General features: G+C 65.7%; 42 protein-coding genes, 1 pseudogene and 1 riboswitch (1 of these 44 running past the window's edge). Of the genes and pseudogenes, 22 read left to right on the forward strand and 21 right to left on the reverse strand.

The genetic code is table 11. The features are described from left to right. Positions 1-242: 242 nt before the first annotated feature. Both ACFWPX_RS26710 and ACFWPX_RS26715 read right to left on the reverse strand, forming a co-directional pair. Positions 243-2,732, reverse strand: coding sequence for an FAD-dependent monooxygenase (locus tag ACFWPX_RS26710; RefSeq protein WP_378930028.1), 2,490 nt, complete (start codon positions 2,730-2,732; stop codon positions 243-245). Positions 2,733-2,767: 35 nt separating this feature from the next. Next, positions 2,768-9,931 (reverse strand): amino acid adenylation domain-containing protein, encoded by a 7,164-nt coding sequence (locus ACFWPX_RS26715; protein WP_378930030.1) that lies wholly within the window; start codon positions 9,929-9,931, stop codon positions 2,768-2,770. A gap of 663 nt (positions 9,932-10,594) precedes the next feature. On the opposite strand from ACFWPX_RS26715, the gene ACFWPX_RS26720 reads away from it, so the two are divergent. Continuing rightward, complete coding sequence (locus ACFWPX_RS26720; RefSeq protein ID WP_378930032.1) at positions 10,595-11,128, forward strand: hypothetical protein; 534 nt, start codon at positions 10,595-10,597, stop codon at positions 11,126-11,128. A gap of 72 nt (positions 11,129-11,200) precedes the next feature. On the opposite strand, the gene ACFWPX_RS26725 is transcribed toward ACFWPX_RS26720, so the two are convergent. From ACFWPX_RS26725 to ACFWPX_RS26745, 5 genes are read right to left on the reverse strand one after another with little or no spacing between them, the layout of a single operon-like run. Continuing rightward, positions 11,201-12,154, reverse strand: a complete 954-nt coding sequence (locus ACFWPX_RS26725; RefSeq protein ID WP_378930034.1) for an enoyl-CoA hydratase/isomerase family protein — start codon at positions 12,152-12,154, stop codon at positions 11,201-11,203. 19 nt (positions 12,155-12,173) lie between these two features. Then, positions 12,174-13,586 carry a wax ester/triacylglycerol synthase family O-acyltransferase gene (locus tag ACFWPX_RS26730; RefSeq protein WP_378930036.1) on the reverse strand — a complete coding sequence of 471 codons (1,413 nt, stop codon included), beginning with the start codon at positions 13,584-13,586 and terminating at the stop codon, positions 12,174-12,176. A gap of 21 nt (positions 13,587-13,607) precedes the next feature. Next, positions 13,608-14,690, reverse strand: coding sequence for a PDR/VanB family oxidoreductase (locus ACFWPX_RS26735; RefSeq protein ID WP_378930038.1), 1,083 nt, complete (start codon positions 14,688-14,690; stop codon positions 13,608-13,610). A 25-nt stretch (positions 14,691-14,715) separates the two neighbouring features. Continuing rightward, positions 14,716-15,582, reverse strand: a complete 867-nt coding sequence (locus ACFWPX_RS26740) for a metal-dependent hydrolase (protein WP_378930040.1) — start codon at positions 15,580-15,582, stop codon at positions 14,716-14,718. After that, on the reverse strand, positions 15,579-16,487 hold the full coding sequence (locus ACFWPX_RS26745; protein ID WP_378930042.1) for an alpha/beta fold hydrolase: 909 nt from the start codon (positions 16,485-16,487) through the stop codon (positions 15,579-15,581). The genes ACFWPX_RS26740 and ACFWPX_RS26745 overlap by 4 nt, the downstream gene beginning before the upstream one ends. Positions 16,488-16,715: 228 nt before the next feature. Here ACFWPX_RS26745 and ACFWPX_RS26750 point away from each other — a divergent pair, with 228 nt between their 5' ends. Beyond that, positions 16,716-17,294, forward strand: coding sequence for a TetR/AcrR family transcriptional regulator (locus tag ACFWPX_RS26750; RefSeq protein WP_378930044.1), 579 nt, complete (start codon positions 16,716-16,718; stop codon positions 17,292-17,294). Between the two features lie 100 nt (positions 17,295-17,394). Here ACFWPX_RS26750 and ACFWPX_RS26755 read toward each other — a convergent pair whose 3' ends face one another. After that, positions 17,395-17,841 (reverse strand): MarR family winged helix-turn-helix transcriptional regulator, encoded by a 447-nt coding sequence (locus ACFWPX_RS26755; protein ID WP_378930046.1) that lies wholly within the window; start codon positions 17,839-17,841, stop codon positions 17,395-17,397. 167 nt (positions 17,842-18,008) lie between these two features. Between ACFWPX_RS26755 and ACFWPX_RS26760 the strand changes: the two genes are divergently transcribed. After that, the gene (locus ACFWPX_RS26760; RefSeq protein ID WP_378930048.1) at positions 18,009-19,259 is read left to right on the forward strand and encodes a hypothetical protein; all 1,251 of its coding nucleotides are present in this window, start codon (positions 18,009-18,011) and stop codon (positions 19,257-19,259) included. A 20-nt stretch (positions 19,260-19,279) separates the two neighbouring features. Here ACFWPX_RS26760 and ACFWPX_RS26765 read toward each other — a convergent pair whose 3' ends face one another. The 4 genes from ACFWPX_RS26765 to ACFWPX_RS26780 form a co-directional block, all read right to left on the reverse strand. Then, positions 19,280-20,095 (reverse strand): ABC transporter ATP-binding protein, encoded by an 816-nt coding sequence (locus ACFWPX_RS26765; RefSeq protein WP_378930050.1) that lies wholly within the window; start codon positions 20,093-20,095, stop codon positions 19,280-19,282. Beyond that, a complete protein-coding gene (locus tag ACFWPX_RS26770; protein ID WP_378930317.1) occupies positions 20,088-20,813 on the reverse strand; it encodes an ABC transporter permease in 726 nt (241 codons plus the stop codon). Before ACFWPX_RS26770 ends, ACFWPX_RS26765 begins: the two co-directional genes overlap by 8 nt. Positions 20,814-20,907: 94 nt before the next feature. Then, a complete protein-coding gene (locus tag ACFWPX_RS26775) occupies positions 20,908-21,879 on the reverse strand; it encodes an ABC transporter substrate-binding protein (protein ID WP_378930319.1) in 972 nt (323 codons plus the stop codon). A gap of 47 nt (positions 21,880-21,926) precedes the next feature. Beyond that, positions 21,927-22,637, reverse strand: coding sequence for a TenA family protein (locus ACFWPX_RS26780; RefSeq protein ID WP_378930052.1), 711 nt, complete (start codon positions 22,635-22,637; stop codon positions 21,927-21,929). After that, a riboswitch (TPP riboswitch) is annotated at positions 22,625-22,721 on the reverse strand. Its footprint overlaps the gene before it by 13 nt. 119 nt (positions 22,722-22,840) lie before the next feature. On the opposite strand from ACFWPX_RS26780, the gene ACFWPX_RS26785 reads away from it, so the two are divergent. Beyond that, positions 22,841-23,542 (forward strand): hypothetical protein, encoded by a 702-nt coding sequence (locus ACFWPX_RS26785; protein WP_378930054.1) that lies wholly within the window; start codon positions 22,841-22,843, stop codon positions 23,540-23,542. A 194-nt stretch (positions 23,543-23,736) separates the two neighbouring features. Here ACFWPX_RS26785 and ACFWPX_RS26790 read toward each other — a convergent pair whose 3' ends face one another. Beyond that, on the reverse strand, positions 23,737-24,198 hold the full coding sequence (locus tag ACFWPX_RS26790) for a cupin domain-containing protein (RefSeq protein WP_378930056.1): 462 nt from the start codon (positions 24,196-24,198) through the stop codon (positions 23,737-23,739). 260 nt (positions 24,199-24,458) lie between these two features. Between ACFWPX_RS26790 and ACFWPX_RS26795 the strand changes: the two genes are divergently transcribed. Then, a complete protein-coding gene (locus ACFWPX_RS26795) occupies positions 24,459-25,355 on the forward strand; it encodes a helix-turn-helix transcriptional regulator (protein ID WP_378930058.1) in 897 nt (298 codons plus the stop codon). 437 nt (positions 25,356-25,792) lie between these two features. After that, positions 25,793-26,545 (forward strand): hypothetical protein, encoded by a 753-nt coding sequence (locus ACFWPX_RS26800; protein WP_378930060.1) that lies wholly within the window; start codon positions 25,793-25,795, stop codon positions 26,543-26,545. A gap of 747 nt (positions 26,546-27,292) precedes the next feature. Here the strand turns inward: ACFWPX_RS26800 and ACFWPX_RS26805 are convergent. The 3 genes and pseudogenes from ACFWPX_RS26805 to ACFWPX_RS26815 all read right to left on the reverse strand — a co-directional run bounded on the left by ACFWPX_RS26805 (position 27,293) and on the right by ACFWPX_RS26815 (position 29,598). After that, positions 27,293-27,924 (reverse strand): annotated as a pseudogene (locus ACFWPX_RS26805) (transposase). A 156-nt stretch (positions 27,925-28,080) separates the two neighbouring features. Beyond that, entirely contained in the window at positions 28,081-28,545 is a 465-nt protein-coding gene (locus ACFWPX_RS26810; RefSeq protein WP_378930062.1) for a pyridoxamine 5'-phosphate oxidase family protein, read from the reverse strand. 96 nt (positions 28,546-28,641) lie between these two features. Continuing rightward, positions 28,642-29,598, reverse strand: coding sequence for a formylglycine-generating enzyme family protein (locus ACFWPX_RS26815; protein WP_378930064.1), 957 nt, complete (start codon positions 29,596-29,598; stop codon positions 28,642-28,644). Positions 29,599-29,981: 383 nt separating this feature from the next. Here ACFWPX_RS26815 and ACFWPX_RS26820 point away from each other — a divergent pair, with 383 nt between their 5' ends. The 3 genes from ACFWPX_RS26820 to ACFWPX_RS26830 all read left to right on the forward strand — a co-directional run bounded on the left by ACFWPX_RS26820 (position 29,982) and on the right by ACFWPX_RS26830 (position 34,329). Then, positions 29,982-32,339 (forward strand): arylsulfatase, encoded by a 2,358-nt coding sequence (locus ACFWPX_RS26820; protein ID WP_378930066.1) that lies wholly within the window; start codon positions 29,982-29,984, stop codon positions 32,337-32,339. A gap of 25 nt (positions 32,340-32,364) precedes the next feature. Further along, positions 32,365-33,531: a DUF2254 family protein gene (locus ACFWPX_RS26825; protein ID WP_378930321.1), complete on the forward strand. Its 1,167-nt coding sequence runs from the start codon at positions 32,365-32,367 to the stop codon at positions 33,529-33,531. 219 nt (positions 33,532-33,750) lie between these two features. Then, complete coding sequence (locus ACFWPX_RS26830; protein ID WP_378930068.1) at positions 33,751-34,329, forward strand: hypothetical protein; 579 nt, start codon at positions 33,751-33,753, stop codon at positions 34,327-34,329. A 1,108-nt stretch (positions 34,330-35,437) separates the two neighbouring features. Here ACFWPX_RS26830 and ACFWPX_RS26835 read toward each other — a convergent pair. After that, entirely contained in the window at positions 35,438-37,168 is a 1,731-nt protein-coding gene (locus tag ACFWPX_RS26835) for an ankyrin repeat domain-containing protein (protein WP_378930070.1), read from the reverse strand. 164 nt (positions 37,169-37,332) lie between these two features. Between ACFWPX_RS26835 and ACFWPX_RS26840 the strand changes: the two genes are divergently transcribed. The 5 genes from ACFWPX_RS26840 (at position 37,333) to ACFWPX_RS26860 (ending at position 43,859) form a co-directional block, all read left to right on the forward strand. After that, positions 37,333-38,085 (forward strand): helix-turn-helix transcriptional regulator, encoded by a 753-nt coding sequence (locus tag ACFWPX_RS26840; protein ID WP_378930072.1) that lies wholly within the window; start codon positions 37,333-37,335, stop codon positions 38,083-38,085. Between the two features lie 181 nt (positions 38,086-38,266). Beyond that, a complete protein-coding gene (locus ACFWPX_RS26845) occupies positions 38,267-39,073 on the forward strand; it encodes an LppX_LprAFG lipoprotein (protein WP_378930074.1) in 807 nt (268 codons plus the stop codon). Between the two features lie 252 nt (positions 39,074-39,325). Beyond that, positions 39,326-40,792, forward strand: coding sequence for a fatty acid desaturase (locus ACFWPX_RS26850; RefSeq protein WP_378930076.1), 1,467 nt, complete (start codon positions 39,326-39,328; stop codon positions 40,790-40,792). A gap of 46 nt (positions 40,793-40,838) precedes the next feature. Then, on the forward strand, positions 40,839-42,008 hold the full coding sequence (locus ACFWPX_RS26855) for a type III polyketide synthase (protein ID WP_378930078.1): 1,170 nt from the start codon (positions 40,839-40,841) through the stop codon (positions 42,006-42,008). Positions 42,009-42,023: 15 nt separating this feature from the next. After that, complete coding sequence (locus tag ACFWPX_RS26860; protein WP_378930080.1) at positions 42,024-43,859, forward strand: ATP-binding cassette domain-containing protein; 1,836 nt, start codon at positions 42,024-42,026, stop codon at positions 43,857-43,859. Between the two features lie 40 nt (positions 43,860-43,899). Here ACFWPX_RS26860 and ACFWPX_RS26865 read toward each other — a convergent pair whose 3' ends face one another. After that, a complete protein-coding gene (locus tag ACFWPX_RS26865) occupies positions 43,900-44,769 on the reverse strand; it encodes a glucosyl-3-phosphoglycerate synthase (protein ID WP_378930082.1) in 870 nt (289 codons plus the stop codon). A gap of 93 nt (positions 44,770-44,862) precedes the next feature. Next, positions 44,863-46,110: an MFS transporter gene (locus ACFWPX_RS26870; protein WP_378930084.1), complete on the reverse strand. Its 1,248-nt coding sequence runs from the start codon at positions 46,108-46,110 to the stop codon at positions 44,863-44,865. Between the two features lie 364 nt (positions 46,111-46,474). Between ACFWPX_RS26870 and ACFWPX_RS26875 the strand changes: the two genes are divergently transcribed. Then, positions 46,475-47,809, forward strand: coding sequence for a TerD family protein (locus ACFWPX_RS26875; RefSeq protein ID WP_378930086.1), 1,335 nt, complete (start codon positions 46,475-46,477; stop codon positions 47,807-47,809). A gap of 209 nt (positions 47,810-48,018) precedes the next feature. Continuing rightward, positions 48,019-48,774 (forward strand): MerR family transcriptional regulator, encoded by a 756-nt coding sequence (locus tag ACFWPX_RS26880; RefSeq protein ID WP_378930088.1) that lies wholly within the window; start codon positions 48,019-48,021, stop codon positions 48,772-48,774. 14 nt (positions 48,775-48,788) lie between these two features. On the opposite strand, the gene ACFWPX_RS26885 is transcribed toward ACFWPX_RS26880, so the two are convergent. After that, positions 48,789-49,427 carry a TetR/AcrR family transcriptional regulator gene (locus ACFWPX_RS26885; RefSeq protein WP_378930090.1) on the reverse strand — a complete coding sequence of 213 codons (639 nt, stop codon included), beginning with the start codon at positions 49,425-49,427 and terminating at the stop codon, positions 48,789-48,791. A gap of 138 nt (positions 49,428-49,565) precedes the next feature. On the opposite strand from ACFWPX_RS26885, the gene ACFWPX_RS26890 reads away from it, so the two are divergent. Continuing rightward, on the forward strand, positions 49,566-50,048 hold the full coding sequence (locus ACFWPX_RS26890; protein WP_378930092.1) for an NAD(P)-dependent oxidoreductase: 483 nt from the start codon (positions 49,566-49,568) through the stop codon (positions 50,046-50,048). Then, positions 49,937-50,197, forward strand: coding sequence for an NAD(P)H-binding protein (locus tag ACFWPX_RS26895; RefSeq protein WP_378930094.1), 261 nt, complete (start codon positions 49,937-49,939; stop codon positions 50,195-50,197). The genes ACFWPX_RS26890 and ACFWPX_RS26895 overlap by 112 nt, the downstream gene beginning before the upstream one ends. 58 nt (positions 50,198-50,255) lie before the next feature. On the opposite strand, the gene ACFWPX_RS26900 is transcribed toward ACFWPX_RS26895, so the two are convergent. Beyond that, entirely contained in the window at positions 50,256-51,272 is a 1,017-nt protein-coding gene (locus ACFWPX_RS26900) for a zinc-dependent alcohol dehydrogenase family protein (RefSeq protein WP_378930096.1), read from the reverse strand. Between the two features lie 242 nt (positions 51,273-51,514). Between ACFWPX_RS26900 and ACFWPX_RS26905 the strand changes: the two genes are divergently transcribed. The 4 genes in view from ACFWPX_RS26905 to ACFWPX_RS26920 are tightly spaced (at most 30 nt apart) and all read left to right on the forward strand, a layout consistent with a single transcriptional unit that may run on beyond the window. After that, entirely contained in the window at positions 51,515-52,486 is a 972-nt protein-coding gene (locus ACFWPX_RS26905; protein WP_378930098.1) for an NAD-dependent epimerase/dehydratase family protein, read from the forward strand. Positions 52,487-52,516: 30 nt separating this feature from the next. Further along, positions 52,517-53,314: a phytanoyl-CoA dioxygenase family protein gene (locus tag ACFWPX_RS26910; RefSeq protein ID WP_378930100.1), complete on the forward strand. Its 798-nt coding sequence runs from the start codon at positions 52,517-52,519 to the stop codon at positions 53,312-53,314. 14 nt (positions 53,315-53,328) lie between these two features. Then, positions 53,329-53,868 (forward strand): DUF6309 family protein, encoded by a 540-nt coding sequence (locus tag ACFWPX_RS26915; protein WP_378930102.1) that lies wholly within the window; start codon positions 53,329-53,331, stop codon positions 53,866-53,868. Then, on the forward strand, positions 53,865-57,671 hold the 5' portion of the coding sequence (locus tag ACFWPX_RS26920; RefSeq protein ID WP_378930104.1) for an AMP-binding protein. The gene runs 339 nt beyond the window's last position; the window shows 3,807 of its 4,146 coding nt (coding positions 1-3,807); its start codon is at positions 53,865-53,867; its stop codon lies beyond the right edge, outside the window. The genes ACFWPX_RS26915 and ACFWPX_RS26920 overlap by 4 nt, the downstream gene beginning before the upstream one ends.

Consider the following 57,671-nt stretch of genomic DNA (forward strand, 5'->3'; position numbering starts at 1 on the left):
GCATGTCGGTCCAGTGGCCGGGCGGCGCCGCGCCCCCCCCGGCCCGCCCCCCCCCCCCCCCCGCGCCCCGCGGGGGGGGGGCGGAGAGGAAGCGCGGGGGGGGGGGCGGGGCGGGGCCCCCCCTCCCCCCCCCCCCCCTCCACCCGCGGGTGTTTGTTTCGTGGCGGGCTAATTTTTACCTGTTGGTTTACTCGCTGTTCCGCGGGCCGCACAACGGCGGCCCCGGCACTACCAGCCGGAAATCAGTGCACCGCAGCGACTTCCGCCGCGGAGCTCACGCTGAGCAGGGCGTCGACGAGGGTGTCGATCAGCGCGTCGGCGCGTTCGGGCGAGAACAGGCCGGCGATGTAACCGAGGTTCAACGACAACTCGTCGGTGCCGAGACCGACGGTCAGCATCATCAGACCGCTGATCGAGATGCCGGAAACGAACTCGGCGCCGGAGATCTCCCAGTTGCCGATGCGGGCGGGGAAGTCGCGAGTGTCGAGGAAGGTCAGGCACAGATTGCCCGGCCCACGGGCGTCCAGCAGGCCGACAACCTTGTCCGGTCGCGCCGGTGTCTTGGGCAGCATGAAGCCGATTCCGCCAAGGTTGGCCAGGTGCTGGCGCTGTTCGATACGACTCGCGAAGTCGGTGGCGAACGCGGTGGCCGCCGCCCAGAGCGGCTGTCCCGCCGGGGTCGGCAGGGCGATCATCGCCTGGTAGGCGCCGGTGTGGGTGTCATCGAGCGGCCGGTCCAGCTGTTCGCGGAACAGGACCGAGACACCGACCGGGTAGTGGGCTTGCGGCGAACCGGCGTCGCTGCCTGCCGCCCGCGCGAGTGCGGCCGCGACCAGACTCGACAGTGGGACGCCGCGCTCATCACAGGCGGCGAGCAGGGCCCGGTACTCGACCCCGTCGACTACCCGCCGGGTCAACTTCGTGAAACGCTGCGCGGGCGCGACTTCGGCACCGGCCTCGAGCCGCACCGGCTTGACCTTCAGATCGCGCAGCCCGTCGGCGGCGAGCCGGGCGACGGCCTTGCGCTTGCCCCGCCAGCCGTGGAAGGACTTGGGGAACAGAGCTTCCGGCGCGGGAGGCGCGGGTACTTCGGCCACCCAGTCGTCGTTTCCTGCGGCGAGTTCCAGCACCTGCCGAGCGAACGACAGCACGGTCACCGCATCGGCGATCGTGTAGGTGGAAGTCAGCACGAGGTCGTGCACGTCGGGCGCGACCGTGATCAGGGTGGCGCGCAACAGTGGTGCCTCCGGATCGAAACGCGTGCGCAGTTCGGTGTCGACCTCGGCGGTCCATTCACCGGATGCCACCTCGCGCAACGGAATCGGCCGCAGCGCGACCGGGACGAAGCGCGGATCGCGGCCGTCTTCGCTGCGCACCACGGCGTGCAGCATGGGATGGCGCCGAGTCAGGGCAGCCAGACCGGCGCGGACCGCGTCCGCGTCCAGAGCGCCGGTGACGCGCACCCGCGACGCGATGTGCAGCGGCGCAACCTGGTCCACGGTCCAGTGCCAGCGTTCCAACGTGGACAACGGCCTCGGCAGCGCGGCGACCGGCTCGGGATCGCCGAGGCCGGGCCAGGTCATCGGTTCGGCCAGACTGGCCTGCAGCTTCGCCTCGTTGCCCTTGGCGATGAAGCCGTTGCGAACCGCGATCAGTGCACGATTGCGGGTCTGTTCGAGGCGGCCCAGCTTGCGGGATCCGTCGACGAGCATCGTCGTGCGCGGAATCCGCCGCTGTTCGTAGACCCGCAGCGCGATCTCGGCGTCGTCATGGGTGGCGAGTGTGTGCGCGAGCACCACCGCGTCCTCGATCGCCGAGTTCGCGCCCTGGCCCAGGCTGGGGAGCATCGGGTGGGCGGCGTCGCCGAGCAGGGTTACCCGGCCGCTGCCCCACTCGGTGAGCGGCGGCCGGTCCTGAGCGGGCAGCGCGAGAATGTCCGATTCCGGGGTGGCGGTGATGATTTCGGTGATCTCCGGTGCCCAGCCCGCGAACCTGTTCAGCAGATCGTCCTTGCCGTGCTGCCAGTCGGCGGCCTGTTCGGCGGTGGTGCTCAGCGTGCCCCACCAGTAGACATTGCCGTGCCCGATGTCGTGGATGCCGAAGCGCATGCCCCTGCCCCAGTAGTGGATCGAGGCGCCCGGCTCGATCGCCGGATGCGCGAACGGCACCAGCGCCAGCCAGCACACGAACTCGCCCGGGCGCGGCGCCTGAGCACCGTGCAGCTGAGCCCGGATCGCGGAGTTGATACCGTCCGCGCCGATGAGCACGTCGGCGCTCAGGGTGCGGCCGTCGGCGAACTCGACCTGCACGGCGTCGGCGGTCTCGGTGAAGCCGACGGCCTCGGCGTCCAGTTCGACCCGCAGATCGTCGCCACACGCCGCCAGCAGCACATCGTGGAGGTCTCTACGGGCGAGCGCGACCGCGGGCGCGCCCAATTCGGCGTCGATCCCGGCCACGTCGACCCGGCGCATGTCCGAACCGTCGGGTCGGCGGAAGGTGAACGATCGCGCCTGCCCGCCGACTCGGAGCAGTTCCTCGTCGATGCCGAGATCGAGCGTGCGCAGCGCGTTCATCGCGTTCGACTGCACCGACAGACCGAATCCGGCCGCGCGCAGTTCGGGGCCGCGCTCGCACAGTACGACTTCGATTCCGGCCCGGCGCAGGGCCGCGACAGCGGTGAGTCCGCCGATGCCTGCGCCGATCACTAGTGCCGACTTCACGGGAGAATTCACTGGGTTTCCTTGCTGTGTAGCGGGATTCGACAGAGTCATGATGCGGTCGCTGCCGCTTGTTCGAGCAATCGAGCGAGTCGGGCCGCCACCTCGGCGACCTGAGGGGACTGGATCAACGTCAGGTGGTCACCCGGTACCTCGATGACCTCGAGATGCCCTGTCGCGTAGGCATCCCAGCCGTTGGTGGGGTCACGATGCAGCGTGCCCGCTCGATCGTGGGCGGGGCGAAGCACCTGCGGCAGTGGCTGTGCGGCACGCAGCAGGGTGATGTCACCGTCGTAGGCCTGCGGCCGGTAGGCGTCGATCGCCCGCCATCCTGCCACGAACACCTCGAACAACCGCCGGACCAGCGCGCGGGATCCGGTCGGCGGCAGCACGCCCGCTTCGACGGCGGTGGCGAGGATGAAATCGAAAACCTGGTCATCGGTGTCCAGCTCGACCGGGATCTCGATCACGGCGGTGTCGGCGCCGCGCGCCAGCCACAGCAATTCCCAGAGGAAGAACTCGTAGAGCGCGTGTTCGGGCACCGGCATGCCGTCGCCGTGGCGCACCGTCATGGTGTCGATGAGGGCAAGGGTGCCCACTTCGTGACCGGCCTCGGCCAGCTGGCGGGCCATTTCGAAGGCGACCATGCCGCCCAGCGACCAGCCGCCCAGATGGTAGGGGCCTTCAGGCTGCACCCGGCGCATAGCCGCGATGTAGTTGCCCGCCATCTCCGCGATGGATTCGGCTGGCGTGGTGCCTGTCTCGAGGCCCGCCGCCTGCAAGCCGAACAGCGGCTGGTCATCGGGCAGATGCTTGCTCAATTCGACATAGCAGAGCACATTTCCGCCGATCGGATGCACGAGGAACAGTGGCGTGGCGGTGCCGGGGCGCAAGGGCACCAGTGGGTCGAAACCCGCTTCGGCCCGATCGTCGAGCTGGGTGACCAACGCGGCCACCGTGGGACCGGTGACCAGGGTGGAGACCGGCAGCGACACCCCGTAGCGCTGTTCGATCGACACGATCAGCCGCATCGCGGTCAACGAGGTGCCGCCGAGCGCGAAGAAGTCGTCGTGCACACCGATTTCGGGCAGGCCGAGTGTCTCGGCCATCAGAGCGGCCAGTCCCGATTCGGCGGGCGTTCGCGGGCGCACCCGGCCCGCCGGGAATGCGTCGGGCAGTGCCATGCCCGCCAGGACGGCATCGGCACGCTTGCCGCTGGGCGTCAGTGGCAGCGCTTCCAGCCAGACCAGGCGACTGGGAATCATGTAGTCCGGCAGCCATTCCCGTAGTGCTGCGGTAATTCCCGGTTCGTCGACGCCGGCGCGGGAGCCGACCAGGAAGGCCACCAGCATCGCCTGTGCGCTGGAAGCCCCCGCGGCGGTGTGCGCCACGACCGCGACCTCGTTGACGCCGGGCAGCTCCGCGGTGACGCGGTGCAGCGCCAGCTCGACCTCCATCGGCTCCACCCGGTGACCACGGATCTTGACCTGCCCGCCCCGGCGACCGTCGCTGACCACCTCGCCACCGGGCAGCCTGCGACCGATGTCGCCGGTCCGGTACAGCCGACGCCGCGATGCGGACGGGTGCGCAACGAAGGCAGCCTCGGTGAGATCGGGCCGGTGCTCGTAACCGTCCGCGAGTGCTGCGCCGCCGAGGTAGATCTCGCCGGGCACGCCGTCGGGAACCGGGCGCAGCAGTTCGTCGAGAACGAGGATCTCCACCCCGTCGATGGCGGTGCCGATCGGTGGGAGCACCGGGAACAGTGCCGGGTCGCCGGTCATGGTGTATCGGGTGGCCACATGGGTTTCGGTCGGACCGTACTGGTTCTCCAGCACCACCCCGGTGCCCGCCGCGCACAGCGCCCGGATCTCTTCGGTGACGCGCAGCTGCTCGCCCGAGGAGACGATCACTCGCAGCCCGGCCGGTGCGGTGCCGAGCCGGATCGCGGCCTCGGCCAGCTGCTGCAAGGCCACGTAGGGCAGGAAGATCCGTTCGGCACCGGTGCTCGCCAGCACGCGGGCCAGGGCGGGCAGATCGCGGCGCTGCTGCTCACTCAACAGGATGAGGCGACCACCGCCGCACAGCGTCGAATAGATCTCCTGGAACGACACATCGAACGACAACGGCGCGAATTGTGTTGTCGCAGGGGCACGGTCAAGGTCTATCAGCGAGCCGCTGGCAGCCGAAAGCTGCCAGTGGATCAGATTGGCCAGCGCGCGATGCGGCATCGCCACGCCCTTGGGCGTCCCGGTGGAGCCCGAGGTGAACAACACGTACGCGGTGGCGTCGGGATCGCCGTCCGGCAGCGCGACGGTGACGCCGGGAGCGAGGATCTCGTCGAGGGTGAGTCGCGAATACCCTTGGGGCACCAAAGTTTCGTGGCCCGTGCCGGTGATCACCGCGAACGGCTGTGCCTGTTCGAGCATCGCGTGCAGACGCGAGGGCGGATAGGTGACATCGAGCGGTACGCAGGCCGTGCCCGCCTTCGCGATTCCGAGGACTGTCGCGATCTGTTCCGGTGATCGGTCCACTGCTATCGCGATGCGGTCGCCCTGGCGTACCCCGCGTGCCACCAGTGTCGCCGCGACGCGGTTGGACAGGGTGAGCAACTCCGCGTAAGTCATTGCCCGGCTGCCGAATTCGATGGCAACCGCATCGGGTGTGCGGGCCGCGCAGGCATCGAACAGCTCGATCACCGTGCCGGATGTCGGTGCGGCGGCCAGTGCCTCCGGGGCCGGCCCCAGCGCGGCGAAGTCCACCGTGGCGGAGGGATCGCCGGTGAGCAGGTCCAGGACCCGCAGGTAGGTCTCGCCGATGCTTTCCAGCTGGTCGCTGGTGTAGGTGGCGGGGTCGCCGTCGATGCGTAATGCCAGCGTCCCGTCGAGCGGGTTGCGGATGGCGTTGACCAGCAGGGCGAAGTTGGTGTCCTCGTGAATGTCGATGCCGAGCAGGGTCACGTCGAGCGCCGACATGGCCGCGCCCGCGGCATGGAAGTGCACGTAGTTGAACGCGGTGTCGAGGACGACGCCGACCTCGTGCTGGATGTCGGTCAGCGGAAAACGCTTGTGCGGTGTGCTGTTACGTTCCCGTTCGAAGACACCCGTCAGCACCTCCCGCCCGCTGCGGCCGGTGAAGTTCAGCCGCAGTGGCATCGTGTTCAGGAACAGTCCGGCCATGCGCTCGGCGTCGATGCGCTCGGGCCGCCCGTGGGTGACGACGCCGGTGGTCACATCCGTGCGGCCGGACAGCAGACCGACGGTGCACAGGTGCGCGGCCAGCAGGACCGCCTTGACCGGGATGTGTGCGGCGGCGGCAACCTCGTCGGCGCGGGCGAGCAGCTCGGCGCCGACCGGAACCTGCACCGACACACGTGCCTGCGGCGGACCTGCGGCAGGTGTCGCAGCGATGGGAACGTGGGGGCGCAGTCCGGGCACGCGGATCGTCTCTGCGCCCTCCAGCTCCCGTGACCAGTATTCGCGATCGGCCGGATCATCCAGTGAATCCCGCTCGGCACGAACGTATTCCGCGAAGGAAGGGAGCTCGGCGGGGAACGCGCCCGCGCCCCGATAGTCCGCCAGCAGTTCCGAGATCAGCGTTGCCACACTCCAGCCGTCGAGAATGGCGTGGTGGAACGACAGCACCAGCTCGATCCGGTCGGCGAGCCGGAACACCGCGAGATCGAAAAGGCCCGGCTGCTCGAAGACATACCGGCCCAGGCGTCGTCGCTCGATATGGTCGCGAATCAACACGTCGGCCTCGTCGGCTTCGGCCGCGCGCAGGTCGATGATCGTCAGCGGGGGATCGAGGTGGGCGTGCACGAGTTGCAGTGGCTCGGAGTAGTCGGCGAGCTCGAAGGAGGTTCGCAACATCGGGTGCCGGATCACCGCGCGCAGTGCCGCGGCTCGCAGTGCGGCTTCGTCCCACGGCATCCGCAGCGAATACCGGAAGACATCGTGGTAGAGCGATGATTCGGCACGTTCGCGGCTGTGGAACAGCATGCCGAGCTGCAACCTGGTCAACGGGTAGGCGTCCACCACGTGCCGCAGGCGGGCCCGGTCGATCCCGGCCACCAGCTCGAACGGCGCGAGGGCGACCGCGGCGACGGCACCGGTGCCCGCCCGCTCGGCCAGTTCGGCGATGGTGGGGCATTCGGCGATGTCACGAGCGCTGATCACCAGCCCCCTGGCCTCGGCCCTTGCTCGCACCCGCAGCAGCAGGATCGAGTCGCCACCGAGGTCGTAGAAGTTGTCGAACACCGACACCGACTCGCGGTCGAGCACCTCGCGCCAGACCAGCGCCAATCGTTGCTCGACCGGTGTGCGGGGTGCGGTGTGGCCGACGGTCGAGGTCTCGGCGGAGATCGCGGCCAGCGCGGCGCGGTCGGTTTTTCCGCTCGGCGTCAGGGGGATCGCGTGGACCCGGACGAACAGTGACGGAATCATGAACTCCGGCAGCGTTTTCGCCAATGCCGCACGCAGTGCGGCGGGCTCCGGTGCCGATGCCGCCACGCAATAGGCGCTCAGATAAGTGCCGCGGTCGGGTGCCTGCCGGTCGATGACCGTGGCGGCGGTGATGCCGGGCAGTGCGGCCAGCGCGTTCTCGACCTCGCCCAGTTCGACCCGGTTCCCGCGGATCTTCACCTGGCGGTCGATGCGGCCCAGGTACTCCAGTTGCCCATCGGCGAGGCGGCGTGCGAGATCGCCGGTGCGGTACATCCGCTCGCCCGGATGGAACGGGTCGGCGACGAACTTCTCCGCCGTCAATTCCGGACGGTCGCGGTAGCCGCGCGCCAAACCGGCTCCGGCAATGCACAATTCGCCAGCGACGCCGAACGGCTGGGGCTGGTCGGCGGGGCCGAGCACGTACAAGCGGGTGTTGTCGATCGGTCGGCCGATCGGTACCCGGGTCACCGTCTGGGCCGGGTCGACCGGGCAGTCGTAGTAGGACACGTCCACGGTGGCCTCGGTCGGGCCGTACAGGTTGACCAGACGGGGCGCGGTAGCCCCTAGTGCGGCAAACGTCTGATTCCACCGGTTGACCTGATGGGGGAGCAGCGCTTCCCCACTGCAGAACACGGTCCGCAGACCGGCGGCTCTGTCCACCGCGGACGGGTCGGACTCGAGCAGATCCAGGAAGGGCGTCAGCATCGACGGCACGAAATGCATGACCGTGACACCGAAGTCGGCGACAGCGGCGAGCAGCTCGCGCGGATCCTTCTCACCGCCCGGCCGCAGCAGCGCCACCCGGGCACCCTCGACCGCCCACCAGAACAGCTCCCACACCGACACGTCGAACGAGGACGGCGTCTTCTGCAGGATGACATCGGTGGGACCCAGCGGATATTGCCGCTGCATCCAGCCGATCCGATTGATCACTGAATGGTGTTCGACCACAACACCTTTAGGTCGACCGGTGGAGCCGGATGTGTAGATCACGTAGGCCGGGTCGGACCCGACGGGAACCGGCGTCCCGGTCGGCGTGCCCGACGGCCAGCTCTCGGGCGACAGCGCGAGCGCCCCGCCGGATATCTCGGCGTCGGTCAGCACCACCTTGGCGGCGCTGTCGGCCAGCAGGTAGGCGATCCGGTCGGCAGGGTAGCCGGGGTCGATCGGGACATAGGCGGCTCCGGCGTGCATGGCGGCCAGGATCGCGACGAGCATGTCCGGACCGCGCTCGAGCAGCACCGCGACCAGATCGCCCGCTTCGATCCCGCAGTCGCGGAGCAAACCGGACAGCGCGGCGGCACGGTCGGTGAGATCGCGGTAGGTGATGGCGTCCCCGGTCGCGGAGTACACCGCGACCGCGTCCGGCGTGCTCTCGGCCCTGGCCATGATCCGGGCGATGACGGTGGTCTGGTCCGGATAGGGACGCGAGGTCGCGCGAGCGCGGTCGACCAGCAGATCGTGCTCGGCCGCCGACAGCATCGGCAACAGCGACGGATCGGTATCGATGCCGTCGATCCCGGCATGTAACAAGGCGATCAGGTGATCGGCGACGGACTCGATCGGGTAGTCGGCATCGAAGATGTCGGTGGCATGATCGAGCCTGACCAGCAGCGGGCCGTCGTCATCGATCTCGGAGATCGTCCAGGCCATGGCCAGCGGGCTGTACCCCTGGGAGGGCTGCTGCACCTCCTCGAGCCCGTCGATCAGACCGGCGGCCGAGGGCAGGCGCGGGTAGGCGACCGTCACGTCGAACAGCTGGCTCGCCGGGTTGCCGAGGCGGCGTAGCTCGCCCATGAGATCGCCGAGCGGATAACGCTCGTGCTGCTTCATCCGGCGCACATCGGCTTTCACCGTGGAGACCAGTTCGCGCACGGTGTGATGGCCCGCTGTCCGGATGGGCAGCGGAAGAGTGTTGGCGAAGTGGCCGATGGTGGCCTGCTCGGTGGGGTTGCCACGATTGCCGAAGGGGATGCCGATGGCGACGTCCTCGGCGCGCAGGATTCGCGACAGGTAGAGGCCGAGCATCGCACAGAAGTACGGGTACAGCGACAGGCCTGCATCGCGAATTCGGTTGACCAGCAAGCGATCCAGCGTGAACTCGTACGCCGTGACCGGTGCCAGCCCATCGGTAGCACGGTGCCGGTCGAACAGCGCGGGGGTGAGGGTGTTCAGCCCACCGACCACAGCGTCGCGGTCGATGAGGTACTGATCGCTCGCCCGATAGTCACGTTCGAACGGCAGGCACCCCAGAAACGACGACCCCGGCAGCTCGATCGGGTTGCCCGCCATCGTCGTGGCGTAGTCGGTGAGGATCTGCGCGCCGATATGGAACAGCGCGGTCGCGTCGGCGGCGACGTGGTGGGTGGTCAACACGAGGTAGGAGGACTCCCCGCCGGCCCGGATGATGTGCGCCCGGAAGGGCGCCGCCCCGATGAGGTCGATCGCCGAACCGGTGAGCAGCTCGATCCGGCGCTGCGCCTCGGCAGCCGGATCGGGGGCATCGCCGACGTCGATCACCTGGACCGGCGGCATCGGGTCGGGCGAGAGCTCCTGGGAGGGAACACCGTCGAGGACTCGGTATCGCAGCCGCAGGCCGTCGTTGCGCGCCCAGGTCCGCTCGACCGCGGCGACCATCGCGGTGACATCGATGGCGAGCGAGAAGCGGCCGACCACGCCGACGAGATAGCTGGGCAGACCGGGAAAATGTTCCACGATGGTCCAGATGTCGCGCTGGTAGGCGGTCAGTGGATAGCGCATGGAAACGGACATGGATTTACCCCTGAGGTGAAGAGCTGAAATGTGCTCGATCGCGCGGCGCTGCTGCGATCCGAATTCCGTCCGGTGGCGGTCTTCGCCCGGATGATCGGGCGAATTCACGAGTGGTCCGTGCGCCCAAATGGCGCTCGGATCACTGTGTCATCGGGGCGCGTTGATAGCCAATGTTGTTGTGCCGTAACAGAAGTCACTCGCACGCGAAATCGACCGGCGCGAAGTCGAATTGTCCGGATATTTGGTGCTGTGAAACGAATACGCGGCCGAAAAACTGCACTGGGAGCCAAACCGTCGCGCAGTCGACCGGTCAGTTCTCACGCACGGCGATGTGACGGTGGACTCTTCGCGGGAATGTCGGTGCCCACCAGTTGGCGGCGCCGAGCAGACGCAGGCCGACCTGTCTCGGCGACAGGGTGACTGCGCCCGGCGATACCAGCGTCAGGCCGGGTGGCCGAGCGGTTCGCCGCCGAGGTGCTGCACGACGAGCCCGGCCCGAAAACCGGGTTGGCGGCGTCCCCGTGCGCGGAGCCGTACTCTGTTGAGTGCCTGCATGTTTGGTGACCGTAGCCCGTAGGATGGAGCCTGATGGACCACACGGACCCTTTCCCCCGCCCTATTCCAGTCACGGTGCCGAAGCTGCTTGTGGGCTTAGGGTCAGCGTTGGTTGTCGCTGCGGCGATCGCATCCTTCACCTTCACCTCCACCCTGGCGCGGGTGGCGGGAATTCCTGAGCACCTGACCTGGATGTGGCCGGTGGTGGTGGGTCTCACCGTCGCGCTGGTCGCCTGTACCTTCATCACGTTGGTGGGTATCCGCGACGAGAAGGCCACGTCCCTGGTGCGGGTGTACGAGTTGTTGCTCGTCGGCGCCGTGCTGTCCAGCATCTGCGGAAACCTGCTGTCCATCTCCCGCGATCCGATCGAGATGGGCACCCTCGGGACCGCGATCGTGGTTTCCGTTCCCCCGATCTGCCTGATGATCTGCGTGGGTAACTACCTGCTGCTCACGGCAGTCGTTCCCGTCCGGATCGTGGCCGCGATCCGTGAGGACGACTGGCGGCTGCGAGTCCTCGGCATACCCAGCGCGTCGGCGCCTCCCAAGGATTCGAACCCGTCCCACCATGACGACGCCTGGTGGGACCAGCACCGCAGTGAGGCAAGGACCCCACCGGCCACACCGAGAACCCGGACATAGGAAACCTGCCGGGCATTCACTGCGGGCGCCACCGGGGCCGAATTCGAAGGAAGGCGAATTCGGCCCTTGGCGCTACTCGGTGAAGTCGACCTTGGTGCCGTCGATCCAACCCGGCAGACTGTCCGCCACGAAGTCGGACATGTCGCGGCCTTCGTCGATCGTCGACTCGACATCGGCGAGGTAGGTAGCCATCGCTCGTTTGGCCGACGGTGTGGACGCCGCGGTGAGGAACTGGGTGCGCTCGATGTGGAGGCCCTTTTCGAGCGATGTCGAACCACCCTGGTAGACGGCGTGTTTGATTCCACGCACCGCGGTAGGGGAGCGCTTCGCCAACCTGGCGGCGGTCCTCTGCGCCTCGGTCAGCAGCTCGTCGGGATCGATCAATCTGTGCACAAGCCCGATCTCGAGCGCCCGGCTCGGGCTGATGGGAGCACCTTCGAGACACAATTCCAGTGCACGGCCTGCGCCGAGAACACGAGTCAGCATCTGGGTACCACCCCCACCGGGGATGATTCCGACCAGGATTTCCGGCTGCCCGATTTCGAAGGGACCATCGGCCATCAGCCGCAGGTCGCAAGCCAGCGACAACTCGCAACCTCCACCCAGTGCGCGGCCGTTGAGTGCGGCGACGAACACGGTGCTGGACTCCCGCATCAGTCGGCACACCTCGTGATAGCGACGGAGATTCGCGACACCGCCCGCGCCGGCACGGGCCAAACCCGCCTGCCCGCCGGGGACATGGTCGGCCACGGTGCTCATCCGCAGCGCGGCGCCCGCCGTGCGTGCGTTCAGCGTGACCGGTGCGGCTTCGACGCCGTCCAAGATCTCCGATACCGAGTAGTGGCTGACGAAAACCCCGTCGACGGCGCTGGTGAGCACGACCGCGCGGACTCTGTCGTCGCCGTCGATGACACGCAGGAGGTCGAGTAGTTCGCCCATCACTGCATCGGTGAGGAAGTTGTAGGGCGGGTTGTTCAACCAGATCGTTTGAACCTGACCGTGCCGCTCCGTGCGGAGAAACTGCATGGCGTGCCTTTCGTTGTCGCTACTGCTTGTAGGCAAGTTCGAGTTCGGCCAGCGCTTCTCCACAGTATGGAGCGACCCGCTGGACATGGGGCAACGACGTCGCGCATGCGGTCACGCACAGGTTGAGACGGTTCGCGTACGACAGGATCGTGATGTTGAGCGCCTGACCATCGAGCGGGATCGACACCGCATGCCACTCTTCCAAAGCCATGCCGTTGTAGTGCAATTGCTCGCTCGGCCCCGGCATGTTGGAGATGACCACATTGAACATCGGCGTGATCCGACTGCTCACACCGAGGACCAGGCTCGCGCCGAAGGGCGCCATGAGCATCGCCGTGTACGCCATGACCGCGGCGCTCGACATCCGGCTCATGTGTTCTTTGGCTTCGACCGTCGATGCGACGATCGCCGCTACCCGTTCCCGCACATCCTCGATATCGGTCGCCAGGGTGGTCAGCGCCATGGTCGTCGCGTTGCCCTCGGCATCGTCGCTGTCCTTGGGACGGAACGACATCGGCATGCCCGCGATCAAGGGGGCCTCGGGCAACTCGCCGATCTCGGCGAGGTAGCGGCGCAGGCCGCCCGCACAGATGGCGAGGATGACATCGTTGATCGTTCCCCCGCATCGCCGCGCCAGTTCGCTGATCCGGTCCAGGTCGAACGATTGCGTGGCGATCCGGCGTTCGGCGGTGATCGGGCCGTTGAGGATCGACGGTGGCGCGGAGTACGGCTTGATCAGAGTCACATCGGATTCGGACAGGCCGCCGTACATGCGTGAGATCGCCTGCAAACCCGTGAGCTGATCCGCGATACCTCGGATCGGAGCGTTCAGGCGCCGGATCAGCGAGGAGACTCCCGGTCGGCTCGCACTCGGTGATTGGGAGTCGTGACGGGTTCGAAGCTTGCCGGCTTCCGTGTAAGCCCAGATCGCCGGCCTACCGCGTTCGTCGGGATCGTTCGACATCACCTTGCGCGCGAGCCGCACGGTGGCCACGCCGTCGAGCAGGGCGTGGTGGCCTTTGACATACAGCGCGAGGCGTCCGTCATCGAGGCCTTCGATGACATGCAGTTGCCACAGGGGGTGCGACCGATCCATCGGTATGCCGTGCAGCCGCGAGACCAGTGCGCCGAGCTCACGCTGACCGCCCGGTCCGGGCAGCACATGACGCTGCAGGTGGTAATCGAGGTCCGGCGCATCGACGCTGACCCATCTCGGGAGCACACGCGAGATCACAGCGGAGTCGAGGCGGCGGTCGAAGGGCCTGGTCGGGGTCGTGTAGGTGCGCAGATCGTCGAGCAGATCCGAGACGAAGTCAGGACCCGCCTCCGGTGGCAGCCGGAAGATATCCAGATGCGCGATGTTCATCAGATTGGAGTCGGATTCACCCCAGAGGAATGCGATATCGATCGGGTTCAATGTGCTTGTGGGCATGCGGTGGTGACCTCCGGTGCGCTACAGGTCGATGGTGAGGTGTGTGGACTCGGCGCGATCGGTGCAGATGAGCATCGTGCCGGGTTCATCGAGGAATGGTGATCGGCCGCGGCGATCGACAGCACCGGAGACGACCCGCACCCGACATGTGCCGCAGAATCCCTGCCGACACGAGTACGCCACGTCGGGTACCGCACCGCGCACGGCGGCCAGCGCGGTTTCCGCCGCGGCGACGTGGACGGATGTCGCGCTGCGGGCAAGGCGGATCTCGAACGGCTGACCACCGATGACAGGCTCGGGGCTGAACCGCTCGAAATGCAGTCCGGCAGCACCTGTCCGGTCGAACTCGGCCCGGATCCCGGCAAGGAGTCCGGGCGGTCCGCAGAAGTACACCGACGCGCCTGGACCGGCGTGGGCCAGTAGTTCGGCGGGAGAGCGGCGTTCGCCGGTCAGGATCTCGACCCGATCGGGGTCGAATTCTCCGATCTCGTCGAGAAACGGCATGGTCGCGGTGCTGCGGCCGAGGTAGGTCAGGCGCCAATCGACGCCCGAGGCCGCCGCCGCGCGCACCATCGGCAAGATCGCGGTGATCCCGATACCCGCGGCGACGAACACCACCCGGGAGATATCGGCCCGCGCCAGGTGCGGGTACGCGAAGGGGAAGGCATTGCGCGGCCCGGCCGCGGTCACCCGAGTGCCGACGGACAGTCGATCGTGGATCTCGATGGACCCCCCACCGCCGTCGGGTATCCGACGGATCGCGATCCGGTAGCTACGTCGATCGGTGTCATCGCCGCACAGTGAGTACTGGCGGACCTTGCCCGACGGCAGGGTCAGATCGATGTGCGCGCCAGGATGCCACGGGGGTAGATCCGACCGGTCCGCGAACACCAGGCACACGCTGAGCACCCCGTCGGCCTCGGCGCGTGTGTCAGCCACAACCAGACGCAGCACCCGATCGACCGGTGTGGGTTCGATGCTGCGCAACCGGCTCGTCACGGCGGCGTATCCACGCGCGGTGAATCGGAGGCCGGTCATCAACCGATCTCGCCGTCCGGGTCTGCGCAGCGACATCGGGACCGGCGTCGGCAGGTTTCTGGTCATGAGAGCACTCCAGATCAGGTGTTACTCACGCACCGGCGCGGGCCGCAGGCGAGGAGGCGAGGTAGGCGACCGCTTGGCTGGTCGAGCCGTACTCGGACGGGTGGTATCCGGGCCGGAAGTACTCGAAGAACATCTTCGTCAGGCTCCAAGGACCCGGCATCAGGCCCTTTGCGACGGCCAGGCGCACATCACGCAGCTGTATCCGCCGGTTGCCGCCGTCGAGCGCGGGATCCACCGACATCATGTAGCGGATGCCACGCACCCACAGGATCGTGAGCATCGGTGCGGCGAGCATCCATGCGCGGACCCGGCGCAGGTAGCGGCCGTCGAGGTGGGTGAACAGGTCGAACGCGACGTGACGGTGTTCGACCTCCTCGGCCAGATGCCAGCGGAACAGGTCGAGCACCTTGGGATCGAGGGTGGTGTCCCAGCCGTGGGCGTTGAGTCCCCAGTCACCGAGGTAAGAGGTGAAATGTTCGAGAGCGGCGACGACGGCGACTCGTTCCAGCAGCCAGGAACGGGCTTTGTCGCCGGTCAGGTCGCGGTCGCCGAGCAAAGACTGGAACAGCCATCGGATCTGGTCGACGAACGGTTCGGTGTCGAGCCCCTCGGCCTCGAGGTACTCGAGCAGCGACTGGTGCGCCGAGGAGTGGGTGGCCTCCTGGCCGATGAACCCGATCACGTCCGCACGGACGGAATCGTCCTTGATCAGCGGTAGCGCCTTCTGGAAGACCTCGACGAAGAACACTTCCCCCTCGGGCAGGAGCATGTTCATGCCGTTGGCCAGGTGTGTCGCGAAGGGGTTGGCGTCGAAGTAGTGCATCGGCAACCCTGTCCAGTCCCATGACATGTCGCGCGCGGACAGAGCGACCTTGTCGATGTCGGTGGTCATCGTATTTCTCCGTTCGTGTCGGCGGTATTCGCCTCGTGCGCGCTGACGAAGGGGCGAACGAGTTCGGCGATTGCTGCCGGATCGAACAGCGGCACCCAGTGCCCTCCGTCGACCGCGAGGACTGTCGAATCCGCTGCCCAGCGACCGATATCGGTTTGGCTGGCCGGGGTGATGAAAATGTCGCGTCGCGGTGCGAGTACCTGTACGGGGCGATCGGTGTTGCGCTCCTGCGGCCGGAGCAGGCGAGGAAGCAGGTTGGCGGTGTAGATCTTGAGTCCGGCGCGATGGTCGCGGGCGCGATGCACCGGCGCATCCGCCGGACCGGCCCCCACTTCCAGGCGCGAAGCCACAGTGATAGCGGCATCGATCAGACCGAGCCGACACGTCAGCGGGGCGAGCAAGGGGACTTGGAAGAACCCCATGTACAGCGGGGATTTCCACATGCTCAGCAGGTCTTTCCAGCCGCGGGGCCCGGCGGCCAGCCGGGAGCGTATCCAGAACGGCACGTGATCCAGGCACGGGCCGGAAATCGAGGTCAGCGACGCGATCCGGTAGCGCTGGGCTGGATCGGTGGTGGCGTGCCAGGCCTGCACCGAGCCCCAGTCGTGGCCGAGCAGATGCACCGGACGCTGCGGCGAGACGGCGTCGATGACGCGGCCGATGTCCTCGGCGAGCTGGTCGAGGCGGTAATCCTTGATCCTTGTCGGTCGACCGGACTCTCCCGAGCCCCGCACGTCGAAGGTCACCACGTGCAGCGTCGAGGCGAGTCGGCCCGCAACTCCGTTCCAGACCTGGTGGTCATCGGGAAAACCGTGCACACACAGCACTGTCGGCGCGTCCGGGTTGCCCCGTTCCTGCACGGCCAGCCGCACCCCGTCCGAGGCCTCGACGAACCGTGTCGACACCTCGTTCGCGCTGACACCCGAGCGTGGGGAATCCCTGTCGGGCCAGGTTCGGGTGGGTGCGCGGCGCGAGTGTGTCGACTGATTCGATGGTGTCATTGCGAGGTCCTTTACAGAGGTTTCATGCAGCCTCGGTGATAGGTGCAACTATCAGTTACACCTTTCGAAGGACGATAGTAGACTGATCGTGCTACCGCAAGGTTCAGTCGTTCAACGAGAGATAGGAATGCCGTGACACCGAGTCCACGCGAACGGCTCATCGCCGGAACGATCGCGCTCGTGCGGGAGCGCGGCGTCGCAGGTACCGGAATCACCGACCTGCTGGCACGTAGCGGCACCGCGCGGCGTTCGGTCTACCAGAACTTCCCACGTGGGAAGGCGCAACTCGTCGAGGAATCCACCCAGGTCGCCGGCCGGATGATGAGTTCGATCATCGCCGGATTCACCGCCGGCGACAGCCCCACCGATAGCCTTGCCGCCTTCATTCAGATGTGGAAAGACACGGTGGTATCCAGCGATTTCACCGCCGGTTGCCCGATTGCCGCCGCAGCCCTCGGCGGCACCGAAGTCCCGTTGGGGCCGGCCATCGCTGCCGAGGTGTTCGAGGATTGGACGGGGCTGCTTGCCGAGCAACTCGCCCGCGCCGGCGTGGGTGAATCCGTTGCCAGATCGCTCGCGACCACGGCGGTGTGCGCGATCGAGGGTGCTGCCATCCTGTCGATCTCCTCGCGGTCGGTGCGTCCGCTGGACGAAGTCGGGGTGCACCTCGCCGAGCTCGTGTCCCTACACCTGGACGGCAACCGCCGGTAGCGATCGTGCGGGGCTCATTCGTTAGCCCGGGGGATTGCTATCGGTTACGTGCCTGCCTGCTGGTTTGTGTCCAGGTTCTCGTGCCGACGCGGTGGTCGAGTCATCGGGACGTGGGTTCCGCCTCGCCGATTTGGCTCATGATCACAAGGGCTTGCCGCAGCAGGATCGTCTGCTCGCTGGAAAGCTTGGTCAACTGCTCGGCGAGCCAGGAATCGCGGGTCGAGACCTTGTCGTTCAGGTGTGACCGACCAGCCCGCGAGGCCGAGACGACGATCTGCCTGCCGTCGGACGGGTGTGGTCGGCGCTCGATGAGTTCCAGCTCGGCCAGCGCGTTGATGACCCGCGTCATCGATGGTGGCCGCACCCCTTCCTTGTTGGCGAGCGCACCCGGCGACATCGCGCCGTCCCGGATCAGCGTGGTCAGCGCCGAGCGCTGAACCAGGGAGATCTGCGAGTCGGCGTGGTGGCTGCGCAGTAGGCGGTCGAGTCTCACGGTGAGCAAGGAGAGAGCGCTGGCGAGGGCAGCGGTATTCGAGTTCGGTGACACAATCATGAACTTTACGAACAAAAATGCCTGTTGTCCGGGTCGGGGCGGTGTGAACTTCCGCTGAGCTGCTCGTGCGCGGAGCGGGATGGCTGAACTGTGGGCTGCTGCCAATGGCGCAGGTTGCTTTGCTGGATGATTGCGGCTCTCGTCGACGCGTCAGGGATACGATGATCGGACTCGACGTCAGCGAGAAAGCCGGACAGATGACAACTGGTTCTGGTCGCCGGATGCGGCGGATTGCCGTCATATTGCTGGCGTGCGCCACCGGGATCTTCACGCTGGCCGTCGTGGTCGCCGGGTTTCTGCGTGCAGAGGTCCTCGACACCGAGCACTATGTGGACACCGTGTCCCCGCTGGCCGAAGACCCTGTGATCCAGACAGCTGTCGTGGATGCACTGACCAGGGCTGTCATGGCCCGCGTCGATGTCGAGCAGGCAGCATCGGATCTACTCGAAACGGTCGGTGACTTCGAGAACCGCAGTCCGCTCGCTACCGCCGCACTGCGGAGTGTGCCCGCGCTGCTGGCGGCAGAGTCGGAGGACCTGGTCCGGGACGCGGCGACCGTCCTGGTGCACAGCGACGCCTTCCCGAGACTGTGGGACGCGGCGAACCGGCAGGCGCATCGCGGGCTGGTCGCCGCGGTTACCGGCGTCGATGACGGCGTGGTCCGGGTGGACACAGCCGGGGTGGTGTCGATTTCGCTCACCGAAATGCTGGATGGGGTCGTCGACGAGCTGGACAGCCGCGGCTTCGCTCTCACCGACGGCTTCGTCAGTCCGCGGACCGAATTCGTGGTCGTCGAGTCGGAGGAGCTGGCGCGGGTGCAGCGGGCCGTGCGTCTGCTCGACCGGTCGGCGATCGTGCTGGCGGCCGCCGCGCTGGGCTGCGCACTGAGCGCGATCCTGGTGGCGGGCAACGGTTTCCGTCGACGGGCGGTTCTCGCCGTCGTGGCGAGCGTGCTGGTGTCGATGGTCGTGCTCGCGGTGTTGCTGCTGATCGTGCGTCGCATATACCTCGATCATGTTCCGGCCGAGTCGATCTCACCGGAGGTAGCCCGTTCCGTGTTCGATACCGTGGTGGAGCCGTTGCGGGTGAGTATGCGGGTGCTCGCGGTGCTGGCCGCGGTGGTGGGGCTGGGTGCCTTCCTCGTCGGTCCGTCGGCGCCCGCGTCCTGGGTACGCGCGACGGCCGATCGGCTGGGGGATCGGTTCCGCCGGGGCGAGGTCGGTCCGGTCTCGGGTTTCATCGCGTCCAATCTGAACATGATGCGCTGCGCGGTACTGGTCGTCGCCGCGGCGGTTCTCGTGTTCTGGGACTACCCGACCGTGCGGGTGGCGGTGCTGATCGCACTGGTCACCTGCGTCGTCCTACTCGCGCTGGAGCTCGTCGCCAGGCCACGACGGGGCGCGACGGGCTGACCGCCGGCGGGACGCGGAGTTCACAGTTGATCGCCGTCGTGCGCGGATGCCCGGCGTGATTCCTCGTGCAGGATGGCGAGGAGTTCTTCTTCCAGCGCGACGAATTCGGGGGAGGTGATCGTGGACAGATCACGGGGACGGGGGAGGTCGATGCGGAGTTCGCGGCGGACGGTGGCGGGGCGGGCCGACAGGACGATGACGCGGTCGGACAGGTAGACGGCTTCGCGGATGTCGTGGGTGATCATCAGGACCATCCAGCGGTATCGCTGCCACACTTCTTGGAGCCAGGACTGCATATTGGTGCGGGTCAGCGAGTCGAGGGCGCCGAAGGGTTCGTCGAGGAGCAGCAGTTCACGGTCTTGGACGACGGTGCGCAGCAGTGCGGCTCGCTGTCGCATCCCTCCCGACAGTTGCGACGGCCGGGCGCTCTCGAAGCCGGACAGGCCGAAGGCCGGGAACAGTTCGCGGGCGCGCCGCCTGGCCTCCGGTTTCGGGACGCCCTGGACGCGCAGACCGAGGATGGTGTTGTCGAGGACGGTTCGCCAGGGGAACAGGAGGTCCTTCTGCGGCATGTAGGCGCAGTGCGATGCGGTGTTCTCGCCGTCGGTCGCGAGAAACTCGACGCTGCCCGAATCGGGGGATTCGAGCCCGGCCAGCATGTTGAACACGGTGCTCTTGCCGCAGCCGCTGGGGCCGATGACCGTGACGAACTCTCCCGATCGGACCGTGAACGACACCCCACTCAGCACCTCGAGGTCGGGGGTTCGCCGACCGGGCCGAGGGAACGCCTTGGTGAGATTGTCGACGACGATCCGGTCGCCTTCGGCCTCAGTCACGTCGGCTCCTGTTCTCCGCGCGCGCCCACGGCGCGACGAGGCGTTCGACGGCGAACGTCGTCAGGTAGAGCGCGATACTCAGCAGCGCTGTCACCACAACCGCGGCCAGCACCAGATCGGTGCGGAACGAATTCTTCTGCAGACTCATGTAGATGCCGAGACCGACACTGGCGCCGACGTATTCGGCGAACACCGCACCGACGACCGCGTAGGTGATTCCGATCCGCAACGCGGTGAAGAACCGCGGCACCGCCGACGGCAGTCGCACATACCGGAACACCTGCACACGGGAAGCGCCCATGCTTCGCAGCAGCGCGCCGGCGTCGCGGTCGGCCGCGCCGAACCCTTCGATCAGGCCGATCGCCATCGGGAAGAAGGTGACCAGTGCGACGACCAGGATCTTCGGAAGCAGACCGAACCCGAACCAGATGATCATCAGCGGCGCGATCGCGACGATCGGCACGGTCTGTGACGCCACGAACAGCGGCACCAACGCGCGCCGAAGCCACGGCGAGAAGTCGACGATCACCGCCAGCACCCAGGCCGAGCTCAGCGAGACCGCGAAGCCGATCAGCGTGACCTGCAAGGTGGCGGCCAGGTGGGTGCCGATCTCGTCGCGATGCGCCCAGCCCTGCTCGATCACGCGCAGCGGAGACGGCAGCACCTGCGGACGCACACCACTGCTGGTGACATAGATCTGCCACACGGCCACGAGCATCGCCACCGTGATGATCGATGGCACCGCCCACCGGATTCCCGCCCAGCGGCCGATCCGGTCGTCGGCGGGCAGGACCGACGCGTCTACGGACCCGTCACGGGTTGGCAAGGTAGTCATTGGTGAAATACGTCGACCAGTCGGGCTCGGTGGTCAGTGGTTTACCGTCGGGCCCGTTGAGCAGGCCACTGCGGTACAGGAACCGGGAATTCGCCGACCACTGCTCCACCGTCTGGGTGCCGACTCGGCCGTTCGGGTCTTTCATGAACTGTTCGGCCAGCATTCGCTGACTGTCGAAGACCAGCTTCTCGTCGTTGAACGCGCCCGGGTTGGCGTCGATGAGATCTTGGGCTGCCGCGTCCGGGTTGTCCGCGGCGAATTGGTAGCCGCGTTGCAAGGCTTGGACGAACTTCTTCGCGCGGTCCGGGTTCTCCGCGAGCCAGACTTCGTTGGCGTCGATCACGATGGCGTAGGAGTCCGGGAATCCGAAATCGGTGTAGCGGAAGTACTTCATAGGGGTGCCGTGGTGTTCGGCCTCGATGCCCTCCCACGCCAGATACGAGACGGTGAAGTCCGCTTTTCCGGAGTAGACGGCTTCGTAGGCCGACGAACCCAGCACCACCGACGTGAAATCGCCGGTGCCACCGTCGTTGCGGATGACCTGCTGTAGCGACTCCCGCTCACCCGGGTCACCGAAACCGGCGTAGGTCTTGCCGTCGAGATTCTTCGGGCTCACGAGGTCGGTACGGTCAGCGCGCACGCCGATCCCGGTCGCCCAATGTTGCAGGGGCGCGAGAACCGACTGGATTCGCGCACCCGATGCGCGGGCGAACGTCGACGAATTGTGGGTACTGATCCCGAATTCCGCGTTCCCGGCATCGACCACCGTGTCGACCGAGGTGTTGTTGTACGGCAGTACCTGCACATCCAGACCGGCGTCGGCGAAGTAGCCGCGCTGCAACGCGACGTACAACCCGGAGTGGTTGGTATTCGGCGTCCAGTCCAGCGCGAAGCGGATGGTCTGATCGGAGCCACCGCCCGAACCGCACGCGGTGAGCACCGACAGCATCGTGACGGTGGTGGCGACAACCGCGAGCGCGCGGCGAATCCGCCCGTTCACGCGGCAGGCCAGGGCTGCGGGTGCAGGGCGGTGTCCCAGAACAGCAACTCGTAGCGCACCGCGAGGGTGAACGCCTTCTCCATCGCTTCGCGTTCCCGGTCGCCTGCCGATTCGGCGGCCGCGTCGATCAGTGATCGCGCCGTCGCCGCAGCGTTCTGGAATTCCTCGGCGCCGTAGGTGGTGACCCACTGGGCGTACGGGTGGGCGGGGTCGGCGGCGATCACCTTCGCGGCGCTCGCGGCCAGGTCGCGCCCCACTTCGGCGTAGATCCAGAAGCAGGGCAGCGCGGCCGCGGCGGCGACGGCGTAGGACTCTGTCGCGGCGGCGGCGATCAAATAGGACACATAGGCCAGACAGGTCGGCGAATGCTCCGGTTCACCCTGCCGTGGCGGCAGCACCCCTCCGGTGAGCAGCTGTTCGTGCATGGCCGATTCGACGGCGGCCGCATTCGCCGACGAGGTCGCCCAGAAGGCCGCGGTCTGCGGGTCAGGGGACTTGGCGGCGAGTATCGCCAGTGCCTTCGAGTATCCGGTGAGGTACAGCGAATCCTGTTCGATATAGATGCCGAACACATCGAGCGGCAAGGTGCCCTCGCCGAGCAGACGCAGGAATTCCAGATCATCGATCGCGGCCCGCAGGCCTTTGGTCCGATCCCAGAGGTGGTCGGTGAATCGATCGGTATTTATGGTGTGGGCGCGCAACACCATGACATCCCTTCGTCAGCATTACCTGAACAGGTTCGGCGGGTCTGTTCTCAGCCTCGCGGTTGCGAGACACCCCGTGTCAGAACTCGACCGACCCTAGCAGCGGCCGCCGACACGCGGGGAAATGCCCGGGAGTGCCGGGTCGTAGTTCCTCGGCCCGAGGGTCCGGGAGGGCCGCAGCTCGCCGAGTTCCTGACGCATCGAATATGGAAGCCGAGAGCACCGCACAACCCAACGCTTCCGCCGCAGAGATGCCGGAAGTGGCGGCGGCAGTATTAGATTGGCTGAGCCAGTATCGGGATGAAAACGGGGAGATCGGCGTGACGGAAACGATGGCGCCGCAGGCGCGCGCAGCTCGGGCGGTCACTGAGCTCGGGGCGCCCTGGGTGATCAATATCGTTACCGGGACGATCGCCGGGTTCGCTGTGGGTGCTCCCCGGTGGGGGCTCTTCGTCGCCGCGATCACGGGCGGGATCCCGATGATCATCATTCTGGCCGGTGTACGGCGCGGTATCGCGAGCGATCACCATGTGACCGATATCGACGGCCGGCGCTGGGTGATTCCGGCGATTCTGGGCATAGTCGGCGTGGGCCTGATCGTCGAGATCGTGCAGGGCGCCCCGCGCGCCCTGATCGCGTGGACGGTGGCCGGGCTGGTTGTCCTGTTCGGCATCGGCATCGTGACAGTGATCGGCAAATGGAAGGTGAGTGTGCATACCGCCGTGAGTGCGGGAACGACGGTCCTGCTGGCGTTGATCGCCTCACCGTGGTTTCTTGCCGCGTTGCCACTGACTGTCGTCAATGGCTGGTCGCGAGTGTGGCTGGGTGACCACACGCGCGGTCAGGTCGTCGTCGGCTCCTTCGTTGGCGCGGCGCTGGCCGCTGCCGCCTATCTGCTGGCGTCCTGAAATCAGCCGTCAACGTCGCCTTTCAGCGGTGCTGCGGCGGAGCTCCCAAAACCCGACCTCGAACACCTTGTGCCCGCCGTACGGCACCGATAGGTGGTCGCTCGTGGCCGCGATGCGCCTCTTGGAGGCCGAGGCGTTCAGCGCCCGATGCAGCGGCATCGCGCCGAATGGCCGAGAATGCCTGAAGGCGAGGGCTACGGCTGGTGGTGGATGGGGTCGATCCAATGCACAGCTTCGGGTTTCTCGATCGGCTCGATCTCGAGATCGACGACGACGGCTTCGCTGTCGCTGCGCACCAGTACGCATTCCAAGGGTTCGTGGGTGCTGGCGTTGATTTCCTGGTGCGGGACGTACGGCGGCACGAAGATGAAGTCGCCCGGCCCGGCCTCTGCGACGAATTCCAGCTGCTCACCCCATCGCATCCGAGCGCGGCCGCGGATCACGTAGATGACACTCTCGAGTGCACCGTGATGGTGTGCGCCGGTCTTGGCATCCGGATGGATCGTGACGGTCCCGGCCCAGATCTTCTGCGCGCCGACCCGGGCGAAATCGATCGCGGCCGCCCGCTCCATTCCGGGTGTCTGCGCGGTATTCGGATCGAGCTGACCTGCCTTGATCACCCGGACACCGTTGTGTCGCCAGCCTTCGGCAGTCATGGGTGCGCTCCTCCGCTTCGGTCGGGTTCGAGCTGTATCGCCGAATGCCGATCTGTGCCGTTGCGCTCGGATGAGGCTACGCAATCACGATTCGCCTACCGGGTAGACGTTTTTACTCGCTGGGATCGAAAGATAACCGCCCAACTCACGCCCGAGCAGCCTCGACTTTGTCTCTGCGTAGGGCGACGAACGCAGACCCGCGTCGATCCGGGTACCAGCACCACCTGGATACCGGGACCAGCATCGGCGACGATGGTGGGATGAGTGAAGTGGTCGACGTGCGCTCGGTGCGTACCGAGCGTCGAGCCCAACTCGGTGCGTTCCTGAAGTCGCGTCGCGCAAGGATCACCCCGGGTGATGTGGGCTTGCCGCCGGGTCCGCGTCGACGCACGCCTGGGCTGCGTCGCGAGGAAGTTGCGCAATTGTCGGGAATCGGGACAACGTGGTACACGTGGCTCGAGCAGGGTCGTCGGATCAACGCTAGTACTCAGGTGTTGGATGCCGTTGCTCGCACGTTGCGTCTTGATCCGACGGAGAAGGCGCATCTGTACCGGCTCGCTGATGTGCCGGCGGTGCAACCGGCGCAACAAGCAGACATGCCGCCGGGCCTACCCGCGATCTTGGCGCAACTACACCCGCTGCCTGCGGTGCTGCTCACCGCCAAATACGATGTGCTGGCCCATAATGACGCCTACGCCGCGCTGTGCCCGGGTTTCACTCGGACGAACAACAATGTGCTGCGTCAGGTTTTCCTCACCCCTGATTGTTGTAATCCGTACGCGTACAGTTCCCATGATCTGCGGCGGATGGTCGCTTACTTGCGTGGTGCCTACGTGAAGCATCTCGACGATCCGAGCTGGCAGGCCTTCGTCGACGAGTTGTGCAGCACGAGTCCGCTTTTCGTCGAACTGTGGGCAAGTAACGACGTCGCCGTCCCGACGAACTTGGTGAAGGTGATCCAGAACCTGGCTGTTGGTTCGGTCGCGATGTATCTGACGAGTTTGTCGTTGCCGGTTATCGAGGGTGCGTGGGTGCAGGTCTTCACCCCGGTCGATGACACTGAGTCGGGGAAGCTGGCGGCGTTGTTGGCGATGACTCCTGAGCAGCGTCGTGCTCCGTGGCAGGCGCATGTTACGGCGGTGCACGGGGCGGGTTGAAAGTCCGCATCGCCACAACGCGACGTCTGCTAGTTCGTATTCGGATGTCGGGCATCAGCACAAGAACGATGTCTGGCTGTGGTGAGACCCTCGCGACGTGGCTTCTGATGGCGGCAGGAACCGGACTCCAACGACATGGTTGCGGAGATCCTTGACCGGCTGCGCGATGAACGAGAAGGAGTTCGTGCCGCTGAGTTGGGTAGCAAGCGCTAAGGGATGTCCCGTAAGTCGTTGAGTGGCAACAGGTACCGTGTCGCCGGTGGTGATCTCGGCGTCTGCCCCTGCGATGGTGGAGTTGTTCTCCGGGCTGCGGCCAGGCACGTTGGCTCGCCTGATTACCCATCTACGGCGCGAGGGCGCTGACCGACCGCTACCAGGTCGACCGGCCCGTGCCGGGACCGTCATGATGTCAGGTGAATTTTCGAGAGGAGAACATGATGGGTTCGGCTGAGTCGGATCGGTTGATGAAGTCGATTATCGCCAAGTTGGCTGAGGCACTGGCTGTGGAGGGTTTCACGCAGTGCGAGGCGTTGGACAGACGCGGAGAAGCGCAGCCGGGGAAGCGATATCCGCGGTGGCGGCACGCGTGGTTCGCTGCTGATATCGACGGTTTGCCGGGTGTGCGGCAAGCCGTCATGGCTTCCCTGACGCTCGATCGGGACGGGTGTGTCGGCCTCTTCGGGTGGGCTTATGCAATGTCGGATGTGGTCGGGCAGGTTCGCGCCGAGCTACCTGTTGATGCGTTGGAAAGCGCTGCCGACGGTTCGGACCCCGCCCCTGTCGACTTTGTGTCGTTCGGAACTTTTCGTTATCCGCGGGACGTTTTGAGGGCGAAGATCTGGGTCGCCGTGGACGCTGATATCGACAGCAGTGTTGTTGAGTTCATGGATCATGTTCGTGGTGAAGTCCGAGACTGGTTCGGTCAGATGTCGACGATCACGTACCTATTGGCCCGGGCTCGAGAGCCGAGGTTGTCGGCTTTGGATCGGTCCAACCCGAATCCGGAGCGGTTGCGTGCTGTGGTCATTTTGGCGTTGTTGGCGGGTCGTGTTCAGGATGTGGTGTCGTTGATGGATTGGTACCGTGGCTGTGACCAGTTTCATGATTGGGATTCGGCGGAGCGCGTCGCGGCGTTCGATGCCGCGATAAGTGTTCGTTTCCCTGAGTATGCCACCGCTCGGTTGGCCTGAGCATTTCGATCAACCTGTTGAAGAACGGGCGCTGAACAATTGGAGTAAGTGGAATGACGATATGTGAAGTCGGGCGGATCGATCAGGTCGCTGCCGGGGGGATGGTCGACTGATATTGGCGATGACCGAGGATCGTGATTATGGTCTGGGTGCGGATGCGGAGCTGATCGAGGATTTCTGGCGGAAGCTGAACGCGTATCTCGGGGCTGTGCGGTCGGGTGAGGTGCGCCGGATGGCGAGGAAGGCGGGGGTGACGGGGACAACGGGGTCGACATCGCGTTGTTCAGTGTGAGTGAACCGCCGCAGCTGGTTCGGGAAATGCTGGACACGGTCAATTCGAAACTCAGTAAAGAGGGCGTTTTTGCTCGATACGAGCTGCTTTGACTAAGTGCCACGTACCTTGTGGTGACATTCGGTAGAGTTCCGTGGGAGTCAGAACTGGCCGTCGTTGCGTACCACGGTAATTGAACGTCCGACCGTGTTGGCTGCGGTGCTGATCGGGTCAAGCCGCTCGCTGGGTACGAATGTGAGTCCCCATCCATCCGCGTTGAGGTCGAGCGAGACCAATGCAACGCCAGTTTCGTTTCATGCATCGCTCGCCGAATTCCCGAAGGAATTCCACCGCTGCGTCTCCGGATCCCAGCTCTGCTGATTTCTGAACCAAGGCATCCGACCAGCTGGGACAGTTCGGGTAAGGGATATTCCGTAAGTCTGTGTCGGTCACGGCGGCCGGTCCACCGATAGGAATCAGTGGGCGTGGGCGAGGTTGGCCAGAGTCGCTACCCCAGCCATCGCGACACCCACCCCGTCACCACGTAAACGGCAGTCCCGCAGTATCTTCCACGTCTTTATCCGAGCGAAAGCATGCTCGACACGGGCACGAACCTTGCGGTGGGACTTGTTGGGAGCCTGTTTCCATTCCGGTAGCTCGACGCCGGGTGATCGACGGTGCGGGATGATCAGACCGGTGCCCTGGTAACCGCCGTCAGCGATCACCACCGCGTTGCGGCAGGCGTGGGCGACACCGGATTCAGTCCAGGCCCGGCAGTCGTTGCGGTTGCCCGGTAACGGTTTTCCCAGCGCGACGACCAGTTCGGTGTCGGCGTCGATAGCGACCTGGTGGTTGGTCGAGTACCGGTAGTTCTTGCTCTGCGCGGCGACCTTGTGATCGCGGGTCGGGACCAGGGTTCCGTCCACGATCAACACCGCACCACGGGCGAACCGAGCACGCGGCCGTAGGTGGCCACCAGCAACACCCGGTCCTCGAAACGCAATCCCCAGGGTCGACCCCGTAGCGGCCGGTCAGCGCCCTCGCGCCGCAGTTGGGTGATCAAGCGAGCGAACGTGGCCGCCCGCAGCCCGGAGAACAACTCCACCATCACCGGGTCAGACGCCGAGATCACCACCAGCGATACGATATCTGTTGCCGCTCAACGACTTACGGGACATCCCTTAGTTGATCCGCGGGGGAGACCACGATCATGAGCTGCAGCGTCGGATCTTGGCAGCGGGCACCTACCGCAGCGAAAGGTGCCCTAATCCGAAGGAGACCGTCGCGCATTCGAGAAGGGACTCCGCCAAGCGGCCGGGTCGACAACAGGAAACCGGCGACCGGTCACCATGGTGGGTACGAGTCGGATGAAGAAATTCTTCGCCCCGCCCTGCCACGGAAAGAGGGGCAGATCCACGGTGTCCATCAAATCACCGATCTCACGGATCCCTTCGGCACGTCCCTTGATCACCACGCTCCATGCTTCGTGAGACCCAGAGATGTAGCCGTCGACTTCCAGCGCGACGGGCGCATCCGACAACGCGGCGGACATCTTGGTGCCGCCCGCGGATCGAAACACGATGGTTCCGTGATCGACCGCGTAGTTGAGGGGGAATATGTCCGGATGGTCATCCACCCACACGGCGAGGCGGCCTACCTCCCCAGTACGCAGTAGTGCCCAGCATTCGTTGACAGCGAGTTCGTTGATACTCGGGTCGTCACTTCCCATCGTCTTCGCCTTCCTGTCGTGGGCGCCGATGCTTACCGCAGCGATGTAGTGCGTGGCATCTGGTGCAGCATGTCGCGGACGTGGCAAGGGTGTCGTTCACGGGCGAACGATCAGCCGGAATCCCAGATGTGAGGTCGAGGTGTCGATAGCTTGGGCCATTCTCGCCGCCGGCCGGTACCGACGGCAGTAGTTCGGAGCACACAGATGTGAGCCGCCTTTGATGACGCGGCGGCCGATGTTCGATCGAGCATGATCACGGCTGTCGGATTCGGTGCCGCCGCGCGGATCTTCGGGGACGCAGCAGGCATGGGCCGGGCTCTGATGGGCGGTGTACCAATCCTGGGTCCACTCCCAGACGTTGCCGATCATGTCCGACAGGCCATATCCGTTGGGTGGGAACGATCCGGCGGGCGAGGTTCCTTCGTATCGGTCGATTCGCGTGTTGTGGTGGGGGAATTCGCCGTGCCAGGTATTGGCCATCGGTGTGCTTCCCGGTTCGAATTCGTCACCCCAGGCGAATTCGGCGCCGTCGAGCCCGCCGCGACAGGCGTACTCCCATTCGGCTTCGGTCGGTACATCCTTGCGGGCCCATTCAGCGTATGCCGCGACGTCGTCCCAGGCTATGTGCACCACCGGATGGTCGGGTCGCTTCTTGATGGATGTGCCAGGACCCTGTGGATGTCGCCAATTCGCTCCAGGAACCCAGTGCCACCATTGGTAGGGCTGGTCCAGGCGCACGCGGTGATCCGGCTTGATGAACACCGACGAGCCGGGGACCAGTTGGTCCGGATCGGCATCGGGGTATTCGGCCGCAGCCGGGGCGCGCTCGGCGACGGTGACATAGCGGGTGCGGGAGACGAAGCGGCCGAACTCGGTATTCGTCACCGGACGCGGGTCGATCCAGAATCCGGGGACCGCGACCCGATGTGCCGGTGATTCCTCCGGGTAATGGGTGTCCGAGCCCATGGTGTAGACACCGCCCTCGATCCACACCAGGTGCCGCTGCCCAGGGCAATTACTGCACGGTGGTAGCCCGCCGGCGACACTGCTCATATCGTTGCCCTTCCGATGATCGACGGATATCGCGGGAGGTCCTTCGAGCTTCGCTGTCACGGCGCTGTAATCCCTCACCCGGCAAGGGTGAACTTTCGACGATGATCGCGGTTTCCACCGAGCACCCGGTGTAATGTCGAACGGGTCGCAAGACCGGCCGTCGGTGCTGATTCCCCATGATGACTCCGGCACGACGAGCTCGGATAGGTGGGTGCGGAACAGGCTCGAACCTGTACACGCCCTGCGGTTGGATGTGGTCGGTACAGGAATCGACATTGTGACGTTAATCGAAGCCCTGCAAGGGAACTCGCCGTGATGGCGCTCAGTGAGCAGCGTCGGGAACTTTGCCGCGCATCGGTGTTCTTCGGTGAGGAGACTGCCTCATGGCAATTCCATTCCGTGGTGTGATCAACCTCGATATTCGCGATTCGGTCCCGGACTGGGGTCCGTATGAGCAGCCGAAGGCGGCCGCGGGCGCTCCGAATATCATCTACATCGTGCTCGACGATGTCGGGTTCGGCGCGATGAGTTGCTACGGCGGCCCGATCGAGACACCGAATATCGATCGGATCGCCGCGAAAGGTCTGCGCTACAGCCAGTGGCACACCACCGCGCTGTGCTCGCCGACCCGCTCCTGCCTGCTCACCGGCCGCAATCACACCACCAACGGCATGGCGTGTATCAGCGAGTGCGCGGTGGGATTTCCGGGCGCCAACGGCCATATCCCACCGGAGTGCGCCACCCTTGCCGAGGTTCTGGTCGAGCAGGGTTACAGCACGTCGATGGTCGGTAAATGGCATCTGTGCGCCGAGGACGAGATGAACCTCGCTTCCACCAAACGAAACTGGCCGATCGGTCGCGGTTTCGAGCGTTTCTACGGGTTCCTCGGCGCAGAGACCAACCAGTGGTATCCGGATCTGATCCACGACAACCATCCGGTCGAGCAGCCGTCGATGCCCGAGGACGGCTACCACTTCAGTGTCGACATCACCGACCGAGCCATCGAATACATCGACGACGTCAAAGCCATCGCCCCGGACCGTCCGGTTCTTCTCTACTACGCTCCGGGGTGCGCGCACGCTCCGCACCAGGTGCCGCGCGAATGGGCCGATCGCTATCGGGGAAGGTTCGACGCCGGCTACGAGGTGATGCGCGCGGAGATCCTCGAGCGGCAAAAGCAGATGGGACTGGTTCCCCAGAACACCGCGCTGCCACCGCTCAACCCGATCGGCACGCCCGAGACCCGCAGTGGACCCGGCGGCGAGCCGTTCCCGCCGCTGGACTACACGCGCCCCTGGGACACCCTCTCCGGTGATGAACAGCGGCTGTTCTCCCGGATGGCCGAGGTATATGCGGGTTTCCTGTCGCACTGTGACGACCAGATCGGTCGCCTGCTCGACTATCTGGAGCGGATCGAGGAGCTCGACAACACCATCATCGTGGTGGTTTCCGACAACGGAGCCAGCGGTGAGGGCGGGTCGGACGGCTCGGTCAACGAGAACAAGATCGCCAACGGCGTCCCGGACGATCTGGCCGAGAACATGGCCAAACTCGACGAGCTGGGCAGCCCCACGACCTACAACCACTATCCGAACGGCTGGGCGATGGCCTTCAACGCCCCGTTCAAGATGTGGAAGCGGTACTCGTTCAACGGCGGCACCTGCGACCCGTGTGTGATCTCCTGGCCGGCCGGGATCTCGGCCAACGGCGAAACCCGTGATCAGTACCACCACGCCGTCGACCTGGTACCGACGCTGCTGGACTGCGTCGGCGTCGACCTCCCCGAGATGGTGAAGGGGCATGCCCAGGTGCCACTACAGGGAGTGAGCATGCGCTACAGCTTCGACGCGCCCAACATCCCGACCGCCAAGCACACACAGTTCTACTCCATGCTCGGCGGGCGCGGGATCTGGCACGACGGCTGGAAAGCGGTCACCACCCACCCCACTCTCAGCGGATGGAGCCACTTCCCCGACGACACCTGGGAGCTCTACCACACCGAGGCCGACCGCGCCGAGATGCATGATCTCGCCGCCGAGGAACCCGGGAGACTGGCCGAACTCATCGGCCTGTGGTTCTACGAGGCAGGTACCAACCAGGCCTTCCCGCTCGACGACCGCTCCGCCGTCGAAATCCTCACCACCCCACGTCCCCAGCTCGCGCCACCGCGCAACCGCTACATCTACCGTCCCGGTGGCGCGGAGGTACCCGAGGCAGTGGCAGTCAACATCCGCAACCGCTCGTACTCGATCGGAGCGCTCGTCGATCTGCCCGCACCGGGGGCCTCCGGCGTCCTGTTCTCCCACGGCGGCCGCTTCGGCGGGCACGCACTGTATATCAAGGACAACCGCCTGCATTACGTGTACAACTTCCTGGGCAGCGAGGAACAGCGGATCGAGGCGACCGAGGACCTGCCGACCGGCGAGAACCTGATCCTGGCCGCATCATTCGACAAGGAGAGCGAGGATCCACCCGGCACCGCTCGCGGGATTCTGCGCCTCTACTACGGCGACCGCAAGGTCGGCGAGGGCCGAATCCGTACCCAGCCGGGCAAATTCAGCCTCACCGGTGAAGGCCTCAACGCGGGCCGTGACAGCGCCGAAGCCGTTACCGCGGACTATCCCGGAGTGCGACCGTGGTCGTTCACCGGCGGGACGCTGCACCGGGTAGCGGTCGACGTGAGCGGTGAACCGTTCATCGATCTCGAACGCGAGGCCGTCGCGATGCTGTCGCGCGAGTAGCGGCACCGAGGTCGGGGCGGTGGCCGTGCTCGTCTGGGTAGCCCGAACCCGCCGCCGCGTGCGTGCGGGCCTTGCCCAGCTCGTGTTCGTAGTGGTGGGGCTGGGTGCTGGACTCGCCGTCCCCCTGATCGCTCGGGGTCCTCGCGTGTCGAGTGCCCACGTGATCGACACACTGTTGGCGATCGGGCTCGGTCTCCTCGGCGCGGTGGCGGTCATCTTCTCGCTGTTGTTCTTGGTAGTGCAATGGGTGAGCACCACTTTCACGCCGCGTTTGATGCTGTTCCGCGACGACCCGATCGTGTGGCGGACATTCGGCTTCGCCCTCGGGGTGGCCGTGTTCTGTGTCACCGCCGCCCTGGCGATCGGCAAACGGCTCGAGGTTTCGGCAGCGGTGCCGGTCCTCGCGATGTTGCTGGTACTGGTACAGGTCGCCTTGTTGCGAACCTTGCAGTTGCGTGCCTTTGCCGCCATCCAATTGGCCCCCGCGCTCAGTGCGATCGCTGCCCGCGGGCGCAAGGCACTCGATGCCGTGTACCCCGCCCGCGGCGCCGTCTCGCCGGCGCGGTCCCCGCTGCCGTCGCCGCGTATGTCGGTCGGGTGGCAGCACCCTCCGATGGTGCTGCAAAGGGTCGAGGTCGACCGGCTGATCGAGACGGCGGCAGCCGCCGACGTGGTGATCGTCGTGCGGCAGAGTCCGGGCGCCACACTGCATCGCGGCAGTCGCGTCGCCGACATCTACGGCGGGACGCTGCCCGAAACTCGTGTGCTGCAGGGGCTGATCGTCGGCAACGAACGAACATTCGACCAGGACCCCATGCTCGCGCTCAGGTTGTTGGCCGATATCGCGCTGCGCGCACTGTCTTCGGCGGTGAACGACCCGGCGACCGCGGTGCAAGCCTTGGACGAGTTGGAGGACCTGCTCGCATCAGCCGCTGCGACACGACTCGATCCGTTGCGCCTGACCGACCACAACGGTGTCGAAAGGCTGGTCGTTCATCTGCCGGGGTGGGAGGAGTTCATTCGGACAGGTGTCGACGACATTGCGTGCGCCGTCAACTCGCCGATGGTTGTCACAGGTCTACGCGACATGCTGCGGCGGGTACGTGATCGCGCTGATCCCGAACGCACCGAACTGATCGACCGGCGGTTGGCGTGGCTCGATGACAGGGTGGCCGAGCGGAACCTCCCCTGAGACCGCGACAAGCACGGGTCACTATTACAGCAGCCGGGATCGCCGATCAATCACCAATTTTGGCGGTGTTGCCGGTGAGTCATCTGGCAGTTGACTCGAAGCGGGCACTCAGCGCCGGGTCCTGGCGCCGCGAATGCTGAGGTGTGGCCGCCGACGCCGCGACGGAGGCGGCATTGAGTAGGCTGCGTGAGGGCCTCAAGTTGATAGGATGGTGAAACCTTGGGGGAGAAGCAGATTCGGCAGGTCGCCAGCGATCCGGCTTTCGGGGATCGCCGCGCACGCCGCTACACGGCCGCGTTTGACTGGGTGATGGAATCGATCGAGTCCGGCCACTATTTGGAGGCTGTGGCGGTTCTTGACTCGCTGCTGAGTGATCGTTTGGCGAGCCGGTCGTGGCATATTCGCAAGGTGCCACCTACCAGCCGGGACACAGTCAAAGGTCTGTGCGTGAAGTCGTTGAACGGTCTCGACAAGACAGATAGTCCGGCAGTTGAAACTGACGAGTCGTTCGTCGCAGTAATCAAAAGTATCGCGAGCTGGGCGGATGCCCGAAACGAGGCGATACATGCCACGGCTAAAATCTTCAGCATCGAGGATCCCGCCGTCGGATTTCATAGTGTGCTGAAGATCCACCGTTCGACGGCGCTCGACGAAGTTCGCCTGCTACAGGAGCTCGATGAACTCGATACTGCTTCCCGCGAACTTGTTGGCCGGATGTCGGGTACATACCCGAACGCGTTCTTCCCCGACCGGCGTCCCAGATTCTCTCGCAAGGAAGGCTGGTTGCAGTTCGATTAGGTGTCCTCGGGCCAGCGGCGCCGGATCTGGAGCTAGCGACCTCGGATCGTTGCCAACCCGATCTTTGCGGATCGGTGCGCCCAGGCGGTTGTAGCAGTGGCGGGCCACGCAGGCTCCCCGCGCGAGCGGATGAGCCTGTCCATAGCGTCGCCCCGCCCAGCAACGCTTTGTGCCCCCTGCTCGAGCGGAAAGCGCCCACGGCATCGAGGGCTTGCGGCACCACGGGGGGACCTCGGAGCGAGCTGGGGCCCCACAGAAACCCCACACTTTTGATCGGAATCTATGCGAATTCATGGGAATCGTTGAGAACAGCCGTTTTGCGAAAAGTACTGGTGCTGGGCACTATTGGGCATTGATGGGTAGGGTCCGGGAAACTGGAACCCGCGCCAAGTGGTCGCAGGTTGAAATTCGGTCCGCCCGACAGGCCGACACCCTTGGCCTCGGTCTGGGAGCCACGGGCAGAACAGTTCGCTTCACGTCCAGTTCGGAGTCGCGGTGCCGTCGAGGGGTCACGCGGCCGAAACGGTGGTCCAGCGGGTTCGTGAGGGAGGGCTGGAACAGGTCGATGCACCAACGCTCATGCGGCCCACCAATCCTCAACGGGAAGTGGTGGAAGTTCGGTCTGGAGCTGAGACGTTGCGTGCTCGTTGGCGAGCAAGGTGACAGTGGACATGAGATGTGCGTTCACGCGCCGCGTCGGAGTCGGTTAGTGATTTCTCGAGCCCCGTCCTGTCTCCGGGTAGGGCATGAACACCGTGCGCATGTCCCGAGAACAGTGGGTTTGCGGGCGGGACATTGTCGGGTGCAGCTGGGCTGGTTGTCTGTGGCTCAGGCGGTAGGGAGTGCAGAGGTGATACCACTCACTGGGGTGAGATGTCCATTACACACTCCTTCAGGCCTGAGTCGGAGGCCGATCGTCAACAAAGCGATGTGCAGCAGCTGAAACAGCATCAGGAAGCGACTACAGCCTGCATGTATCACATAGGGCAGCAACGGGGATCGATCGTTGCGCAGGGTCGACGGCCAGGCACCGTTGGAACAACAGCTTGCACCTCATCAACTTGTGGCCCGGCCGCCAAGCGGTCGGGACCAGATCTAGTCAGAGCACTCACATCGGTGTCAGAAGTTGTGGAGGTGGAACCCGGTGTACACCCCGATCGGTCGCCGCCACAACGCCGGTGTGGGCGGCGCTCGCCACGGCGTGCACCGCACCGATCGACATGAGTTTGGTTGCAGGCGTGCCTGTCTCAGCGTTCAACCAGAGCACACCGGTATCGAGACCGATCGCGACCCAGCTACCGCAGGCAGCAAAGCACAGCGATGCCCACCACACCTGGCCGTTGATGCCGGTCACGTCGTTGTCGATGCGGAGATGCCACGCCGGGTCACCGGTCGCTGTGTCAACGACCGCGACGAGACCGCGGTAGCCATTCGGTCGATTTTGTCCGTGGTCCGGTCGGATCCAGGCGGCGAATCGGTGACCGTCCGGGCTGAACGCTACCGACCCAACCAGGTTGGCGTGGTCGGTCAGTGGCAGATCCTGGCGTTCGTAGCGGTGGGAGAGGGTGCCTTGCGCCGAGACGTCGGCCAAACTCAGCCACGCTGTCCCCTGCATGCAGTTGCCGACGGCAAGACGACGCCCGTCGGGTGAGAACTGCGGTGTGATACTCCAATCACCGAGCATGATCTCCTCGTCATCGTCGGCATCGTGGCGCAGACCGTGTGCGGTGTCGACAACCACCAACTCCTCACTGCCAGTGAGAGCGAGGAACCGACCGTCCGGCGACCAGGCCACGTGTCCCTGTACTCGTTGAGGAAGCAGTTCAGCGGGCAGCACATCGACGATGTCGATGTCACCCCAGTCACGCAACAGCACCGATTCGCCTGTGAGAAATGCCGTCCGCATGCCGTTCGTCGATCCGTAGGGCCCACGGATCTTCTGACGTCCAGGGACTTTGATGATCCGTACCGGCGAGAGATCCGGTGTCAATTGCCAGTGCACCAGGTAGGCACCGGAGTACATGCTGCTCAGAGCTTCAGGGAGCGAGGGATGGATCACCAGCTCTTCGTGCGCGCCGACCACGACGTCATGGAGTTCGAGCTCGACCGTCCGGTCCGTGGCATGCAGAATATCGATCATTCTGAGGCGCAGTGACTTTGGCGCGTCACGATGCAGGATGTCGATTGCGGTGTCGCCGAATTCGTCACGCTGTCCCGGATCGGCACCGCGTGCCAGCAGGAGTTCGGCGACCTCGACCCACAATAGATCCGCGGCTCGTGCACAGGCACGGTGGAGCGGACTGTGTGGTTGCAGGGTCTGTATCGGGGCGCCGGCGTCGATCAACAGGCGCGCTATCTCGGGGTTGTCCGTCAGGTCCAAGGCAGTGACCCGATTGTTGCCGGCGACCCGAGTAGCCGTCAGCGCTGGATCAGCACCCGCGGTCAAGAAGGCAGCGACGACATCGCGCCGGTTCTCCTTCACAGCTACGTGCAGCGGTGTCGATTCGAACAGATATCGCGCTGCCAGTCCCTGCTGTCCTGCTGCCTCGGCGAGCAGTTCAGCGATCGGGCCGCTGGTCGCGAGATGCAGGGCGTTGTCCCCGTTCACTCGCGTCGCCAAAGGATCCGCACCGCGGCCCAGCAGAAGTTGTACTGCGGCAAATGAATCCGCATGCCACGTCGCCTCGATCAACGGCGTGGTATCCATCCACCCTCTAGTATTCACAAGACCTGGACACTCATCCAGCAACTGCGTCAGCTGGACCACATCCCCGGCCCCAGCCGCCGCGATCACCATCGACATCCGGTCCTCGCCTCTGCCCATCAACCAACGCCGCACCGCATTGATGCTATTCGTCTTCTCCGGGAGTGCCGGTACTCCAGTGGATCTGGCAAGCACGGTGGTGTCCGTAGAACTGTCCAATGATGGCGGGTTGAGCGCACCGGCACCGGCGGCTTCGAAGGCGTCCTGCGGATTGCCCCGCAGTTCCGACCGCAGGGAGTGTGGAAGCGGCACAGCTGTCGGGCATCGGAGTTACTTGGTACACGTGGTTGGAACAGGGCAGGCCGATCAATGCGAGCGTTCAGGTGCTCGACGCGGTGGCGCGCACTCTCGAGCTCGACCACGCGGAGAAAGTGCACCTGTACCGGCTCGCTGATGTGCCGTCGGTGCCGGCTTCGACGGTGTCGTCGACGATGCCGCCGGGCCTGCCGATGATCTTGGACCAGCTCTCGCCGCTGCCCGCTGTGCTGCTCGATTCCAAGTACAACGTCCTGGCGCACAACGGCGCCTATCGCGCACTGTTCCCCGGCCTCACCGACGATGGCAGCAATGTCCTGCGAACGGTGTTCTTGACGCCCGAGTGCTGTGATCCCTACCAGCACAATATCGACGATCAGCGGCGCATGGTCGCCTACCTGCGTGGTGCTTACGTCCGGCACCTCGACGACCCGACGTGGCAGGCGCTCGTCGAGGAGTTGTGCGGGGCCAGTCCCGAATTCGCCGGTATGTGGGCCCGCAACGATGTCGCGGTGCCGGTGAACCTGATCAAGGTGATCCAGCACCCGGCTATCGGGGACCTCGCGATGCACCTCACGATGATGTCGCTGCCCGCGACCGACGGCGAGTGGATCCAGATCTTCACCCCGGTCGACGAGGCGGAGGCCGGAAAGCTGTCCGTGCTACTGGCTATGCCGGAGGAATCGCGGCTGCGCCCGGTCGACGAACACCGTCGGCGGTTCCACGCAGTCAGCTGAAATGCGGTAATAGAGGATAGCAATGGATCGTCGATATCCGAAATCGCATGTGCGTGCAGATAACTCGCAAATCGAATTCCTCGGGTACTATCGCCGACGGGGGAGCACGCGAGATGAACGATGGTCTTCGGCTGCCCTATACCGATATACGACCATCTCCAGGGGATGAAACTTGATCCACATGACACCGAACCCCACCTCGCGTCGGCGCTTCGCGCGACGTTCCGGCATCACTTCGGTCGTCGCGGCGGCGGCGGTCTGCGCGGCTCTCGTATCCGGCTGCACGAAAGACGATTCGGCCACCACGGCGGGCCCGGCGCCCACCGGCCAGCTGCCCGAGGGCGCACAGATCGTGAAGGAGTCGGCGAAGACCACGCAGACCCTGCACAACGTGCACCTGAAGATCAACGTCAAGAACCTGCCCGACCTGCCGGTGGAAACCGTCTCCGCCGACGTCACCAACGAGACCCAGGGCTCCGGCGCCGCGATGGGTGAGGCGAAGGTCAAGCTCACCCCTGAGGCCTCCTTCACCGAGGCGAAATTCCTGGTGGTGGACAAGGTCCTGTACACCCAGACCGGCGGCCGCTACGTGCCCGCGGGTCCGGCCGAGAAGGTCTACGATCCGGGCGTCATCCTGGACAAGGACAAGGGCATCGCGAATGTGATCGCCAATATCCAGAACGCGAAGACCGAGGGCCGTGAGGTGATCGACGGCATCAACACCGTCAAGGTCTCCGGCACCATCGACGCCGCCGTGATCGACCCGATCGTGCCGCGCATCGGCCAGAACGCGGGCACCATGCCGATCACCGTGTGGATCCAGGACACCGCCCCGCCGGCCTCCGATTCCACCAAGCCTTCGGACGCGCCTTCCACCGGCGACGGCCCGAATCTCGTTCGCGCCGTGGTGAAGAAGGATCAGGGCGAGGTCACCGTCGGCCTGTCGAACTGGGCCAAGCCGGTCAACATCATCAAGCCCGCCGGCTGATATTCGCCGGTACTACCGGATCAACCCACACCGGTCCGGGGTCAGCGGAACCTGGCACGCAGTGCCCTCCGCAGCCCCGGGCCGGTGTGTCGTCTGGGTGTCGCCGGCGGTAAGCGAATCACGAACGCACGAGTGCGCATCCAATAAGAGAATGTTCAGCGAGATGCAAGGCGCCACAAGGACTATACGTGTCGGGACGCTGGTCGGCAGGCAACACGCATCGGACGCCGATCGGACACGGAGGAAGAACTAATGACGATCGATGATCGACCTGATGAAGCGGAGCGCGAGCTCCCGCCACCGCCCGGTCCGGGGGGTCGTCCTCCCGTCAACAACGTATGGGTTTATAACGGAAGAGCCTACGACCTGAGTGACTGGATCTCCAAGCATCCAGGCGGTGAATTCTTCATCGGCCGCACGAAAAATCGCGATATCACGTCGATCATCGGTTCCTACCACCGTGATCCGGAAAAAATCGCGCGGATGATCGAGCGTTACAGTCTCGGTCGCGATGCCACGCCCGAGGATATCCATCCCAAGAACAACGCCCCCGACTTCCTGTTCAAGGACGGCTTCAACAGCTGGGACGACACCCCGAAGTACAAGTTCGACAACAAGTCCGATCTGCTGCACCAGGTGAAGGCCCGGCTCAAGGAGCCCGAGCTGGCGGCGCGCTTGAAGCGGATGGATCGCGCGTTCGACATCGTCGTCGGTGTGCTGATCTTCGCCTACATCGCCGTGCAGGCGCTGCGTCTCTACGACACGAGCTGGATGCCGTTGCCCGCCTTCGTGATCGCGATGGTGCTGCTGCGCAGCTCGCTGGCAGGCTTCGGTCACTACGCGATCCACCGCGCGCAGAAGGGCTTGAACAAGTACGCGGTCAACGCGTTCGACATGAACTATGTCGCACTGTCTTTCGTCACCGCCGACGGCCACGCGCTGCTGCACCACCCGCACACCCAGAGTGAAGTCGACATCAAGAAGAACGTCTTCACGATGATGATGCAGATCCCGCGCCTGTACCGGATGCCGGTGCACACGGTGCACAAGTTCGGACATCTGTTGACGGGCATGATCATTCGGCTCCTCGATGTCTGCCGCCTTACCCGCAAGGTGGGCATCAAGGACATGTACGGCAGCTGGCGTGGCGCGCTGCCGCACTTCATCGGCTCGTTCGGCATGCGGTTCCTGCTGGTGGCCGAATTCGTGGCCTTCGCCTTCGCGGGCGACCTGCTCGCCTGGGGCCTGCAATTCGTGATCACGCTGTGGATCAGCACCTTCATGGTGGTGGCCAGCCACGACTTCGAGATCCCGACCGAGGAACTGCACACCGAGACCGAGGACTGGGCGGTGAACCAGCTCGAGCAGGCCTACGACCTGACCGTGGTCGGCAACAAGTACGTCGACTGCTTCCTCTCGGCCGGCTTGAGTTCGCACCGGGCCCATCACGTACTTCCGTTCCAGCGCAGCGGGTTCGCCAATATCGCGTCGGAGAACGTGGTGCGCGAGGAAGCCGCGAAATTCGGCGTGGAGTGGCTGCCCGCCAAGAGCTTCTTCGGAGATCGTTTCCCCAAGCTGTGCCGGACCTATCTGCTCGCGCCCTCCCGTGAGGCCGAGGAGAACCGGTGGGGTTTCGTGCGCGAACACTGCGCACCATCAGCGTTGAAGACCTGTGTCGTCTACACCGCGCAGGGCTTCTCCGGCATCGGAACCGTCTGACCCGGCCCGCTGCCACATCTGTTCTGTCTCGAAAGGATTTGTGCCCGTGTCTGTTTCCTTTGACCTGCTCCGCACGCCCGACGTCGAGCGCGGGCACGACCTGCTACCACCCACGCCGCCGACGACCGTCGGAGTGATCGAGGCGGTCGCCACCGGTTCGCCCTCGCTGGTTGTCGATCAAGCCGTGAACGCGGGCCGGGTTGCCGAGCTGTTCTCCGATCCCGTTCAGCGCCAGCGTATTCCGCGGATCTACGCCAAGACCAGGATCGATACCCGGCACCTGGCCATCGACCCGCTCGACCCCGAGTTCCTCGAGTTCAGCCGCAAGCCCGGCACGATCCGGGAGCGGATGAACCTGTTCTTCGAACACGCTGTGCCGCTTGCTGTCGACGTGGCCCGGCGCGCCGTCGCCGGGCTGGAGAACCCGGCCGAGGACATCGGCCAGCTGATCTTCGTGACCAGCACCGGCTTCATCGCCCCCGGAGTCGACGTCGCGGTGGTCAAGCAGCTGGGCCTGTCGCCCAAGGTCGGCCGGATGGTCATCAACTTCATGGGCTGCGCCGCGGCCATGAACGGCATTCGCGCCGCCGTCGACTACGTCCGGGCCCATCCGGACAAGAAGGCGATGGTGCTGTGCATCGAATTGAGTTCGGTCAATGCCGTTTTCGACGACGACGTCAACGACGTGATCACCCACAGCCTGTTCGGTGACGGCTGCGGCGCGGTGGTGATCGGCGCCAACCAGGTGCACAAGCCACTCGCACCCGGCAGCGTCGTGATCCGCGACAGCTTCAGCCACCTGTTCGACGACGCCGAGGACGGCATCGTGCTCGGTGTGAAGGACGCGGGCATCACCTGCGAACTGGCGACCAGCCTGCCCGACTACATCTACCGCGGTGTCGACCCGGTGGTCTCGGAAGTGCTGGCGCGCAACGGACTCGGCAAAACCGATATCGAGTTGTGGGCGATCCACCCCGGTGGTCCCCGCATCATCGAGGAGTCGGCGCATTCGCTCGGTATTCCCGCCGAGTCGGCGGCGCCGAGCTGGGAGGTGCTCGCCGAGCACGGCAACATGCTCAGTGTCTCGCTGATCTTCGTGTTGGAGCGGATGATCCGCGACGCGCAGACGGCGGCACCGATCTCGACCGGTGTGGCGTTCTCGTTCGCACCCGGTGTCACCCTCGAGGGCATCGTGTTCGATGTCATCCGCAGCTGAGAGCGCAGTCAAGTCATGCATCTGCTCCGTTTTCTCGCCGCGCTGTCGCCGGCCAGGATCGCGGCCGTCGTCGTCGCGGGCCTGATCTGCGGCGCCGCCAACACCTACCTGGTCACGCTGATCAACGCGGTGGTCTCGCCGCGCCCGCAGCCGGACAACCTGCTGCTCCGCTTCGGGGCGACGGGTCTGGTGATCCTCGTCAGCGGTGTGCTGTCGCAGGTTCTGCTGATCCGGCTTTCCCAGGACGCGATCTACCGGCTGCGCAGCGATCTGAGCTCCGGAATCGTCTCCGCCCCACTGGAACACCTCGAACGGCTCGGCATGCACCGCCTGATGGCGACGCTCACCGAGGACGTGCGTTCGCTGTCGCAGGCCGTCACCGCCATCCCCTCGATCTGCGTGGACGTGGCGACCATCGTCGGCTGCTTCGTGTTCCTCGCCGTGGTGTCGGGACCGATCTTCGCGGTCACGGTGGGCGGCACCTTGGTCGGCATCGCCTGTGTGGAACTGGTTCTCAAGCGGGTCCGCGGTATCTACCGGGAAGCCCGTGAGAACGAGGACGCGCTGCTGCGATCGTTCCAGGCCGTCACCCTCGGCATCAAGGAACTGAAGCTGCACCGTGGCCGTCGCCGCGACTTCATGGACCGGCACCTGCTCGGTTCGGCGGGCACGCTGCGCGACCAGAACACCGACGCGGGCTCGAAGTTCTCCTACGCCCAGGGCTTCGGCCAGGCGTTGCAGCTGGGCACGATGGCGCTGATCCTGTTCGTCATCGCGGTCGCACTGGATCTGCCGCGCGAGACGATGGTCGGCTACGTGCTGGTCACCACCTTCTTGGCGATGCCGATGCAGAACTTCATGCACCGCATCCCCGACCTGCTGCGTGGTGATGTGGCGCTGGCCAAGATCCGGGCGATGAACCTGTCGATGACGACGCTGCACGACGAGGAGTCGCTGCCGTATTCGGAGCGTCCAGCGGTTGGGGAGGCCAAGCTGGAACTGACGAACGTCAGCTACATCTATCGCTCGGAGGCGCCGTCTCAGGTACCACCGCCGCCGGGATCACAGGGGCCGGGCGGGCATCCGCCGCGTCCCGGTATGCCGCCGCGTGAGGGTAACGGCAGGCCGGCGCACCCGCACCCCGCGCACCCCGGTGCGCATCCGGGTGGCCCGCAGGTGGATGTCAACGGCAAGAACTGGGTCGACCACGGTGGCACCGATGTGCGCCCGCTGGCTCCGCCGCCCGGACTCGGCGAGTCCGAGGACGCCGGTTTCCGGCTCGGTCCGATCGACCTGGTTTTCGAACCGGGCCAGATCACGTTCATCGTCGGTGGCAACGGCAGCGGGAAGTCGACGCTGGCCAAGCTGATCACCGGTCTGTATGTGCCACGCTCGGGGTCGTTGTCGCTCAACGGGGAGAGGATCGACCACGACAATATCGAGTGGTACCGGCAGAATTCGTCGGCGGTGTTCACCGATTTCCATCTGTTCGAGGACTACCTGGGTTTCGACCGCCCCGGTATCGACGCCGAAGTCCAGCGTTATCTCGACGAGTTGCAGATCTCGCACAAGGTGACCGTCCAGGACGGGCGGTTGTCGACCGTCGACCTGTCGCAGGGACAGCGCAAGCGCCTGGCCTTGCTCACCGCCCTGCTCGAAGACCGCCAGATCTACGTCTTCGACGAATGGGCCGCCGATCAGGAGCCGCGCTTCCGCGACGTGTTCTACCACGAGATCCTCACCGATCTGAAGCGCCGTGGAAAGACCGTCATCGTGATCACCCACGATGACCGGTACTTCGATTGCGCCGATCAGTTGGTGAAGCTCGACTTCGGCCTCGTCGCCGTCTAGCGCGTGAACGCCGGTCCCATCGGGCCGGCGTTTTCGTGTGTCAGGCGATGTCGCGGTACTCGGCGAGGCGGCGTGACATCGGCGGCCGGTCGGCGAGGCTGACCTCGGAAGGTGTTCGCCGCCAACCGGTTTCCTCGGGGAGGAACTGGATGAGGCCGATCCCGGAATCGCGGATGCCGAGTCGATCGAGCAGCGTCGCCACGACCTGCCGACTCATCACCGCGAGTTCGTGGGTCGGCCGATTGCGGTGTACGCGGATTCCGAGGTCGACCTGCGCGATGGCCGACACACCGCGCCGCTGCCAACAATCCAGCAGGATCCCGATCTCCGCGCCGTAGCCGCCGGCGATCGAGATCTGCCCGAGAAACGCACGGGTGGTGGCACATTCGCCGCCGAGTGGCTGGATGATCTCGGCCAGCGCGGGCGCGAGAGCGGTGAGCAGCGGTCGGGCCACCAACTGCGTGACCCGGCCACCGCCGTCGGCATCGTCGGTCATCGGCCTGCGATAGAAACCCTTCACCAGGGCGATGTGCTGGTCGGTGAGCAACGGTGCGAGCAAAGTGGGCACGAACATCGGATCGGGTTCGACGAGATCGGCGTCCAGAAAGACGATCAGGTCACCGGTACACACCGCCATCGCACGCCACAGCACCTCACCTTTACCCGGCCGGACCGCGATCCCGGGCAAGGCCTCCTCCCGCGAGTAGACCGCGGCCCCGGCGGCCCGCGCTCGCGCGATGGTGCGATCAGCGGACCCGGCATCGACCACGATCAACTCGTCCACCAGCCCACCGAGCAGCGGCCGAACAGCACCGACCACCCCGGCGACGGTGTCCTCGTCATCCAGCGCGGGCACCACCACCGAGACCCGACGACCCAACTTGCGGTCGACCAGTTCACCGACATCCATCCAGCCAGTCAACGACACCCGCGCCACCACCGCCACCGGGCCGCAAGATCCTGTGATCGAGTCCAACGGATCTCCCGATCGTGCTGGTCATCCCTACAGAGCGGCGCGGTGGGTGGCGAACAGCGACGCCTTGACCATGAACACGATCGCGAGGATGCCGATGATGGCCATCGCCACCGCGAGCCCGAAGATGGCAGCCAATGCGCCGATCAGCACACCTTCGAGGGCAATTCCGGTGTAGGCGACCCGATTGAGCTTGCCGAGTGCTTGTTCTTCGTTTCCCGGGTCGACGCCGTGGCCGACAGAACCGGTGCAGAAGGGGTGCAGGTTGGCCAGACCCAGACCGGCCGCGACCGAAGCCACCGCAAGAGCCGCGGTTCCGGTCTGCGAGTGCGTCACGATACCGGCGATCCCGACGACTACGAGCAGACCGCTGATGCGGACCGACCAGACCCGATCCAGGTACTGGCTCAGCGGCCCGAACGCCAGTCGCCCGATGCATATGGACCCGATGAATAGCGTCAGAGCGAGAGTGGCCGAGGTCAGCGACGCACCCGAATGCACCGCGAGAATTGCCAGCCAATTGGTGAGCATTCCCTCGAGGAGCAGCGCGGAGAAACTCATCGCCGTCAACCAGCGCAGATCGGATGGGTATGCCACCTGGATTCGTTCGAGTAGGGGGACATCCGGTCGTGGACGATGTGGCGGTTCGCAACCATTTCCGGTGGTCTCCACGTCTGCCGGCCCAGTGCCCCATTGGAATCGGTTGACGATGACGAATACGGCTGCGGCGCCGACGAAACCGATCACGGTGAGAGTGATAAAGCTTTGCAGCAGCGGAACGCGCCCGGCGGTCACAAGGCCGAAGGTGGCGCCGAGCGTGCCGCCGACTGCCTGGAACCCTTCCATCGGTGAGAGCAGGCTGTTCTCCCGGGTGCCCGCGACCGCGGTCATACGCACCTTCTCCAGACGCACAGCGAGGACGTTCTGTCCGATGTCGAGCAGGGCATTGAAGGTTCCGGCGACGAGTAGCCAGCCGACTGTCGCCCACAGCCCGATACCCATCCCCGCCAGTCCGATTCCTGCCAGATACAGCCCAGCGGCGATAGGCGCAGCGCGGGCCGCGCCGAACCGACGCACGATCTGCGGGGCTACGAACATCGTCGCAGTGAGCCCGACCACGAATCCGATGCGAGCAAACCCCACCTGCGCGTCCGACAGCCCGTATCGCTCTTGGAGTTCCGGCAGCCGCGAAGCCAACGCGGCGTAACCGAGCCCATTGAGCAGAAACAACCCCATAGCCGCCCACACCACCGGCTGCCGCCACAAAGCGCCGTTCATCTGATGAGTCGCGAGGACGGTTGCGTCTGCATCCGATTCAGCCAAAGCCACCCCCAATGACGATGGTCGACCAACAGACCGAGTCTCGGTAGAACACTGCGGATCAACAGCGAAAGTGTTGAACAGCAGCATCGTTGACGCGCATCTGAACCAGCGTCACACAGTGGTGCGGTGGGCACACCCAACAGCTGACCAACAGTGTGCAGACAGCGTCATTTCGAGGGCGAACTTCCTAGCGGATCCGGCGATCACGGGACAACGGATGGAATTGGCGGGCCCTGTCCAGTTCGGCCACCGAGCACCTGCCCGGCGGCGGATGGTGCGGGTACCGTGGGGCTCAGTCGACTGGTGGAGGGGCTGAATCATGAGTGGGAGTGCGGCAACGATGGTCGAGGTTTCCAAAGGGTCCAAGACTGATCTCGTCGACGGGCAGTACACGGTGCGCCTGGATCTCGACAGTCCGGCCGGGGCGGTGGACATTGCCGCGGTGTTGTTGACCGCCGACGGCAAGGTGCGTTCGGATGCCGACTTCGTGTTCTTCAACAATCCGGCGGCATCCGGTGTTCGGTTGGAGTCCGATGCTGTTGTCGCGGTCGATCTTTCGGCCTTGCCTGCGGAGATTCACCGGGTGGTGATCACCGGGAGTACCGAGGCGCAGGGGATTCGGTTCGGTGCGGTGGCCGGGCTGCGGGTTTCCGCCGTCGGATCGAGTCAGACGGTGAGTTTCGTGCCGCCGGGTCTGGATTCGGAGACGGTGCTGCAAGCTGTCGCGCTGTACCGCCGGGGGAGTGGGTGGCGGCTCGACGCGATCGGCCAGGGGTACAGCGCCGGACTGGCGGCCTTCGCGACCGATCACGGCATCGTTGTCGATGCGGATGATGAACCGACCGAGGTGCGCGCGTCGCCGAGCGTGACCGAAGCGCCTGTGCCGCAGAGTGTTACGCCCCCGGCGCCGTCGGTCGATCTCCGCAAAGTCGATGTTGTTCTGACCAAGGATTCTCCGGACCGCCGCGCGACCATCGACCTCCGCAAGGGCGATCCCGGATATGTGCTGACCGTCGGTCTCGAGTGGGATGGCCGCGGCGCGAAATACGACGCGAACGGCCGCGTCACCGAGTTCGGCACGGGCGACTTGGACGTGTATTTCTTCTGCCGCAACGAGATCACCGGCGACTACGTGGTTCTCAGCGGCGAGAAGGGCCACCAGGGCGACATCACGCAGTGGCCGTTCATCCACCACCAGGGCGACACCCGCGGCCCCGGCGCGAACAATCTTCCCGCCACCGAGCAGGTCACCGTCCGCCCCACCGAAAACGGCGACCTCCTCCTCAACGTCTACCAATCCGTCGACAACGGAGCGGGCGCCATCGACAAATTCGGCAACCCCCGAGTCCGCGTCCGCTACGGCCGCCCCGGCCCCGACGGGCTCCCCGACAAGGACGCCGATCAGATCACCGTCATCATCGGCAACGGCAAAAGCTCCTTCTGGGCCACCGTCGCCCACATCGACGTCCGCGACGGCATCCTCACCGTCGACGGCACCATCCACTACAGCCGAGCCTTCAGCGAACGCATGCCCGTCCTCGACACCGATGGCACGTGGGTCCGCTCCGCCAAGAACGGCCCTGTCGGACGCAGCAAGAAGGCCAGCGGCCTCGGCCTGAGCCGCTATGAAGGACAATGCCCGACCCCCCGCTGAGCGTTTCAGCAGTTCGTGCGGACGAAGCCGGCCCACCCTTTCGAGTCTGGTTGCTTCGATCGGGTTCGCCGACCCGAGGGATCGAGATCTCCGACAGTCGTTGATCCTCGGATTCGGCGCGCATATTCAGGCTTGCACCTCACGTAAGGTCAGGTTCTACCGTCGACAACGCCGACGCACAGTGTGTCGGCGGAAGTGGGATGAAGCGGATGAACCAGCGCGGAACCGAGCGTATGTGGAAGGTCGGTGAGCTCGCGGCCGAGGCCGGACTGACGGTGCGAACGCTGCATCACTACGACCGGATCGGGCTGGTGCACCCCGCGGAGCGGACCAGCACCGGCCACCGGCTCTACACCTCGAGCGATGTCGAGCGCCTGTACCAGGTGCTGGCACTGCGTCAGCTGGGCCTCGGCCTGGACCAGATCGCGGACCTGCTCGAGGGTGCCGTGGCGATGACCCAGGTACTGGCGGCACATCGCGACTATCTGGCCGCGCAACTGGCCGCGACCCGGGACCTACACGCCTTGGTCGCGGCACTGGCCGCCACGGCGGAGAGCCGGTCGGACGCATCCGCGGATCACTTCCTGGAATTGATCAGGAGGACCGTCATGGTCGACGACACCATCAAGGAATACTTCACCGAGGAGCAGTTGACGCAGCTCGCACTGCGCCGCGAAGAGCTCGGTGAACGGCAGATTCAGCAAGCCGAAGCGGACTGGGCCGAGCTGATCCCCGAGGTCGACGCGGCGATCGCGGCGGGAATGGACCCGGCCTCACCCGAGGCGCAGCAGATGGCGGCGCGATGGATGGAACTCTTGGAGGGGTTCCACGGTGGTGACGCAGGCCTGCGCGACAGCATGTACCGGATGCAGGCCGAGGAGTCCGACCGCATCGAGAGCGAGTTCTGCGGACCGTCACCCGCGCAGATCGCGTTCATCACGACCGCGAACGCCGCACGCGCCTAAGGGATTCGGCACAGTCACAGATCGCCCGCCTCGAGCATGGCCAGCAGCCGGTCGGCCGCATGTCGCGCTTGGCGGGCGATCTGCTCTGCGCCGGGCCTCTTTCCGCCCAGTAGCACCTGATCGAAGAGCCCGGCCTTCAACAGGCCGCCGAATACAGCGGCCGCTTCGTACTTGTCGGCGATCGTCCAGGCCGCCCGCTCGCGCCAACGGTCCAGGTAGGCAGCGAAGACGAGTCCACCGCGCCCGAGTACCTCGCGTCGATAGATGTGCCCGAGTTCGGGAAAGCGAGCTGCGTCGTGGGCAACGATCCGGTAGAGCGCGAGCTGCTCGGCGGAGAGCGCGTGTCGAAGGTACTCCTCGCCCGCGAGAGTCAAGCCGATCTCCGGCGGATCGGCGTACCAGACAGGCTCTCGAGGGACCGCCTCCTTGGGTGCGCAGAGCCCTGCCATGACTGCGGTGAAGAGCTCGTCCTTCGTCTCGAAGTGGCGGTAGAGCGTCTTGATCGAGACGCCGGCATCGGCGGCGATCTTGTTGACCGAGCTCGCGGCGTATCCGTCGTCGAGGAATGTCGATCGTGCGGCCGTGACGATCTGTGCACGCTTGCGCGCCATGAGTCCGGCCTTGGGATCGTCGGTCGCCCACGTTCTGACCATGTGTCCTCTTTTCCGTCTTGACCGACCATACGACAGTAGTTACTGTCGTATCAAACAACAGCGCTTACTGTCGTGAGATCAGGTCGTCCGGCGGGCGGTCGCAATCTCGAGCGACCGCACAGAAACAGGAATCGCAACATGAAACTGGTGGTTTTCGGCTCGACCGGTACGGGCGGCAGTGCCGTCGTCACCAAGGTTCTCGAACGCGGCCACGACGTGACGGTCCTTGCGCGCTCCCAGGCAAGCGCCGACAAGGCGCCGCACGGCGTTCGTGTCGTGCGCGGCGATGCTGTGGACCCAGCGGCCATCGAGCGCACGCTGGACGGCGCCGATGCCGTGATTCAGTACCTGGGTGTCGGTGGCCTCGGTGACGGAAAGCCCAACACCCTGGTGCCCGACGCCACTCGCGTGATCATCGAGGAGATGCGGGCGCAAGGTATCGAACGCCTCGTGTGCGCGAGCAACATGGGCTCCCCGGCTCCGGTGCATTCCTCTTTCGCCGCGTCCTGGTGCCGCTGTTCGCGCGCCGACTGCCGCCGATCCTCGACGCCAAAGTCGCGATGGAAGCCCTGCTCGAAGCCAGCGGGCTGGACTGGACAGCCGTTCGCCTCCCGGCGCTGAAGTCGGTTGCCGAGAAGGGAACCGTCAAGGTCGATCCGACCGGACGTGCGACCGGCTACTCCATCACAAGCGGCGATGCTGCTGATTTCATGCTCGACATCATCGAGCAGCGGCAACATCTCCGTACAACTGTCGGTATCTCCAACTGACACACCGTTTCTCGGCGGTCCACACCTGTCGAGCGGTACGCTACGACACCGCCGAATTTCACGGCAGCAGAAGGGCTTTGACCGCTCGGCGTTCGTCCATCGCTCGGTAGCCCTCGGCGATCCGGTCCAGAGGGAGGGTGAGGTCGAAGACTTGGCCGGGGTCGATGCGGTCGGTGCGGACGCGGTCGATGAGATCGGGGAGGAATCGGCGCACGGGGGCCGCGCCGCCGCGCACGCCGACTGCGGATGCGAGGAGTTCGGCACTGTCGAGCTCGACGGCGTGGGGAATGCCGACGACACCCAGATTCCCGCCCGCACGGGTCGAGCGCAGGGCCTGGGTCATCGACTCGCCGGTGCCGACACATTCCATGACCGAGTCCGCGCCGATGCCGTTGGTGAGATCGAGGACCATCGCGACGCCTTCGTCACCGCGTTCGGTGACGATATCGGTGGCGCCGAAGGCGAGCGCGAGCTTGCGCCGCACGGGATGTCGGCTCATCGCGATGATGCGTTCGGCGCCGAGTTCCCGTGCGGCAAGCACCGCGCACAGCCCGACCGCGCCGTCACCGACCACGGCCACAGTCGAACCCGGCCGCACCTCGGCGGCGACCGCGGCGTACCAGCCGGTGCCCATCACATCGGACAGGGCGAGCAGGCTGGGGAGGTGGAGGCGATCTGGGGTCTCGTCGAGCGCGACCAGGGTGCCTGCGGCGTTGGGGATGCGGATGTACTCCGCCTGGCAGGTACTCAGGAACGCGCGGTGCGCGCACCGGGATTGGTAGCCGTGGCGGCAGTTCGGGCAGGTGTTGTCGGAGGTGGCGAACGAGCCGACCACGAACTGACCTGGCCGCAACGTGCGCACCTGGGCACCGACCTCTTCGACGACACCGATGTACTCGTGGCCCATCCGCTGCGGTTCGGTGACGGCCTCGATGCCGCGGTAGACCCACAGGTCCGTCCCGCACACACAGGTCGCGACGGTGCGGATGATCGCGTCGGTAGGTGCCTCCAGCCGGGGGTCGGGCAGCTGTTCGACGCGGATGTCGCCGGGGGCATGGATGACGGTGCCGCGCATGGGATCGCTCCTGTCGGTGATTGACCGATTACCTACCTGCACAGCACCGTACGGTAACTCGGACTGCGTTCGCAATATTGAAACCTGTTGAGTTGCAACATCATTCAGCAATCGCGTGTTACGGTGACTGCACCGTCGGGTTCGGTAGATGTTACGAAATACCTTGTAGGGCAACATCGTTCAAACTCGAGCCATCAACTCGTGATGGTTCTCGACCACTTCTTTCTCAGGGGGCCTGAGTGATGCGTGCGTTGGTGACCGGAGGTGCCGGATTTGTCGGCTCGCATGTGACGGATGCGCTCGTGGCACGTGGGGCCGAAGTGCTCGTGGTGGACGATCTCAGTCACGGCAATATTCGAAATCTCGAGTCGGCGTTGCACCGCGGCGCGGACCTGGTCAGTGCCGACGTCCGGTCGGCGGACGCGGTCCGCGAGATCATGCAGCGCTTTCACCCGGACGTGGTATTTCACCTCGCCGCCCAGGTCAGCGTCCATTATTCGATCGCGGATCCGGTGACAGACGCCGAACAGAACGTGGTCGGCGTGGTGAGTGTGCTGGCCGCCGCGGTTGCCGCCGGGGTCCGGCGCGTGGTGTTGAGTTCGACGGGCGGTGCGATCTACGGCGAGTCCGCGCGCTACCCGACGCCAGAGGGCACCGCGCCCGATCCGCCGTCGGCCTATGGGCTGGCGAAATGGGTGGGTGAACGATACGGGCGCTGGTTCGCCGACACCACGAATATCGATGTCGTGGCCTTGCGATACAGCAATATCTACGGTCCCCGGCAATCCCTCGACGGTGACTCCGGTGTCGTTCTGCGTTTCTGCGCGGCCGCGCTGGACCGCCGCCCACCGATTATCTACGGCGACGGAATGCAAACTCGTGACTTCGTCTACGTCGACGACGTGGTCGAAGCCAATATCGCCGCCGCGCAATGTGGTCACCACAGTTTCGGTGAATACAACGTGGGCACGGGCGTCGAGATCACCGTGAACGGGCTGGTCGACGCGATCCGCACCGCCGCCGGCCTGCAACCGACCGCGTGGCTTCCGCATTACGCCGCCGCTCGCGACGGCGAAGTGCGCCGCAGCTGCCTCGATGTCGCGCGCGCCCGCTCGGAGCGAATCCTCGAGGCGACCACCGCCCTGCCGAATGGCATCGAACGCACCTTGAATTGGCTACGGGACGCGCAAGCCTCTTTGGTTCCCACCGTGTAATTGCTTGTTGCCGAAGGGAGGGGCGGGCTGATGCGGCCTGTTCTCGATGATGATCACACCGGCGTCCTCGCAGCGAAACAATTCGCCGAATCGGGCTATCTGATCGTGCCGGGATTGATCCCGGACGAATTGTGCGCGCGGGTATTGCCGGAAGTGGACCGATGGGTGGACCAGGGGCTACGTGCCCGATCCATCGACAGTTGCCGTGATCCCGCGACTTTCGGAATCCCGCCGGTGATGGAATTGGAATTGCCCGCGCACGGGGAAATATTGACGCACCGGCCGCTGATGGCGATCCTGTCCCAGCTCCTCGGACCCGATTTCGTATTCCACCACCTGCACAGTGACCGCCATGACGCGACCATCGCGGCGAAATCCTGGCATCACGACTACGAACCCAATGATCTGGCCGATTCCTCGTTGGCGATGGTGCACACGCTGCACTATCTCAACGGACTCGATGACACGATGGCCGCGCTGGTCATACTCCCCGGGTCGCATCGTGACCTGCGCGGCAAGTCGGCGATGGCGCACCTGGGCACCGACCCCATCGCTGGTGAAGTGGTGATCGATTCGCTGCCGCCGGGTTCGACGGTGCTCTTGCATTCGGCATTGCTGCATGCTCGACGACTGTCGGCGACGACATCGGACCGGCATCGCTACTTCGTCGATGCGTCCTATTGCCAGACCGGCGCGGCGCGCTGGCGGCCGGTGAAACCGTATTGGCGCCATATGCTCGCCCGTGCGCGGGAGCTGGGCCTGGGCGCCGGTCTGTCGCCGGAGCTATTCGCCGACAAGCATTTCCGAGACGATATCGCACAGGGATAGGGGCGCTGAGGGTCATGAGAATCGTCGGAGACAGCGATCTCGCCGAGGTATTGGCGATCTATCGGGATGAGCATTGCGCGCACGGCGCGGAAGAGGGTGTGCGGTTTCGCGAGGGCGAGGACAATCTTCGCCGGGGTGACGAATTGTCGGGCACCTGGACCAAGGTGCTGTTGTCGCGGGCCGATCTGGCCGCTGTCACCCTGCCCTGGCATCTGAGCGAGGGGGGCGACCGGGAACTGGTGCCGCGCACCGGGCTGACCGTCGAGCAGGCCGCCGCGCGGCTGCGCACCGAGCACGCCGATCTGGTTGCCGCCAATCCGGTGTGCACGGGGTTGATCACCGCTCTCGCCGAGGCGCCGTTCACCACGGTGTTCCTCAGCGCCGCTCCGGCGGGGCACAGCGACTACGCCGATCTGCGTGCCGAGGAAGGTCTGTTCCATCTGGATGGACTGCACCGCATGATCGCTTGGGAACTCGCGGGCAGACTTCCTGACGGGGATCTGATCGAGGGTGTCGTGGCCGGTGAACTGCGTGGTGAAGGTCTTCGGCGATGAGCGTGGACACTCTGATCGACCTGTTGCGGCACAACGCCCTCGAGTATCCACAGCGGCCGGCGCTGGCCGATGCCGACCGTGTATTCACCTATCGTGAGGTCGGGCGAATAGCCGAGGTGACCGCGGACCGGCTGCGCGCGGCGGGGATCGGCCGCGGCGATCGTGTCGCCGTCCTGGGCGAACGAGACGCCCGTCAGTGTGCGCTGATGTTCGGGGTGTGGTGCTGCGGCGCGGTCGCCGTTCCGGTCGAATCCTCGTGGAGCACTGGACAATTGCGTCGACGTCTCACCGCTGTCGGTGTGCGCTGCGCGGTGTCGGCGGCGGTAGACGACCACGGATCCCTCGTCATCGATCCGGTCGAGGCGATCGGGCGTGACCCGCTGGGCGGCGGGTCCCCTGTCGAGGCCGGTGACCTCGCGTATCTCTCGTTCACGTCCGGGTCCTCCGGTGAGCCGAAGGCGGTGGCGGTCACGCACGGCAATGCCACGCACTACGCGCGGTCACTGTGCGAACGACTCGGTTTCGACGCCGACAACGCGCCGTGCGTCGGGCATGTCACCACATTGGCCGCGGACCTCGGACATACGGCATGGTTGCTCGCACTGGCCAGCGCCGGTTCGGTGCACGTCGTCGCCGATCGCGACACCCGGGACCCGGCGGCCTTCTGGCCCGCGGTGCGCCGTGCCGGTATCTCGGTACTGAAGACGACCCCCTCTCATCTGAGCGCACTCGAACAGGGCACGGACTGCGCGCCCTTGGACGTGGTGCTGCTCGGTGGCGAGCCGCTCTCGCGCGCCACCGCCGCGGACCTGCTCTCGCGCGGCATCGCTCAGCGGGTGGTGAATCACTACGGACCCACGGAGGCGACCGTCGGCGCGGCCTGCTTCGTCGCCACCGCGGCGGCCGAATTGCCCGAGGAGGAGGTCGTTCCCATCGGAACGGCCATCGGCGCGACGACGCTGTGCCTGCTCGACGACCGGGGCTACCCGGTTCCCGATGGAGCCGAGGGCGAGCTCTACATCGGTGGAAAAGGCGTCACCGCAGGCTATTTCGGGTCGCCGGGCGAGACGGCGCGAAAGTTCGTCCCGCGGGGCGGCGACCGGGTCTACCGCACCGGCGACATCTGTCGTCGGCGGGCGGACGGAGCGCTGGTGTTCCTGCGTCGCGTCGACCGTCAGGTGAAAGTCCGTGGGTTCCGGGTCGATCCCGCCGAGGTCGAACGGGCCGCCGAGTCGGTGCCCGGGGTCGAGCGGGCAGCCGTGGTCGTCCAGTCGACCGCGATGGGCAATCGGCTCCGTGCGGCCGTTCGGCTGACGCCGCACACCGGCGGTGACACGGCCACACTGGCGGCGCTGCGCGCCCACCTGCACGAGGTACTACCGGATTACGCAGTGCCACAACCGATCTTCGTGCTGGCCGAACTACCGCTGGGGTCCACCGGCAAGCTCGATCGCGTCCGCGTCACCGCGATGGTGACCGAGCTGCTCGACTCCCGAGCGAGCGGCGCCACCGGTGAGACGCGTCGAGGTGACGATCCGGCAGGCGCTCTCGCCCACAGCATCGCCGCATTGTGGGCCGGTGCGCTGGGCGTGCAATCGGTGGATACCGAAGCCGACATCATCGATCTCGGTGGCGACTCGATTCTGGCGATGCGCACGATCGCCTTTCTGTACCGGCGTGGTCAGCGCGTCACTTTCGACGACTTCTACCAGCACCCGACCCCACGGCGTCTGGCAGCGGTCGCGCGACCGATCGAATCCGGTGCCTCGACGGACTCCGCGCGTCGGCAGCCCGTGCGGCGGCTCGGGCCTGCCCAGCGGTGGATGTTCGCTCAGCCGGTCGCCGATCACCGGCAGTGGAATCAGTCGGTGGTGCTGCGCTGCGGCAACTCCGTCGATGCCGGTGTGCTGTCGCGCGCGGTGACCGATCTCGTCGGCCGACATGCCGTCCTGCGCACCGAGATCGGGCCGACCGGGCCGGGCGTCAGCCGTGACATCGAGGAGGGGGAGACGGTGTCGTTCTCCCGGCTGCCACGCTCGGCCGCCGAGATCGCCGAATTCGTCGAGGACACCTGCACCGACCTGCACCTCAGCCTGGACCCGGCCGCGGGTCGGCTCATCCGCGTGCACCTGTTCGACGGCGGCGGCGATCACGACGACCGCCTCGCCGTGGTGGTGCACCATCTGGCCGTCGACGGGTTCTCCTGGCACATCCTGCTCGACGATTTCGCCTATGCGTATCGAACGGCATTGCACGGCAAGCAATTCGATCTGCCGGGCACCGGCGACTACTACCGCTGGGCGGCCGATCGCGGCGACCGAGTGGCCGCCCAGGCACGGCGGCCCGCTCGCACGATCGGGCCCGTGCCGCGCCCGGCGAGCCTGGTGTGGACGCTGGACCGGACCGCGACGGCGGCGCTCGTTCGTGAGTACGGCGGTGCGCAGGGCCTAGAGGCGCGGCTGCTGTCGGCATTCACCGCGGCTGTGCAGCGCGGCGAGGACCAGTCGCCGCTTACGGTCGAAGTGGAGACCCACGGTCGTGATGTCGGTGACGGCGGCGGCGAGTACCTCGACACCGTCGGCTGGTTCACCGCAGCCAAATGGCTACGGCTGGAACGGCGTTCACCCTCCGAGCCCACCCACTTCGCCGCCGAGATCGAGCACCTGCTCGCGGGCACGCCCGAGCAACCGATGGACACCGCGGGTGAGCGCCCGGACATCGGGTTCAATTTCCTCGGCACTTTTCAGCTGCCGGACAAGCAGACCCTGGACTGGTCGGTCGCGCCCGAACAGGCGGGTACCGCGCGCAATCCCCACTGCGACTTGCTCTATCGGCTCAAGCTCACTGCCCGCATCGTCGAGGGCCGCCTGGTCACCGATCTCGTGCACGCGGGTTCCCCGGACTCCGACGACCGGGCGCGCCACATCATGACGCGCTTCGCCGGTGCCGTCGCCGAGTACGCGGGCACGGTAGCGGCCGACTACACGACCTCGGCGCTGTCCACCTCCGGCCAGGTCCTGCTGGCAGGCGCCCGCGCGCCGAGAGCTCGGGTGCGGGTGGTCGACGAGGCGCCACGGGTCCTGATCACCGGTGCCACCGGCTATCTGGGCGGGCACCTGCTCACCGCACTGCTCGCGCGCGACGCGCAGGTGACCTGCCTGGTGCGCGGGGAGCGAGACATCGAGGCACGGCAGCGGCTGCGCCACGTGCGGGGGATCCGGGTGCTCGCCGGTGACATCACCCGTGCGGATCTCGGGATGTCGGCCGACGCGGCGCACGTGGCAGGTCGGGCCCAGGTGATCATCCACGCCGCCGCCGACACCCGGCTGGTCGCCGCACCCGCCGAACTCGAACGAACCAATCACACCGCGGTGACCGGATTGCTCTCCTGGATCGATACGCACGCCCCGGGTGCGCGGTTCCATCACCTGTCGACCCTCGGTATCGCCGGTGGTGTGGACGGCGCGGCGCGTCGCTTCAGCGAAGCCGACCTGCGGATCGGCCAATACTTCCGGACTCCCTACGAGCGTGCGAAGTTCGGGGCCGAGCTGGCCGTGCGGCAGTGGGCCGCACGGGGGCGGCAGTGCTATATCCACCGCAGCGGCCACATCGCGGCCCATAGCCGGACCGGGGAGTTCCAGCGCAATATCGGGGACAACCGCGTCTACCAGTTGATCCGCGGGTATCTGCTCGCCGGTGCCGCACCGCGCCGGCCCGCGGTGAGTTTCGGCTTCTCCCATGTCGACACGGTCGCCGAGTCGATCGCCACGCTGGTGGGCCGACCCGCTTGCGCACCGGGTGTC

The organism is Nocardia sp. NPDC058518 (assembly GCF_042719655.1).
GTDB lineage: Bacteria > Actinomycetota > Actinomycetes > Mycobacteriales > Mycobacteriaceae > Nocardia.

Bases quoted from the DNA above. Each gene is read 5' to 3' on its own strand.
- ACFWPX_RS26715 (WP_378930030.1), bottom strand. From the start codon at position 9,931: ATGTCCGTTTCCATGCGCTATCCACTGACCGCCTACCAGCGCGACATC.
- ACFWPX_RS26725 (WP_378930034.1), bottom strand. From the start codon at position 12,154: ATGCAGTTTCTCCGCACGGAGCGGCACGGTCAGGTTCAAACGATCTGG.
- ACFWPX_RS26730 (WP_378930036.1), bottom strand. From the start codon at position 13,586: ATGCCCACAAGCACATTGAACCCGATCGATATCGCATTCCTCTGGGGT.
- ACFWPX_RS26735 (WP_378930038.1), bottom strand. From the start codon at position 14,690: ATGACCAGAAACCTGCCGACGCCGGTCCCGATGTCGCTGCGCAGACCC.
- ACFWPX_RS26740 (WP_378930040.1), bottom strand. From the start codon at position 15,582: ATGACCACCGACATCGACAAGGTCGCTCTGTCCGCGCGCGACATGTCA.
- ACFWPX_RS26760 (WP_378930048.1), top strand. From the start codon at position 18,009: ATGATCGGACTCGACGTCAGCGAGAAAGCCGGACAGATGACAACTGGT.
- ACFWPX_RS26770 (WP_378930317.1), bottom strand. From the start codon at position 20,813: ATGCTCGTGGCCGTGTGGCAGATCTATGTCACCAGCAGTGGTGTGCGT.
- ACFWPX_RS26775 (WP_378930319.1), bottom strand. From the start codon at position 21,879: ATGCTGTCGGTGCTCACCGCGTGCGGTTCGGGCGGTGGCTCCGATCAG.
- ACFWPX_RS26780 (WP_378930052.1), bottom strand. From the start codon at position 22,637: ATGGTGTTGCGCGCCCACACCATAAATACCGATCGATTCACCGACCAC.
- ACFWPX_RS26785 (WP_378930054.1), top strand. From the start codon at position 22,841: ATGGAAGCCGAGAGCACCGCACAACCCAACGCTTCCGCCGCAGAGATG.
- ACFWPX_RS26790 (WP_378930056.1), bottom strand. From the start codon at position 24,198: ATGACTGCCGAAGGCTGGCGACACAACGGTGTCCGGGTGATCAAGGCA.
- ACFWPX_RS26795 (WP_378930058.1), top strand. From the start codon at position 24,459: ATGAGTGAAGTGGTCGACGTGCGCTCGGTGCGTACCGAGCGTCGAGCC.
- ACFWPX_RS26800 (WP_378930060.1), top strand. From the start codon at position 25,793: ATGGGTTCGGCTGAGTCGGATCGGTTGATGAAGTCGATTATCGCCAAG.
- ACFWPX_RS26810 (WP_378930062.1), bottom strand. From the start codon at position 28,545: ATGGGAAGTGACGACCCGAGTATCAACGAACTCGCTGTCAACGAATGC.
- ACFWPX_RS26815 (WP_378930064.1), bottom strand. From the start codon at position 29,598: ATGAGCAGTGTCGCCGGCGGGCTACCACCGTGCAGTAATTGCCCTGGG.
- ACFWPX_RS26820 (WP_378930066.1), top strand. From the start codon at position 29,982: ATGGCAATTCCATTCCGTGGTGTGATCAACCTCGATATTCGCGATTCG.
- ACFWPX_RS26845 (WP_378930074.1), top strand. From the start codon at position 38,267: ATGACACCGAACCCCACCTCGCGTCGGCGCTTCGCGCGACGTTCCGGC.
- ACFWPX_RS26850 (WP_378930076.1), top strand. From the start codon at position 39,326: ATGACGATCGATGATCGACCTGATGAAGCGGAGCGCGAGCTCCCGCCA.
- ACFWPX_RS26860 (WP_378930080.1), top strand. From the start codon at position 42,024: ATGCATCTGCTCCGTTTTCTCGCCGCGCTGTCGCCGGCCAGGATCGCG.
- ACFWPX_RS26865 (WP_378930082.1), bottom strand. From the start codon at position 44,769: ATGGATGTCGGTGAACTGGTCGACCGCAAGTTGGGTCGTCGGGTCTCG.
- ACFWPX_RS26870 (WP_378930084.1), bottom strand. From the start codon at position 46,110: ATGAACGGCGCTTTGTGGCGGCAGCCGGTGGTGTGGGCGGCTATGGGG.
- ACFWPX_RS26875 (WP_378930086.1), top strand. From the start codon at position 46,475: ATGAGTGGGAGTGCGGCAACGATGGTCGAGGTTTCCAAAGGGTCCAAG.
- ACFWPX_RS26880 (WP_378930088.1), top strand. From the start codon at position 48,019: ATGAACCAGCGCGGAACCGAGCGTATGTGGAAGGTCGGTGAGCTCGCG.
- ACFWPX_RS26885 (WP_378930090.1), bottom strand. From the start codon at position 49,427: ATGGTCAGAACGTGGGCGACCGACGATCCCAAGGCCGGACTCATGGCG.
- ACFWPX_RS26890 (WP_378930092.1), top strand. From the start codon at position 49,566: ATGAAACTGGTGGTTTTCGGCTCGACCGGTACGGGCGGCAGTGCCGTC.
- ACFWPX_RS26900 (WP_378930096.1), bottom strand. From the start codon at position 51,272: ATGCGCGGCACCGTCATCCATGCCCCCGGCGACATCCGCGTCGAACAG.
- ACFWPX_RS26905 (WP_378930098.1), top strand. From the start codon at position 51,515: ATGCGTGCGTTGGTGACCGGAGGTGCCGGATTTGTCGGCTCGCATGTG.
- ACFWPX_RS26910 (WP_378930100.1), top strand. From the start codon at position 52,517: ATGCGGCCTGTTCTCGATGATGATCACACCGGCGTCCTCGCAGCGAAA.
- ACFWPX_RS26915 (WP_378930102.1), top strand. From the start codon at position 53,329: ATGAGAATCGTCGGAGACAGCGATCTCGCCGAGGTATTGGCGATCTAT.